A 44,464-nucleotide genomic window follows, 5' to 3' on the forward strand; every position below is an offset into this window, starting at 1 on the left:
CCCCCGCCTCGCCTCGCAGGGGTTCGTGGTGTTCACCATCGACACCCTCACCACGCTCGACCAGCCCGACAGCCGGGGCCGGCAACTCCTCGCCGCGCTCGACCACCTGACGCAGCGCAGCGCCGTGCGGGGCCGGATCGACGCGGGCCGCCTCGGGGTGATGGGGCACTCCATGGGCGGCGGGGGGACCCTCGAAGCCGCCAAGAGCCGGCCCTCCCTCAAGGCGGCCGTCCCCCTCACCGGCTGGAACACGGACAAGACCTGGCCCGAGATCACCACGCCCACCCTGGTCATCGGCGCGGACGGCGACACGGTCGCGCCCGTCGCCACCCACTCGGAGCCCTTCTACGAGAGCCTGCCGGGCTCGCTCGACAAGGCGTACCTGGAGCTGAACGGCGCCACCCACTTCACCCCGAACACCTCGAACACGACGATCGCGAAGTACAGCATCGCCTGGCTCAAGCGCTTCGTCGACGACGACACCCGCTACGAGCAGTTCCTCTGCCCGCTGCCACGGCCCGACCTGACGATCGAGGAGTACCGGGGCAGCTGCCCGCTCGGTTCCTGACGCCCCGGCCAATCTGTGCGCCGTCACAGAACGGGGCCTCCGGGTCTGGGCCTCCGCCCAGACCCGGAGGCCTCCCGCCGTCCCGTGCCGTACGGGTCGGTAACCTGATCGGCGTGAGCGGAGCGACCCACGTCACCGCCCCCGGCCCCCGGCTGTACGACCGCGCGGCCGAACTCGCCGCGGTGGCACGTCTGACGGACCCCGCCGGAAACGGCGGGGTCCTGTTCGTCACCGGAGGCCCCGGCGAGGGCCGTTCCGCCCTGCTCGCCCGGGCGGCCGACGACTTCCCCGGCCCGGCGCACCGGGTCGCCGCACCCGGCCACCGGGTGCCGTGGAGCGGCGCGCGGGCCCTGTTCGCCGCCCTCGCGCCCGGCGCTCCGGAGGCGCGCCGGGCGCTGCGGACCGCGCGGGGCGAGGACGGCCTCGCCGCCGCCGTGTCCGGGCTCCTCGGGGACCTTCCGGTCCTGGTCTGCCTGGACGACCTGCACCTCTGGGACGCCCATTCGCGCGCCGCGCTCGCCGCGGCGTGGCGGCGGGAGCGGGTGCCGGGCCGCCGCGGGCCCCGCTGGCTCGTGTCGGCCGCCCGCCACCACCGGCCGCCCGACGTGCCGGGAGCGGAGACCGTACGGCTCGGGCGCCTCGGCCCGGACGGGGCGCGGGCCCTCCTGCACGACCTGTGCGCCCCTCCCCCGGCGCCGCCGGTCGTACGGCGGCTCGTCGAGGAGGCGGCCGGGCACCCCGGCGTCCTCGTCTCGGCGGTACGGCGCCTCGGCGCCGCCCGGCTCGCGGGCGCCGTCCCCCTGCCGGAGCAGCCGGTCGACGGGGCGGTCCTCACCGAGGTGTACGGCGGTTTCCTGGCGCACCTGCCCGCGGACGCCCGGCGGCTGCTCACGGTGGTGGCGCTCGCCGGCCTTGCGGACGCGGATCGTACGGAGGCAGGTCGTACGGACGCAGGTCGTACCGACACGGGCCGTACAGGCGCGGGCCGTACCGACGCGGGAGGGCGGGAGGGCGCGCGCCGCCTGTCCGGTGTCTCCGTCGGCGCCGTCCTCGGCGGCGCGCGGGCGACGGGCACCCCCGTCGAACCGCTGGACGGCCTGGTCGCGGGCGGGCTGCTGCGGCGCGCCGACGGACTGCTCCGCTTCGAGGACCCGTTCCTCGGGCGGGCCGTCCTCGCGTCCGCCCCGGCCTCCCGGCACCACGGGGACCGGCGGACGGGCGCGCCCCGGCCGGTCCGTACGGCGTCGGCGCTCGCCCGGGGCGAGCGCCACCGCGCCGACCGGCTCGGGCCGCCCGCCGCCGTCCGCGCCCTCGCCCCCGCGGCCCGGGGCCGCTCGCACCTCGTGCGCGGCCTGGCGGCACTGGCGGGCGGGCCGGTCATGGACGCGCACGAGGCGCTCCTGCGGGCGGCGGAGCTGCTGCGGGACCGGGCGCCGGCCGAGGCGTCCGACGCCCGGTTCCTCGCCGTGGAGGCCGCCTGGGCCGGGGGCGACGTCGCCGCGTGCCTGGCCGCCCTCGACTGCGGCGGGGACGCCGGGGGGACGGAGCGCGACTTCCTCGACGGACTCGGCGCCGCCCTGACCGTACGGCTCGGCGAGGCCCGCCCGGCCCTGGCGCGGGTGGTCGCCCGGGACGGCGCCGAGGACGATCCCCGGCTGCTGCTGCGGGCGGGGTCGGCCGCGCTGGTGCTCGGGGACACCGCGGCGGCGGCCAGGGTCCACGCCCGCGCGCTCGCCCGTGCCCGGGCGGAGCACCGTACGACCCTGCTGCCGCGCGTCCTGGAACACCTCGCGTACGCCGAACTGCGGGCCGGGCGGTACAGCCGGGCCGCGCGCACCGCCCGGGAGGGGCTGCGGGCGGCCGAGCTGGCGGAGCAGCCGAACGCGGCCGCCCACCAGCACGCCGTCCTGGCCCTGGTGGCCTCGGTGACGGGCGACGGGCCCGCGGTGGCGGAGCACGCGGGCCTCGCCCTCGGCACGGCGCGCCCGCACGGCCTCGTCCAGGCGGCGACGCTCGCGGAGTGGGCGCTGGCCCGGGACGAGCTGGGGCGCGGTCTGGCCGCGCAGGCTGCGGCGCGGCTCGTTCCGCTCGTCCGTCCCGGGCCCCGGGGCGGCCACTTCGCGCTGCGGATGCTGGTGGTGCCCTGCTTCGTGGAGGCGGCCGTCGCGTCGGGGCGGGCGGCCGAGGCGCGGTCGGCGGCCGGGGAGTACGCGGTCTGGGCGGCGCAGGGCCTCGACGGTCCGGCACCGGCGCTGCTGGCCCGCTGCCGGGCGCTTCTCGCCCAGGGGGACGGGGCCCGGGGGGACGAGGCGGCGTACTGGTTCGACGAGGCCGTCCGCCGCCACGACAGCTGCGGCAACGACTTCGAGCGGGCCCGGACCCTCCTCGCGTACGGGACGTGGCTGCGGCGCAGGCGGCGGCCGGGCGCGGCCCGGGAGCCGCTGCGGGACGCGCTCGTGACCTTCGAGCGGGCGGCTGCGGACGGCTGGGCCGACCACGCCCGGTCCGAGCTGCGCGCCACGGGCGGCGCGGTCGGCGGGCCCGCCGACCGGACGGCGTGGGGGCTGCTCACGCCGCAGCAGCAGCGGATCGCCCGGTTCGCCGCGCGGGGTGCCACCAACCGGGAGATCGCCGACCGGCTCGCGCTGAGCCCGCGGACGGTCGACCACCACCTCCGGGGGGTCTTCGCCCGGCTGGGCATCCGCTCCCGGGTCGAGCTCCCGGGGGTGGCCGGCCCCGGTCCGCCGGCGCCGGGTCAGGACGGCGGGACGGCGGCGAAGGGGCTGGTGTCGAGCCGGGCGAGGAGGTCGGCCGGGTCGTCGTAGACGTCGGCGGCGCCCGCCCCGGTCAGGTCGGCCCCGGGGATGCCGCCGCACAGCAGCCCGACGACGGTGACCCCGGCGCGGCGGGCGGCCTTCATGTCCCAGACGCTGTCGCCGACGAACACCGCCCGGTCGGCCGGCACGCCCACCAGGGAGAGGGCGTGCTCGACGGGGTCGGGGGCGGGCTTGCCCTCGTCGACGTCGTCGGAGGTGGCGGTGTCCGCGAGCGCGTCGTCCGCGTCGATCGCCCGGCGCAGGGCCGCCAGCTCGCGGCTCTTGGCCGAGGTCACCAGGACCACCTTCCAGCCGTCGCCCGCGAGCTTCCGCAGCAGGTCGGCGGCGCCGTCGAAGGCCTGGAGCCGCTCGAAGCACGTCCCGTAGAGGGTGTCGTGCGCGGTGCTGAGACGTTCGTCGTCCGACCGGTCGCGGTCCTGTCCGAGCAGGTGGTCGAGGAGCCGTCCGCCCGGCAGGCCGATGGCCCGGTGCACGGCGTGCATGGTCACCCGGTGGCCGCCCTGGCGGAGCGCCTCCCACCAGGCGACGGCGTGCAGGTGGTTGGTGTCGGCCAGGGTGCCGTCGACGTCGAAGAGCGCTGCGCGGTCGCGGTCCATGGTCGGGGTCTCCTCACGGGGCGCGGGGCGGTCACGGGGCGGTACGGGTCGGGCCGCGGTGTCCGGCGGGCGCCGCGGGCACCCGGCGGCTACCCGGAACGGTCCCTTTCAGTCACCGGCCCGGCCTCGGGTTCCGCCGGACGGCCGCCCGGGATTCCTGCGGGCTCGTCGGCGCGTCGGCGCGCCTTCCCGGGCGGCACCACGGAGCATCGCGGTGCGAAGGCGACGGGCGGGTAGGCGCGCACAAGATCGCGTCCGGCCCGGGACGCGTCCCTCGCCGACCGGAGGAGGAGACTTCATGCCCCACCGCTCCGTATCGCTCGCCTCGCTGCGCCAAGGGCGCCTGTGGCAGTGGTGGGAGCGCCAGCGGCGGGACCCCTTTGTGGTCCAGACCCTGCGTTCCACCGCGGCGGCGACGATCTCGTACGTCGTCGCCCTCCAGCTCAGCTCCGAGCCGGCGCCGCTGACCGCGCCGCTGACGGCGCTGCTCGTGGTGCAGGTGACGCTGTACTCGACGCTGGTGACAAGTCTGCGGCGGGTGAACTCCGTCGTGGTCGGGGTGCTGATCGCCATCGCGTTCAGCGTCCTCGTCGGTCTGACCTGGTGGAGCCTCGCGCTGGTCATCCTGGCGGCGCTCGTGGTGGGGCGGTTCGTCCGGGTGGAGGAGTTCGTCGCCGAGGTGGCGATCAGCGCGATGCTGGTCCTGGGGGTCACCCAGGTCGCCGACACGGCCTGGGACCGCGTCCTGGAGACCCTGATCGGCGCGATCGTGGGCATGGTCTTCAACATGGTGCTCGTGCCGCCGGTCTGGGTGGACACCGCCGGGGACTCGATCGTGGACCTGGCGCGGCGGATGCGGCAGCTGCTCCTGGGGCTCGGCGAGGAGCTCACGGACCCGGCCGTGCCCGCCGAACCCGATCCGTTCGGCGACTTCGACGGGCCGTCGTCCGTGGATCTGGCGGCGGCGCGGCTCTACGAGGCGCGGCGCCTCGACAACGACGTCGCCGACGTGGACGCGGCCCTGCGGCAGGCGGAGGACAGCCTGCGCCTGAACCCGCGCGTGAAGGAGGGGCTGCTGCACCGGATCGTGCTGCGGACGGGGCTCGACACCCTGGAGATCTCCGCCGTGGTGCTGCGGGTCCTCACCCGTACCCTGACCGACCTGGCGCGGGAGCGGGACGGGGCGGTGCTCTTCCGCCCGGAGACGTCCCGCACCCTCCAGGAGGTGGTGCGGCACCTCGGGGACACCCTGGTGAGCTTCGCGGTCCTCGTCACCTCGCACTCCAGTTCCGGCGCGGAGACGGCGGAGAACCGTCTCGCCGAGCAGTTGGACGCGGCCCGCGAGGCCCGCGACCGGGCCGCCGGGATGCTGAGGTCGGAGGCGGTGGACGACCCGGGCCGCTGGCAGCTGTACGGCGCCCTCCTCGCCGAGATCGACCGGGTCCTGAACGAGCTGGACCCGGGCCACCGGGGTCGCCGGCTCATGGAGGAACTGGACCGGCACACGCGCCTGCGCGAGGAGCGGCGGCGCAAGGTCGCCTCCCTCGCGGGGCGCGCGCGCCGCTCCTCCTGACGGCCCTTCCGGAGGACCGGCAGCTCTTCCGGAGGACCGACGGCCCTTCCGGAAGAGGTTCAGACGGGCCGGACGGGCCGCAGGGCTCCGTCGGCCCGCAGGTCGGCGAGGGTGGGGTAGCCGTCGACGGCCATGATCAGGTCGGCCTCGGCGAGGAGCGAGCGCAGGACGTGGACGACGCCGTCCGTGCCGCCGAGGGCGAGTCCGTACGCGTACGGGCGGCCGACGCCGACCGCCGTGGCGCCGAGGGCCAGGGCCTTGACGACGTCGGCCCCGGTGCGGACGCCGGAGTCGAAGAGGACGGGCAGGCCGTCGGCGGCCTCGACCACCCCGGGCAGGGCGTCGAGGGCGGGCAGGCCGCCGTTGGCCTGGCGCCCGCCGTGGTTGGAGCAGTAGACGCCGTCGACGCCGCCGTCCCGGGCGCGGCGGACGTCCTCGGGGTGGCAGACGCCCTTGAGGAGGATCGGCAGGTCGGTGAGGGAGCGCAGCCAGGCGAGGTCGTCCCAGACCAGCGGCTTGCCGAAGATGCCCGCCCACTCCACGACGGCGGCGCGCGGGTCCTCCTCGGGGGGTTTGGGGAGCCGGGCCCGGAAGACGGGGTCGGAGGTGTAGTTGGCCAGGCAGTGGCCGCGCAGCTGGGGGAAGTTGCTGGTGGCGAGGTCGCGGGGGCGCCAGCCGGTGATCCAGGTGTCGAGGGTGACGACGACGCCCCGGAAGCCGGCCGCCTCGGCGCGGTGCACCAGGCTCTCCGCGAGGTCCCGGTCGGTGGGCGTGTAGAGCTGGAAGAAGCCGGGGGTGTCGCCGAGTTCGGCGGCGACCTCCTCCAGGGGGTCGACGGTGAGCGTGGAGGCGATCATGGGCACGCCGGTGCGGGCGGCGGCGCGGGCGGTCGCCAGGTCGCCGTGCCCGTCCTGGGCGCAGAGTCCTATGACGCCGACGGGCGCCATGAACAGCGGCGAGGGCAGGGTCGTGCCGAAGAGGTCGACCGAGAGGTCCCGTCGCGCGGCGCCCACCATCATGCGCGGGACGAGCCCCCAGGTGCGGAAGGCCGCGGCGTTGGCCTCCTGGGTGTACTCGTCGCCCGCGCCGCCGGCCACGTACGACCACAGCGAGGGCGGCAGTGCGGACCGCGCCTTCGACTCCAGTTCGGCGAAGGTCATCGGCAGCGCGGGGACGGTGCCGAAGAGGCCCTCGAAGTAGATCTCGTTCTGGTAGTCGCCGAAGTGCGGGGGCATGGGGCCCGTCCCTTCCCGTCCGGGGGCGGGCGCCGGGGCCGCCCGCCGTGGTGCCGTCCAGGGTGCCCTTCGCGGGCCTCCGTGACCATGGGGCGGGCGCCGCCGGTCCGGATCCCTCCCGCCCTCGTCGCTCCCGCCCCGGCCGGTCCGGTCAGTCCTCCTCCACCCGGCTTCCGCTCCGCAGCCAGACCGTCGTGTCCCCGGGCAGCCGTCCGTCCTCGTCCAGGGGGCCGCTGGTGAGCAGGACCGTGTCGTGGGCGGGAAGGCGGACCGGTTCGGGGGCGAGGTTGACGACGCAGGTCAGGCCGCCGGGGCGGGTGAAGGCGAGGACGCCGTCGGGGGTGGGGAGCCAGGTGAGGGGGCCGTCGCCGAAGCCCCTGGTGGTGCGGCGCAGCCGGAGGGCCCGCCGGTAGAGGGTGAGCATCGAGCCGGGGTCGGCGGCCTGCCGGTCGGCGGCGTAGGCCGCCCAGCCGTCGGGCTGCGGCAGCCAGGGGGCGCCGGGTCCGGGGCCGAAGCCGGCGTGGGGGGCGTCGGCGGTCCAGGGCAGCGGCACCCGGCAGCCGTCGCGGCCCGGGTCGGTGCCGCCGGAGCGGAAGTGCATGGGGTCCTGGATGCGGTCGAGCGGGATGTCGGCCTCGGGCAGTCCGAGCTCCTCGCCCTGGTAGAGGTAGACGGAGCCGGGCAGGGCGAGGGTCAGCAGGGCGGCGGCGCGGGCGCGCCGGGTGCCGAGCGCGAGGTCGGTGGGGGTGCCGAAGGCCTTGGTGGCGAAGTCGAAGGCGGTGTCGGCGCGCCCGTAGCGGGTGACCGTCCGGGTGACGTCGTGGTTGCAGAGGACCCAGGTGGCGGGAGCGCCGACGGGGGCGTGCTCGGCGAGGGTGGCGTCGATGGTGCGGCGCAGCCGGCCCGGCTCCCAGGGGCAGGCGAGGAAGGCGAAGTTGAAGGCGGTGTGCAGTTCGTCGGGGCGCAGGTAGCGGGCGAAGCGCTCGGCGTCGGGCAGCCAGACCTCGCCGACGAAGACGGCCCCGTACTCGTCGGCGACGGCGCGCCAGGAGCGGTAGATGTCGTGGAGTTCGTCCTGGTCGATGTACGGGTGGGGGTCGACGCCCTCGGTGAAGTCGGCGAGCGCCGGGTCCTTGGCGAGGAGGGCGGCCGAGTCGATCCGTACGCCGGCGACTCCGCGTTCGAACCAGAAGCGCAGGACGTCCTCGTGCTCCTGGCGGACGGCGGGGTGGGACCAGTTGAGGTCGGGCTGCTCGGGGGTGAAGAGGTGGAGGTACCACTCGCCGTCCTCGACACGGGTCCAGGTCGGTCCGGAGAACTGGGAGGGCCAGCTGTTGGGCGGGAGTTCGCCGTGCTCGCCGCGGCCGGGCCGGAAGTGGAACAGCTCGCGCTCGGGGCTGCCGGGCCCTGCGGCGAGGGCGGCGCGGAACCAGGCGTGCCGGTCGGAGACGTGGTTGGGGACGATGTCGACGATGACGCCGATGCCCAGTTCCCGTGCCTCGGCGATGAGCTTCTCGGCCTCGGCGAGGGTGCCGAAGGCGGGGTCGACGGTGCGGTAGTCGGCGACGTCGTAGCCGCCGTCGACCAGGGGCGAGAGGTACCAGGGGGTGAACCAGAGGGCGTCGACGCCGAGTTCGGCGAGGTGGGGCAGTCTCGCCCGGACGCCCGCGAGGTCCCCGGTGCCGTCTCCGTCGCCGTCGGCGAAGCTGCGTGGGTACACCTGGTAGATGACGGCGCTGCGCCACCAGTCGTCGGTGCGGTGCGGGTGCGGGGCTGCCACGTGAGGGTCCTTTCGGGCAGGGAGGGGCTCCGCCGCCGGGACACCGGAAGCGGGGCGGCGGAAGGGTTCCGGCGGCGGAGGACGGGGGCGGCCGGTTGGAGGGGGCTGGGTGGCGGGTGGCGGGTGGTGGTCGGCGGTCGGTGGTCGGCGGGCGTTCAGCCCTTGAGGCCGCCGGCGGTGAGGCCGCTCATGATGTTGCGCTGGAAGAGGAGGAAGAGGATCAGCGTGGGCAGGGAGGCGATGGCCAGGGCGGCGGTGAGGACGTTCGCGGGCACGCCGCTGGACAGCGAGTAGATGCCGACGTTGAGGGTCTGCTTCGCGGGGTCGGGCAGGGTGAGCATGGGCCAGAGGAAGTCCTTCCAGACCCCGACCACCGCGAAGATCGAGACGACTCCGAGGATCGGCCGCGAGATCGGCAGGACGATCGACCACAGGACGCGGAGGGGCGGGGCGCCGTCGATGGCGGCCGCGTCGAGCAGTTCCCTCGGGATCGAGTCGAAGAAGCGTTTGAGCAGGAAGATGTTGAAGGCGTTGGCGACGGACGGCAGCCAGATCGCCCAGGGCGTGTTGAGCAGGTTCCGCTCGAAGACCGGCACGTCGAGGACGGTCAGGTACTGGGGGACGACCAGGACGGTGGCCGGGATCATCAGGGTGGCCAGCATCATGCCGAGGACGGCCTTGCCGAGCACGGGCCGGAGCCGGGAGAGGGAGTAGGCCGCCGCCACGTCGAGGACGAGCTGGAAGGCGAGGGCGCCGAACGCGTAGTACAGGGTGTTGAGGAGGAGCCCGGACAGGTCCATGACGTTCCACGCCTGGGCGTAGTTCTCGGGCTGGAAGGTCTGCGGGACCAGGGTCGGCGGGGTCCGCACGGCTTCCTGGGTGGATTTCAGGCCCCCGGAGAACATCCAGTACAGGGGGCCGAGGAAGACCAGGGTGAAGCCGCCGGCGACCAGGGCGAAGGCGGTCCGGTAGAGGGCCCTGCCGCGGGGGCGGGCGAGCTGGGCCGGCGGGATGAGCGTGCGTGTGGTCAACGTGGTCTCCCCGGTCCTACGCGTCGTCGGCGCGGCTGAACCTCGCGTACGCCGCCGAGAATCCGGCGAGGAGCACGAGCAGGACCAGGCCGAGCGCCGCGGCGGCGCCGTAGTCGTTGAAGTGGAAGGCGTACTGGTAGATGAGGTAGACGACGGTGAGGGTGGAGCCCTCGGGGCCGGCGCCGCCGGTGAGCAGGAACGGCTCCAGGAAGACCTGCATGGTCGCGATGATCTGCAGGAGCAGCATCAGCAGGAGGACGAGCCGGGTCTGCGGGACGGTGACGTGCCAGATCTTCCGGAACAGCCCGGCGCCGTCCAGTTCCGCCGCCTCGTACAGCTCGCCGGGGATGCCCTGGAGGGCGGCGAGGTAGATGAGGACGGCACCGCCCATGTTCATCCAGGTGGAGGCGACGACCACGGAGAGCAGGGAGAGGTCGGGGTCCTGGAGCCACTGCTGCTCGGGCAGGTGGAGGAGGCGGAGGATCTCGTTGAACAGGCCGTGGCCGGGGTCGTAGAGGTACTTGAAGAGGAGGACGGAGGCGACCGGCGGCAGCATCACGGGGAGGTAGACGAGGAGGCGCAGATAGCCCCTGCCGTGCCGGAACTCGTTGATGACGATCGCCACGAGGAACGGGACGACGAAGCCGAGGAGCAGCGCGAGCAGGGTGAAGAGGAGGGTGTTGCGCCAGGCCTGCCAGATGGCGGGGTCGTTGAAGACGGTGGCGAGGTTGGACCAGCCGGCCCAGGTGGTGCGGCCGTCCTCGGTCTTCTGGAAGGCCAGGAGGAACTCCCTGACCATGGGGTACCAGGAGAAGAACGAGAAGCAGAGGACGGCGCCGATCAGGAAGCCGTGGGCCGTCAGGTTGCGGCGCAGCGCCCTGGCGAACGCGCCGGGCGCCGGGGGCCGGGCGGCGGGCCCGGCCCCCGTGCCGGCCTCCGGGCGGGGGGCCGGGCGGGTCGTCGTACGGGTGGCCGAGGGGGTCACCGGGCGGCCAGGATCTGGTTGACCTGCGACTCGGCGGTGGCGAGCAGCTTGTCGATGTCGGCGTCCTTGTTGGTGAGGATGCCGGACATGACGTTGTCGAGGATCTTGTAGACCTCCTGGGCCTTCGGCGGCTCGGCCTTGCCGGGGACGGGGTTGCCCATGAAGGCCCTGAAGTTGGCGACCGGCATGGTGGCGTGCTCCACGCGGGCGGCGTCGTCCTTCGCCTTGGAGTCGTTCAGCCAGAAGTTGGGCTGCGGGACGCCGACGGGCAGCCCGTCCGCCTTGGCGCGGGCCCAGTCGAACTGGCCCTTGCCGACGGTGAGGTTCTTGAAGTTGAGCCAGGCGATCGCGGCCTTGATCCTGTCGCCGGAGATGCCCTTCTTGATCATGTAGTTGTTGCCGCCGGCGAGGGTGGCCTTCCCGCCGGGGATCGGGCCCATGCCGAAGTTCTCGTACTTCGCACCGAGTTGCTGGACCATGTAGGCGATGTCGTCGGGGGCGGCGAGGAACATGCCGAGCTTGTCGGTGGCGATCTGCTTCTGGAGGTCGCCCCACTGGAGGAGCTGGGTCCTGCCCATGCTGTCGTCCTCCCAGCGCATGGCGTGGAGGTTCCGGGCGATCCGCTTGCCGAGGTCGGTGTTGAACGCGGCCCTCTCGCCGGAGGCGTCGACGACGTCGCCGCCGAGGCTGTACATCTGGGCGGTGAAGTGCCAGCCGCCGGTGTTGCCCGCGCTGTACTCGCCGAAGCCGGCGACGCCGTTGCCGAGGGCGGCGATCCTCTTGGCGGCGGCGCGGACCTCCTCCCAGGTGCGCGGCGGGGCGTCGGGGTCGAGTCCGGCGTCCTCGAAGAGCTTGCGGTTGATCAGCAGGCCCATGGTGTAGTTGCTGGTGGGCAGGCCGTACAGCTTGCCGTCGTGCTTGAGGGAGCCGAGGACGTTCGGGTCGATGTCCTTGAGGAGCGGGACGGTCTTCTCGTTGACGTAGGCGGTGATGTCGGCGGCGCCGTCGTTGTCGAGGACCTGCGGCAGGTCGGTGAAGTACGTGTAGAACACGTCCGGTTGCGACTTGGCCTTGAGCATCGCGGTGAAGCGCGGGGGCTCCAGGCACTGGCCGGGGGTGGAGCGGCCCTGGATGGTGACGTTCGGGTACGTCCTGTTGAAGGCGGCGACGTCCTCCTTCCACTCCTTGAGCTCGGCGGCCTTCGCGGTGGGCGGCATGCAGTCGATGGTGAGCGTGACCTTGGTCTTGGGGTCCAGCGGTGCGGTGGGGTCGGACGAGCCGCTGCCTTCGGATCCGCCGTCGTCGTCGCCGCTGCTGCTCGTGCCGCAGGCGGTGAGCGCGGTCAGCGCGAGCGCGGAGGCGAGGGCGACCGCGCAGGCGTCGCGGGTACGGCGGATCCGGGCACTTCTCATGGCTGGTCCCCTTCGGCGGGTACGTGGAGGTGCGCCCCAGGGCCGTCGTGTCGTGGGGCGCGGCACACTCAACCACCGCCGACATCGCAGTGCAATATCCCGCGCAAATTTGGTAAATGATTGACAGTCACTCGCACAGACGGGGCTCGTTCTCCGTACGTCCCGGAAAGCGAGTAGGGCCCCATCCGGAGGACGGGGCCCTGGAGGGCGTGGACGGACCGGCCGGCCGTCGCTCGTCATGACGTTGTCGACACCCCCATGGCAGCAGGCGTCCGGCACGCGGCGACAGCCGCTCGTGTCAGCGGATGCCGTGGTCGGGGTGGGCCCGGTCGTAGGCGTGCCGCGCCTCGGCGATGACGGCACGGTGCGCGAGGGACCAGTCGGCGAGCGCCTTGACCAGGTGGGTCAGGCCGGCCCCGGTCCCGGTCAGGCGGTAGTCGACCTGGGCCGGGACGGTCGGGTACACGGTGCGCAGCACGAGGCCGTCACGTTCGAGCCTGCGCACGGTGAGGGTGAGCATGCGCTGGGAGATGCCGTCGATGGCGCGCTGGAGTTGGCGGAAGCGACGCGGCCCGCCGGCGAGTTCGACGATCACGAGCACCGACCACTTGTCGCCGATGCGGTCCAGGACGTCGCGGATGCCGCAGTCGGGGTGGTCCTCGCGTCCGCACGGGTCGATTTCGGCGGGGGTGGTGGTTACCCCGGTGTGCGTGAGTGACATCGGACTGCCTTCTTGTGGTCGGTGGGCAAGCGATCGAGGATCAAGCCTAGTTACTGATGGGAACTACCGCGGAAGAACGGGATTGATCATGATTCTGGTGACCGGAGCGAACGGGAACCTCGGCGCGGCCGCTCTTGCGGCGCTGCACGCCCGTGGCGCCGTTGCGACGGGCGGCAGCCGCACGCCGGGCGAGGGGATGCGGCGCCTCGACTTCGACGCCCGTCCGAGCCTCGACCTCGCCGGCGTGTCGACCCTGGTGCTCGTCTCCGCCGGCTACGCCGAGGACGACCAGGTCGTCGCCCGGCACGCGGCGGTCCTGGACGCCGCCGTCCGCGACGGCGTCGGCCACGTCGTCTACACGAGCCTGACCACCGCCGGCGATCACCTCGGTTTCGCTCTGGCCCACCGCGCGACCGAGCGGCTCGTGCGGGCGAGCGGGTTGCCGTGGACGATCCTGCGCAACGGCCTGTACGCCGAACTCTTCGGCGGTCTGCTGATGTGGGCGGGTGACGATGTGGAGTCCGCGTTCGGGGACGGCGCCTTGGCCGCGGTGCCGCGGGAGGACCTGGCCGAGGCCGCGGCGGTGGTGGCGTCGGACCCCGCACCTCACGGCGGGCGCGTCTACGACCTCGTCGGCACGCCGATCACGGCGGGGCAGGTGGCGGGCGAACTCGGCGTCGCGCACCGTTCCATCAGCCTGGGCGAGTACCGGCGCAGGCTCCTCCACGAGACGCCGGGGCTGCTCCCGTTCCAGCCGCCGATGCTCGCCTCGATCGCCACGGGCATCCGGCACGGCTTCCTGGACGGCACCTCGCCCGACCTCACCGACCTCCTCGGCCGCGCGGCCCGCGCTCCGCTGGCCACGGCCGTTGCGGCCGCGGCCGCCGCCAGGCCGGAGGCGGGCGAGTAGCGGCGACGGCGACGCGCGCCCGGCGGCGAAGCGGGTGGACCGCCGTCGCCGCCACGGCGACCGGGGTCCGTACGGCCGGTCCTCGGCTCCGCACCGCGTCCCCCGCGACCCGCCCTGGGGCCCGTCCGGCGGATCAGGGCCGGGGCCGCGACGCCGATCCGCCGGACAGGCCCTGGCGGGGCGGCTGCGCGGTCGAGCCGCGGACCACCAGCTCGGGGTCGAAGAGGAGTTCGCCGGGCGGGACCTCGCCGCCCTGGATCTGGGCGCAGAGCAGTTCCACGGCCGCGCGGCCCATCGCCTCGATGGGCTGGCGCACGGTGGTGAGCGGGGGCTCGGTGCAGTTCATGAAGGCGGAGTCGTCGTAGCCGACGACGGAGACCTCCCCGGGGACCGCGAGGCCCCGCCTGCGGGCCGCCCGGACGGCGCCCAGGGCCAGCGGGTCGCTGGCGCAGACGATGCCGGTGACCCCGCGGTCGAGCAGGCGCGAGGCGGCCGCCTGGCCGCTCTCCAGGGAGAACATGGCGCGCTCGACGAACTCCGCCGGGAGCTCCGCGCCCGAGGCCTCGGCGGCCTCCCGGGCGGCCGCGAGCTTGCGGCGGGAGGGGATGTGGTCCGCGGGCCCCACGACGACGCCGATGCGCTCGTGCCCCAGGGACTCCAGGTGCCGCCAGGCCTGGCGGACGGCGACGGCGTCGTCGCAGGAGACGCAGGGGAAGTCGAGGCCCTCGATGGGGGCGTTGACGAGCACGACGGGGATCTTGCGTTCGGCCAGCTGCCGGTAGTGGTCGTGCGGGGCGTCGGCCTGGGCGAAGAGCCCGCCGGCGAAGACCACGCCCGAGACCTGCTGCTCCAGGAGCAGTTCGACGTAGTCGGCCTCGGAGACGCCGCCCTTGGTCTGGGTGCAGAGGACGGGGGTGAGGCCCTGCTGGGCGAGGGAGCCGCCGATGACCTCGGCGAGGGCCGGGAAGATCGGGTTCTGCAGCTCCGGCAGGACCAGGCCGACCAGACGCGCCCGCTCGCCGCGCAGCTGGGTCGGGCGCTCGTAGCCGAGGACGTCCAGGGCGGTGAGCACCGACTGCCGCGTCGCCTCGGAGACCCCGGGCTTGCCGTTGAGCACGCGGCTGACCGTCGCCTGGCTGACACCCACCTTCTTCGCTACCTGTGCAAGTCGTCGCGTCATGAGCGCAAGACTAGCGCAAGCCGCGCAAGCGGCTTGCGCCAGTTTTGCTTTCCCGAGCCGCTCCCTACGGATTGATGTTGATCTTGAAGGTGGAGGTGGTGTTGCGGACGTCGACGGCGTTGCCGCTCAGTTCGAGGCCGTTGAAGGTCACCTCGCCGACGGCGGGGCCCTGCCCCGACTCCGGCATCTCGTTGGCCCAGAGGCCGAAGCCGGACTTCGCGTCGAAGGCGTCGCCGCTCTTGCGGGCCCCGGTGATCGAGACGTCGCTGAACACCGTGTCCTTGATGGGGAACTGCGGCTGTCCGCCCACGTAGTTCGTCTGGAACATGATCCCGCTGTAGGTGGGATCGACGATGTCCACGTGGGCGACCCGGATCCCCTGGAAGACCTTCGAGGCGGAGAAGACCCAGATGCCGGGGAAGGTCTGCGAGCCCCAGAAGTGGCCGCCCGCCCGGACGATCGAGATGTTCTCGAAGGTCGTGGGACCGGTACCGAAGCCGTTCATCGGATAGCCGAAGTCGAGCGACGAGATGGTGATCCCGGAGTAGACGAGCGTGTCGGCGATGCGGATGTTGCGGAAGGTGTTGTCGTAGCCGCCGTAGACGGCCACGCCCGCCGCCCGCCAGGTCAGGGTGGAGGTGAGGTTCTCGTAGACGTTGTTCTTCATGTCGGCGCCGCCGGCGTCGATCGCGGAGAACAGCGCGAAGCTGTCGTCGCCGGTGGCGCGGGCGTCGTTGTTGACGACGTGGTTGTCCGTGGAGCCGTTGGTCATGTTGACGCCGTCGGCGAACATGTTCCGGATGCGGGAGTTCCTGATCGTGATCCGGTCGGTGTTGGCGCCCCAGTAGAGGCACACCATGTGCTCGTTCCAGATGTCGTCGATCACGATGTCGGTGACGTTCGCGAAGTCGAAGACCTTGCCCGGGCCGTCGATCCGCGAGGTGTAGTTGCCGAAGTAGGCGAAGCCCTTGAAGAGCGAGCCCTTCGCCGTACCGTCGGCGCGGAAGCCGACGTCGGTGTTGTCCTGGGTCGTCGGCGCGTGGAACTTCGTGTACCAGGGTCCGGCGCCGACGACCTTGACGGCCTTGCCGTACACCTGGAACTTGCTGGACGTCCGGTAGTCGCCCGGCGGCAGGTAGACGCCGACGAGGGTGCCGGTGGTGTCCATGCGGACCTTGTCGAGGGCGTTCTGGACGTCCTGGTGGGTGAAGCCGGCCGGGACGGTGTACGCGGCCGGGTCCGGGTTCGCGACCGGGGCGACCTGCTCCAGGTCGACGAAGTCGATCGCGTAGTGCGCGGCGGTGTTGGCCGCGTCCTTCTGGAGCCGGATCCTGCTGCCCGCCGGGACGGTCTCGTCGAGGAGCAGGTGCGCCTCGTCGTAGATGTGGCGCGGGGCCCCGGAGCCCGGGGAGTTGCCGGGCGCGGTCTCGGCGCCGTACAGCCAGGCGTACTTCGAGGTCAGCGGGAGCGCCTTCTCGAAGACGCCGTCGACGTACACGTTGATCGTGGAGTCGATGCCGCCGCCGCCCGGGGCGTCCGGGACGGAGAAGCGGGTGACCAGGGTGTTGGTGGCGGCGCGGGTGGTGAACTCGACGTACTCCCCCGTCGCGTCCAGGTGGACGGCCCTGCGGCCGGAGGCCTCGCCCGCGATGTCGCCGACGGTCCGGTTGGGGCCGACGACGGTGGCGCCGCCGCCCGCGGTGCCGTCCTCCGCCTCGTACGTGGTGTACGGCATGTCGGCGCCGCGTCCGACGAAGAGCGGCTGGGTGGAGGTGTTGTTGGCGCGCTTGACCGGGAGTTCGTGGGCGTCGTCGGCGAGGACGGTCCGCACGGTGTACGAGCCGTCGGCCGCCGTCCACGGGCCGAGGTCCACCTCGGCCGAGGCGCCGGCCGCGAGGATCCCGTCGTACGCGCCGGTGAGGGTCTTCACCGTGGCGCCCCGGGAGTCCAGGAGGGTGAGGGTGACGCCGTGGGCGCCCGCCGCGCTCGCCTGCGTGCCCTGGTTGCGGACCGTGACCTTGAAGGAGACCGGGTCACCGGCCGCCGGGCTGGACGGCAAGGTGGTCACCGAGGCGGCGACCGGATCGGAGCTGGTGACCGGTTTGACCACGAGCGGGGTGGGGCTGGTGTACGTGTTGTCGGACTCGTTGCGCTCGACGACCGCGCCCGCTTCGTCGGCGACGGCGGAGAGCGTGTACGTACCGGCCTCGCGCGCTCCGATCGATGTGCTGACGGTGGTCTGCGCGCCGGGCGCGAGGGCGCCGACCCGGGCGGTGGCGACCTCGGTGCCGCCGAGGCGCACCGCGAGGGCGCTCGCCGGGGCGGCGACGGTGCCGCTGTTGCGGACGGTGGCCGTCACCGTGATCGTGTCGGACTCCACGGGGGCGGCGGGCGCCACGGCGAGTCCGGTGACCTGCAGGTCGGGGTTGGGCGCCGGGACGCCGATCACCCGGAGTTCGGCGAGCTGGCCCGCCGGGGCGCCGGAGTTGGCGGTGAACCGCAGCCGGACGTCGGCGACGCGGCCGGAGACCGGGACGGTGACGCTGTTGCCGGTCGCCGGGTCGAAGGTGAGGCTCTTCGCGGCGGCGAGGGTGGTGAAGGCGGTGGCGTCCTGCCCGCGGCCGAGGACCTCGACGGTCTGGCTGCGGGCGGTCCAGGCCGAGGAGGGGTTCAGCCCGAGGACGAGCCGGTCGAGGTCGGCGTCGGCGCCGAGCCTCACCGTGAGGGTCTGGGGGTAGCTGCCGCCCGCACCCTCCCAGTAGGTGGTGACGTCGTTGTCGTTGGCGTTCTCCGCGGCGAAGGTGTGGACCGTGGAGGAGGCGCTGATCGGCTTGCCGACGGCGAGGTCCGAGCCCGTGCCGCCGCTGCCGGTGCGGGTGACGGCGTTGCCGGCGACGGACCGGTTGCCCGCCGCGTCCCTGGCTCGTACGTGGTAGGTGACCGTGACGGAGGCGGGCTGGGTGTCGGTGTAGGTGGTGGTGTTCCCGGCGACGGTGCCGCGCAGGACGTTGTCGGCGTAGATCTCGTAGCCGGTGACGCCGGTGTCGTCGGTCGAGGCGGTCCAGGTCAGGCGTATCTGCCCGCTCGTGGGCTCGGTGAGCGCCAGGTTCGCCGGGGCGGTCGGGGCCTGGGTGTCGCCGGTGTCGCCGGTGCGGGTGACGGTGTTGCTGTCGGCGGACTGGTTGCCGGCCGCGTCCCTGGCGCGGACGGAGTAGGAGACGGTCTGGTGCGCGGGCCGGTTGTCGGTGTAGGTGGTGACGTTCCCGGCCACGCCGCTGAGCAGGGTGCCGTCGGCGTAGACGTCGTAGCCGGTCACGCCGGTGTCGTCGGTGGCCGCGTTCCAGGTGAGCCGGATCTGTCCGGTGGCGGGCTCGGTGAGGGCGAGGCCGGTGGGCGCGGTCGGTGCCCGGGTGTCGCCGGTGGCCGGTCCGTACACCTCCAGTTCGGAGATCTGCGCCGCGTTCTGGACGCTGTTCGCGGTCACCAGGACCCGTACGTGCCGGGTGGTGACGGCGTCGAAGGAGAGGGTCGCCGCGCGCCCGCCGGCGGCGTCGAACGCGTACGCCTTCGCGGCGGTGAGGTCGGTGAAGTCGGTGCCGTCGGTACTGCCCTGGAGCTTCAGGGTCTGGGTGCGGGCCTCCCAGCCGTCGGGCAGGCGCAGGACGACCCGGTCGACGCGGACGGCGGAGCCCAGGTCGGCCCGGAGCCACTGGGGGAAGGCGCCCGCGGCGCTCTCCCAATAAGTGGCCCGGTTGCCGTCGTTGGCGTTCGGAGCGGTGTAGGTCTGGGCGTGGCTGCTCGCGGTGAGGGGGCGTCCGGCCGCGAGGTTCGCGGAGGAGGCGTCGGCGGCGTGCACCTCCAGTTCGGAGAGCTGGGCGGCCTGCCAGCCGGTGTTGGCGGTGATGTCGACGCGTACGAAACGGGTCTGCGCCGCCGGGAAGGAGACCCGGACGGTGTTGCCCGCGCCGGGGGCGAAGGCGTACGGGGCGGAGCTCTTCAGGGTGGTGAAGGAGGTGCCGTCGGCGCTGCCCTGCACGGAGAGCGTCTGGGTCCGGCCCTCCCAGCCGGCCGGCAGCTTCAGGACGACCTCGTCGACGCGGGTGGTGGCGCCCAGGTCGGTCTGGACCCACTGCGGGAGCGCGCTTCCCGCGCTCTGCCAGTAGGTGCCCTGGTCTCCGTCGGTGATGTTGCGGGCGCCGTACTCGGCGTGGGCGCTCGCGGCGGCGGTCGGCTTCCCGGCCGCGACGTTCGGGCCCCCGGCCGCCGAGGCCGTGAACGCGGGCCCTCCGAGGGCCAGCAGGCTGGTGACGAGCAGGGCGCTCAGGCCCCGGGCCCGTCGGCGTTGGATTCTCATCTGTCCCCGATCTCGGCCCCGCGCGACCCCTGACGGTGGCGGGGCGCGGCTCTGTCGGTGTGATGGCACAGCTGAACAGTCGCAAAGATCTTCATCTTTTGCGTCGAGCGATCAGAGAGTTGCAGAGATCTGCCATGTCGTCTACGCCCACAACCGCACTCGGATCCGCCGCCCGCCCGGGCTCCCGGCGCCGCCCGCCGCCGGAACAGGGCCTTTCAAGTGGCTTGCGCAATCACGTAATTATTTACGTGGGTGCGTGGTCCGGAGGCCGGACGTGATGATGAAGGGATGACGCGCACCTTCGAAGAACTCGTGGCGGAGGCCTCCGCGGCCCCGGTCGACGGCTGGGACTTCTCCTGGCTCGACGGACGGGCGACCGAACAGCGCCCCTCCTGGGGCTACCACCGGCTCCTCACCGAGCGCCTCGCCACCGCCTCGGCCGGGCTCGACGTCCAGACGGGCGGCGGCGAGGTCCTGGCCGGGGTGCCGGTGCTCCCGCCGACGATGGCGGCCACCGAGTCGTGGCCCCCGAACGTCGCCCGGGCCACCGAACTCCTCCACCCGCGCGGAGTGGTGCTCGTCGCCGACCCCGACGAGCCGCCGCTGCCCTTCGGCGACGCCGCCTTCGACCTCGTCACCAGCCGGCACCCGGCCACCGTGTGGTGGTCGGAGATCGCCCGTGTCCTGCGGCCGGACGGCACCTATCTCGCCCAGCACGTCGGGCCGGCCAGCGTCTGGGAGGTGGTGGAGTACTTCCTCGGCCCGCAGCCGGAGGCGGCCCGGGAACGCCACCCCGACGACGAGGCCGCGGCGGCGCGGGCGGCCGGGCTGGACGTCGTGGACCTGCGCACCGAACGGCTGCGGATGGAGTTTCACGACGTCGGCGCGGTCGTCTGGTTCCTGCGCAAGGTGATCTGGATCGTGCCCGGGTTCACGGTCGACGCCCATCTGCCCCGGCTGCGCGAGCTCGACGCCCTGATCCGGGCGGAGGGGCCGTTCGTCGCCCACTCCGCCCGGACCCTGGTCGAGGCGCGCAGACCCGCCGGGTGACGGCGCGGGCCCCGCTCAGGAGCGGGCCGGCGGGCTCCCCCAGTCGAGGCGCAGGACGGCGAGGTCGTCGGAGTGCCGGCCGGCGTTCAGTTCGTGGGTCTCCTTGATGAGGAGGTCGACCTGGACGGCCGGGTCCTCCGCCGGCAGGGTCGCGATCAGCTCCAGCAGCCCCTCGACGCCGAGCCGTTCGTTCGCCGTTCCGCTGTGGCCCTCGGTGAGGCCGTCGGTGTAGAGGGTCAGGGCTCCGGTGGCGGGGAGCGGGACGACCGTGGCGGGCCAGCGGTGCGGACCGGAGAAGATGCCCAGGGCGATGCCGTGGGCGGCCTCCAGCTCCCGGGTCCCCTCGGACGTGGTGAGCAGGGGTTCGTGGTGGCCGGCGAGGTGGAGGGTGGCGGTGCCGGCCTTCTGGTCGAGGGTGAGGAGGGTGCAGGTGGCGAACATGTGCTGGCCGCCGCGCTCGGCGAGCAGGATGCGCTCCATCAGGTGCAGCAGGTCGTCGCCGCGGTGCCCGCCGAGCACGAGGGAGCGCCAGGCGATCCGCAGGCAGACGCCGAGGGCGGCGGCGTCGGGCCCGTGTCCGCTGACGTCCCCGACGACGGCGTGCAGCAGCCCGCCGTCCCCCTCCACCACGTCGAGGAAGTCCCCGCCGAGCAGGGCCAGGGTGGCGCCCGGCAGATAGCGGGAGGTCACCCGCACCGTGGAGGTGTCGAGGATCGGCTGGGGCAGCAGGCCGCGCTCCAGGCGCGCGTTCTCCTCCGCCCGCAGCCGGGCGGCCTGGGCCTCGGAGCTGGCGCGCTCGGTCTCGCTGCGGTAGACGGCGTAACGGACCGTCCGGTGCAGCAGGTCCGCCTCGACCTTGCCCTTGACGAGGTAGTCCTGGGCCCCGGCGGCCATGGCGTCGGGGCCGGCCTGTGCCTCGGCGAGCCCGGTCAGGACGATGACCGCGGTGTGCGGGGCCATGTTCCTGACCGTGGTGACCGCGTCGGTGCCCGACACGTCGGGGAGGTGCAGGTCGAGGAGGATGCAGTCGATCGGCGCGGCGGCCAGTTCGGCGCGGGCCTCGGCCAGGGTGGTGCGGGTGGTCAGCTCGAACCGCAGCCCCGTGTCGTGGAGGAGTTCCTCGACGAGCAGGGCGTCGCCCAGGTCGTCCTCGATCAGGAGGATGCGGTACGTCGGTTCGTGGGGCACCGCGGACCGGCCGGTCGTGGTGGCGTTCATCGCGTCCGCTCCGTACCGGAGTCGGCGGCCGGCGGCAGGGCGGCGGGGAGGGGGGTCTCCGGGGGTTCCGGCGCCAGGGTGAAGGTGATGCGCGCCCCCTCGCGGTACTCGGTGTCGACGGCGATGGTGCCGCCGTGGAACTCGACGATCTTCTTGCACATGGCGAGGCCGATGCCGCTGCCGGAGTAGACGTCCTTGGTGTGCAGCCGCTGGAAGATCACGAAGACCTTGTCGGCGTACTCCGGGGCGATGCCGATGCCGTTGTCGGTGACGGTGAACCGCCACAGGCCGCCCTCCCGGGCCGCCGTGACGCGGATCCGCGGGGCCTCGTCCGGGCGGCGGAACTTCACGGCGTTGCCGATCAGGTTCTGCCAGAGCATCCCCATCTGGGTGGGGTCGGCGACCAGGGTCGGCAGCGGGTCGTGGGTGATCACCGCCCCGGCCTCCTCGATGCCGACGCTCAGCGCGGACAGGGTCCGCTCCAGGACGTCGTCCAGGTCGACGCTCTGGTGGGCGTTGTGCAGGCGTCCGACGCGGGAGAAGTCGAGGAGGTCGTTGATGAGGACCTGCATGCGGTTCGCCCCGTCGACGGCGAAGTCGATGTACTGGTCGGCCCGGCTGTCGAGCTGCCCCCCGTAGCGCCGCTGGAGGAGCTGGGTGAAGCTGGAGACCTTGCGCAGCGGCTCCTGGAGGTCGTGGGAGGCGACGTACGCGAACTGCTCCAGCTCGGCGTTGGAGCGCTGGAGGTCGGCGGCCTGCGCGTCGAGGCGCAGGCGCGCCTCCTCGGTGAAGGCCAGTTCCCGCACGAGGCGCCGGCGCATGGAGTCGATCTCCTCGCCGAGGCGCCGCAGGTCGGCGGGGCCGGACGGGGTGATCGGGTGGTCGAAGTCGCCGCCGGCGATGGTCCGGGCGTCCGCGCCGAGCCGGTCGAGGGGTTCGTTGATGCCCCGGCGCAGTCCTTCGAAGATCAGGCTGGTCAGGGCGACGATGAGCACCGCGATGGTGCCGAACACCCAGTTCCGGACCTCCATCATGGTCATCAGCTCGTCCCTGGTGCGGACACGTTCCGCGCGCAGCCGCTCCTGCTGCCCGCCCAGGGCGGCGCGCACGGCGTCGAAGGCCGTCTTGCCCTCGGCCGCCCGCTCGACGGCCAGCGGCGAGGACGAACCGGGCGGCGCGGCGGCGATCGGGCGCGCGATCCTCTCCTGCCACCTGGTGACGGCGTCCCGTACGGCCCCGAGGTCGGCCAGGGCGGCCCGGTCGCCGGCGAGGAGTCCGGAGAGCTGGGCGGTCCGCGACTCCTGCTCGGCGACCCCCTCCCGGTAGGGGGTGAGGAAGTCCGGGGTGCCGGTCAGGCCGTAGCCGCGGATGCCGGTCTCCTGGTTGAGGACCGCCGATTCCAGGCGGGTCGCCGTGGTCAGGGCGGGCGACCGCACGTCCACGAGCTCCTTGCTGAGCGACTCGGTGCGGGAGAGGATCCAGGCCCCCGTCGTTCCGAGCAGGGCCAGGACGACCAGGGACACGGCCGTGCCCATGCGAAGCCACCGCCGGGTCGTCCAGGCGGACAGGCCCCGCTCGCGCGGTCGCTTCCCCTCGCCGGTCATGGTGCGGACTCCTCTGCTGCGACAGCCGCGGAGATGCGGCGCGATCACTGTAATGGGCGACAACGGTTGTTGTCGCCGGGCCGCCCGGGGACCTAGAGTGCCGGGTGTGCCAGGCAAGGACTTCGTGTTGCGGACCACTCCGCAGGAAACGGCCGCCGCCGCGGAGGCGGCGGTCGGCGAACTCGCGCGGCGCCTCGTCCAGCGGCTCCTGGACGACCCCTCACGACCGGCACCGGACGACCGCGCGCGGGCCCTGGCCCTGCTCCACGTCCTGGATCACGTCCAGAAGGCCGCCGAACGGCTCCAGCAGGAAGCGGTCGTGGCCGGCGCCCGCGCGGGGGCCGGCTATCCGCAGCTCGGCGCGGCCTGCGGCATGACCCGACAGGGGGCCCGCCGCCGCTGGCCGGGGCTCTTCGACCACTCACACGACAAACCCACGGAGCGACCGATCATGACCACCCCCGCCCGCCCCTTCGACGTCCTGCTCGTCGAGGACGACGTCGCCGACGCCATGCTCATCGAGGAGGCACTGTCCGAGCGCGGGGCCCGCAACCTGGTCCAGGTCACCGACGGGGTCGCCGCCCTGGAGCACCTGCGCGCCCCGGACACCGCACGGCCCGACCTCATCGTCCTCGACCTGAACATGCCCCGGATGAACGGCCGGGAGCTGCTGAAGGTCCTCAAGTCCGACGAGGACCTCCAGACCATCCCCGTGGTGGTCCTGACCACGTCGACGGCGCCCGACGACGTGACCGGCGCGTACAGCAGCCACGCCAACGCCTACGTGACCAAGCCGGTGAACCTGGAGGAGTTCGAGCAGGCCGTCCAGAGCATCGACGCCTTCTACCTGGACACCGCCGCCCGGCCGCGTCCCTGACGCCCGGGAGCCTCCGGGAGGGAACCTCCGTGGGGTGCGGGTTCAGTCCAGGTCGATGCGGGCGGTGATGCGCTTGCCGACCGGCTCCCGCCGGACGCGGAGGTCCCGGGCGACGGCCTCGACGATCTCCAGGCCGTGCTGCCCCACCCGCTCCGGGTCGGCGGCGTGGGGCGCCGGGACCGCGGGCGCGCTGTCCCAGACCACGACGTCCACGGTCCCGGCGCCGATGCGCAGTTGCAGCAGCACCGGGCCCGGGGCGTGCCTGCGGGCGTTCGTGACCAGTTCGCTGACGACCAGCTTCGTCAGTTCCGTCGCGCGCTCGGAGACGGGCACGCCCCAGACGGTGCGGGCCTTCTCCAGGAAGGCGGCGGCGTGGTCGCGGGCCTCGGCCACGAGCCCGTCGCCCTCGTTCCACGCGTGGTCGACCTGCATGAGGTCGTCCTCGGGCACGGCACGGTCGTCGCCGTCGGCGTCGGCCTTCGTCGTCATCCTCTTCCCCCGTGTTCACGCGCGTCCACCCGCCATGACGTCGTGTCCACCATAGGTGGTCCCCGGCGCGGGCGAGGGGGCGGTCCGGGTGTCAGCCGCCCGGTGCGATGAGGACGACCTGGTCCCGGGCGTGCCAGTACCGTACGCGGGCCTTGGGCGGGTTGAGGCGCATCCCGTGGTCGGGGGCGGTCACGGAGCGGTAGCCGATGGCGCATTCGCCGCGGCGGGCGGCCGACGCGGCGACGGCGGCGAAGGAGGTCGTCCGGCCGGTGGTGACGTAGTGGGCGGCCGGACGGAGGTGGAGGGTGTTGCCGGCCGGGGAGAGGAGTTCCTCGAACACGGCGGTCAGATGGGGGTTCTGGGAGATCTGGGTCATGAGGAGCCCGACGAGCCTGCCGCTGACGACGAAGTCGCACCCGGGGGCCCGGGGCGCGATCAGCCGGTTGCGGTCGTCGGCCATCTCGGTGACGACGGGCACCCGGCGGCCGCTCTCCTCCTCCGCGGCCCGCAGGTGGAGGAGGGTGAGGAGGGTCCGGTCGTCCGGGTCGCCGCGGCCGGGCCGGGGGTCGGGGCCGAGCACGATCACGACGTCGTAGCCGGTGGGGTCGAGGGCGTCCGTCGTGGACCGCAGCGCGGGGTCGCCGGGGTGGTGGCGCACGGGCATGCGGGGGGCGAGGGCTTCGGCGGCGGAGCGGACGGCGGCGGCCGTCGCGGCGCGCGGCCCGGCCGCGACGTCGAGGGTCGAGCCGGGGGGCGTACGCCGTGAGAGCTGGTCCACGATCCGGGGCGCCCTGCGGTTCCAGCCGAGGAGGAGGACGCGTTCGGCCGGGGCGGGGGCGGGGGGCGGCGCGTGGGTGAGGGCCCTCGGGTCGTGGGGCACGGGGAGGTCGGACAGCCGGGTGGAGTGCTCGTCCCGAGCGATCACGAGGAGGCTGTCGTCCTGTCGGAAACGGACGGCCAGGGGCGGGTTGAGCGTCACGGTGCCGTCGTCGTGGGCGATGCCGACGGCGACGGACTCCGGGCAGGCCCCGGCGGCCTCCTCGAAGGTCAGGCCGGGCAGGCGGGAGTCGCGCAGGGTGTGGAACTCGTGTCCGGCGAAGTCGAGGAGTTCCTGGTGGACGAGGGAGAGGCCGGGCTGCCGGGCGCAGTCGACGACGAGCCGGGCCGAGATGTCGTCCACGTCCAGGACGGTGGTCCGGGGGCCGCCGGCCAGCCGGGCGGCGGCGAGGTGGCGGTCGTCGCGCACGGCGGCGACGACGCGGACCCGCCGGTCCTCCCCCAGGGCGGCCGAGAGGGAGAGCAGGGTCTTGACGGTCTCGGCGTCGTCGCGGGGGTCGTCGCGGGGCAGGACGAGGACGCAGTCCGCGGTGGCCGGGCTCACCCGGGCGAGGACGGCGGGGTCGGCGGGGCGGCCGGTGCGGCAGAGGACGCGGGTGTGGCCCGTGGCGCGGACGGTGTCGGGCAGTCCCTCCTCCATGGCGGACTTGTCCTTGTCGGCGAGGACCGCGATCACGCGGCGGCGCCGGTCGGTGCGGGCGGCGACCAGTTCGGAGACGACGGTCGGGATCTGCTCGGACCAGCCGAGGACGACGGTGTGGCCGCGCTCCAGGATCGCGGCCCGGCCCCGGTCGAGGGCCATCAGCCGGTCGGTGAGACCGGTGGTGATGAGGCTGACCAGGGTGGAGACGTAGAGGAGGGCGATGAGGGCGAGGAGCACGGACAGGACGACGCGCAGGGGCGGTCCGACCTCGCCGCCCAGGCGCATGGTCTGCCCGGTGCTGCGCCAGACCGCCGCGATCCTCGCCCCGAGGGAGGCGGGGGCGCGCTGGTCGGTCCACACGAGGAGGGCGCTGACGGGGACGACGAGGGCCAGGCAGCCGAGGGCGAGCCAGCCGCAGAGCGCCGGTATCCCGCGGGCGAGGGTGGTGTCGAACCAGTACCGGAGGCGTGCCTCCGCGGAGGGGGCGGGGTACGGCGGCCGGGTGGTCGTGGTGTCCGCGATCCGGTCGGGTCCTGCTCCCCCTGCGGCGTTCCGCTGTCCGGGAACGAGTTCGTTGCGTTCTTTGCGGCGTTCTTTGCGCACGTCGGCAGCGTGGCGCCCCGCCGGGCCCGGCGGGGCGCCATCGCCGTGGATTCATCCCTTCGTGATCACCCGGAGGGGGCCGGGTCAGCCGTTCGGGTCGAAGGTGATCCCGGCGGGTTTGGCCTTGGCGAGGTGGGCGGCGAAGCTTCCGTCCTTGAGGCCGAAGTGCGCGCTGCCGAAGTCGGCCGCGACGAGCTTCTCGCGGATGCCGGCGGGGTAGCCGTTCCAGCCGACCAGGGCCGGGAACTGCCAGGTGCCCCGGTGGTTCTCGGGCGGTTCGTCGTTGCCGTTGGCGGGGCGGAAGCAGTGGGTGCCGATGCCGTCCTTGTGGTAGACGACCTTGGGGTGGTCGCCGTCCCAGCGGATCCGGTCGCGGGCGTGGGTGTCGAAGTTCCCGTGGGCGGAGGTGGAGACGTACTCCGCCCGGCCGTCGCGCACCCACACCACGACGTGCTCCCAGTCGTGGCGGTGTCCGCCGAGGCCGCTGCCGGCCACCGCCTGGTCCTTCTCGAAGTAGAGGCCGTAGAGGATCGCGCACCAGCCGTTGTTGCACTTCGCGCGGGAGTAGCCGTTGACGGCGGCGAGGTCGGAGGCGTCGCGGCACTGCCCGTTGAGGGCGCCGGACGGCTTGAGGCCGCCGTTGAGGGTGCCGTCGGGTCCGATCGCGGCGGTGGGGTAGCAGCCGTCCTTGTCGTAGTCGAAGGCCGGCTGGAAGGTCCGCTCCAGGGCGTCGGCGCTGCCGGGCAGGGCGGCGGGCGGTGCGGCGAGCGCGCTGCTCGGGAGGGCGATGACCAGCGCGAGGGCACCGGCGAGGGCGAGGGCGCCCCGGGCGGCGTACGCGGATGTCTTCAACTGCGTCCCCTTGGGTCGGACGGGCGGTCGGCGAGGAAGGGCGAGGAGGTACGGGAGCGTGCGCGGGCGTGCGAGGACGTACGGCGCCGCGGGGCGTCGTACGGCATGCGCCATCGTGGCATGGGCACATCAATATGGGGAGGCGTCGACCGCACCCGGCGGTGAACGCCGCCCCGACGGGAGGTGCCGCCCCGACGGGACGGCCCGCACCCGGAGCGGCTTCCGGAAAACCAACTAGACGATACGTCTCGTCTCGCCTAGGGTGAGGGCATGCCCACCGCTTCCCCCGCACACATCGCCATGTTCTCCATCGCCGCCCACGGCCATGTGAACCCCAGCCTGGAGGTCGTCCGCGAACTCGTCGCCCGGGGCCACCGCGTCAGCTACGCCGTCCCCGCCTCCTTCGCCGAGAAGGTCGCGGAGACCGGCGCCACCCCCGTCGTCTACACCTCGACGCTGCCGACCGACGAGGACCCGGACGCCTGGGGCACCGAGCTGATCGACCTCATCGAACCGTTCCTGGACGACGCCGTGCAGACGCTCCCCCAACTCGCGAAGGCCTTCGACGGGGACCGCCCGGACCTGGTGCTCCACGACATCACCTCGTACCCGGCCGGCGTCCTCGCCCGCACGTGGGGCGTCCCCGCCGTCTCCCTCTGGCCGAACCTCGTGCCGTGGGAGGGGTACGAGGAGGAGGTCGCCGAGCCGATGTACGCCGAGCTCAAGACCTCGCCGCGCGGCAAGGCGTACTACGCCCGGTTCGAGAAGTGGCTCGCCGAGCACGGCATCGACACCCCGCCCGACCGGTTCGTCGCCCGTCCGCGCCGCGCTCTCGTCCTCATCCCGCGCGCCCTCCAGCCGCAGGCCGACCGGGTCGACGAGTCCGTCTACACCTTCGTCGGCGCCTGCCAGGGCGACCGCGCCGACCAGGGCGAGTGGCACCGGCCGGCCGGCGCGGAGAAGGTCCTCCTGGTCTCCCTGGGCTCCGCCCTCACCAAGCAGCCCGACTTCTACCGGGCCTGTGTCGAGGCGTTCGGCGGCCTGCCGGGCTGGCACGTCGTCCTCCAGATCGGCAAGTTCGTCGACCCGGCCGAACTCGGCGCCCTGCCGGACAACGTGGAGGTGCACTCCTGGGTGCCCCAGCTCGCGATCCTGCGGCAGGCCGACGCCTTCGTCACCCACGCGGGCGCGGGCGGCAGCCAGGAGGGCCTGGCCACCGCCACCCCCATGGTGGCCGTGCCCCTGGCCACCGACCAGTTCGGCAACGCCGACATGCTCCAGTCCCTGGGCGTGGCACGGCACCTGCCGCTGGAGGAGGTGACCCCCGAACGGCTGCGGGAGGCCGTCCTCGCGCTCGTCGGCGACCCCGAGGTGGCCCGCCGGGCGCGTGAGATCCGGGAGTCGATGGCCCGCGAGGGCGGCACGCGGCGCGCCGCCGACCTGATCGAGGCCGAGCTGCCCGGCTGACGGGCGGTCAGGTCCCCTTCCCGCCCTCGTACGCGGCGAGTTCCCCGGGCGTGCCGACGAACGCCGGGCCGCGGCCGGGCGGGAGGCGCTCGACCACCCTGGCGACCGCCTCCCGCGCCGTGCCGGCCACACCGATCCTCCGCGACCGCGAGGGCCCCTCGACGTAGTACGGCCCGGTGTGGTCCGGGCCGGCCGCCGTCGGGCCGACGCAGGGCACGTCCCCCGTCCAGCGCTGCTCGGTGCAGCGGCTGAAGTGCAGTTCCCACGTGCCGGTCCGGGGAAGGAGCCGGCGCAGCCGCGGCTCGGCGTACGCCGCCGCGACCAGGTCGGCGCTCACCCGGTCGGAGGCGAGCAGCTCCCGCCACGCCGCTTCCGCGACGGCGGTGCCCGGGGTGTTCGTCGTCATGCCCGGATTCTCCGCCCGGTCCCGCGGGGCCACGACGCGCCCCGTGGTCCCGTCGCCCCGCCGTGCGCGGGCGGGGCGACGAGCGGGGTCAGACGACGGCGCCCGTGCGGCGGCGCTTCGCCGGCGCCGGTGCCGGGGCGGGAGCCGGGTGACGGGTCTCCAGGGTCACGGCCAGCGGGATCGCGGTGAAGACGGTGGACGCCATGCCCAGGACGACGCCGGCGAGCAGCGCGACCGAGAAGTCCGTGAGCGAGTCCCCGCCCAGGGCGGCGAGCGCCACCAGGACGAAGAGCGCGCCCATGCCCGTGTTGACCGTACGCGGAAGGGTCTGGGCGACCGCCCGGTCGGCCAGGTCGGTCAGCGGTACGCCGCCGCCGCGCCGCCGCAGTTCCCGCAGCCGGTCGAGGACCACGACGGAGTCGTTGACCGAGTAGCCGACGACGGTCAGCAGGGCGGCCAGGAAGACGCTGTCCACCGGCTTGCCCAGCCAGGCGAACAGGCCGATCACCAGGAGGACGTCCTGGGTCATGGCGGCGACGGCGGCCGTCGCGTACGTCCAGCGGAACCGGACCGTCAGATAGAGGAGCTGGGCCGCGACCGCCAGACCGAGTGCGAGCAGGGCGTGGGTGCGCAGCTCGCTGCCCAGGCTCGGTCCGATCAGGTCGTCGCGCTCCACCGTCACCGGCCCGGCGACCCCGGTGAGCGCCTCCCTGATCTCCCGCTGCTCGCCGTCGCCGGTCTCCTTCACCCGTACCGACACGTCCCCCTCGCCGGTGGTCTGCACGACGGCGTCGGGGAAGCCGGCGGCCGTGACGGCCGCGCGGGCCGCGTCGGCGTCCACCGGGCGGTCGGCCGCGTACTGGACGACCCGGCCGCCGGTGAACTCGACGCCGAACTCCATGCCCCGGACGCCGATTCCGGCGAGGGCCACGAGGAGGAGCCCGGCGCAGCCCGTCAGCCAGCGGCGGCGACGGGCCGTCAGACGCGGTACGCGGCGGGTGAGCCGGGTCCGCAGCCGGCCGAGTCCCGCGATGCCGGTCACCGCGGGCCGCCTGCGCACGGCGGGCAGCCGGAGCGTCAGGTCGGCGAGGAGGCGGGTGACCACCATGGCGGTGAGGAGCGAGGTCACGACGCCGACGGCGAGCGTCACGCCGAAGCCCTTGACCGGTCCGGTGGCGAAGACGAACAGCAGTCCGGCGGCGAGCAGGGTGGTGACGTGGGAGTCCGCGACCGCGCTCCACACCTTGCCGAACGCCGTCGTCACCGGCCGCCGCGGATCGCGCGCGGCGTTCCCGCCCAGGGCGGCGTACTCCTCCCTGGCCCGTTCGAAGACCAGGACGTTGGCGTCGACGGCGATGCCGACGGCCAGGACGAAGCCGGCGAGTCCCGGCAGGGTGAGGGTGGCGCCCAGGGCGACCACGGCGGCGTACGAGATCAGGCCGTACAGGAGGAGGGCGACGGTGGCGAGGAGGCCGAGGAGCCGGTAGACGGCGATGACGAAGAGGCCGGTGCAGGCGAGGCCGATCACCGCCGCCAGGGCGCTGGCCCGGATCGCCTCCGCGCCGAGCGTCGGACCCACGGTGCTCTGCTCGACCGTCGTCACCGGGACGGGCAGCGCGCCGCCCTGGACGAGCGCGGCGAGGTCGCGGGCCTCCTGGCCGGAGAAGCCGCCGGTGATCTGCGCGGAGCCGCCGCCGATGCCCGCCCCGCAGGGGACGCCGTTCTGCATGCCGGGCGCGGAGACGATCCGGTCGTCGAGGACGATGGCGACCCTGCGGGCCGGGTCGCCGGGGGACGCGCAGGCTGCGGCACCGGTGATCCGCGCCCAGTCGCCCGCGGCCCGGTCGCGGAAGGAGAGGTCGACGGTCCAGCCCCGGCCGCTCGTGGTGTCGAGGACGGCTTCCGCGCCCTCGACCCCGTCGCCGGTGAGGGCGGGGGCGGCCAGCGCGAGGAAGCGGCCGGGCGCGTCGGGGTCGGCGAGGACGCGGGCGCCGTCGGCGGCGGCCGGTCCCTCCGGTCCCTTCGCCTCCCCGGTGACGGCGTGGAAGGTGAGCTGGGCGGTGCGGCCGATGGTCTCGGCGGCCCGGCGCGGGTCGCGCAGGCCGGGGAGTTCGACGACGATGCGGCGCTCGCCGGACCGGGCGAGGGAGGGCTCCGCGACACCGAGGCCGTCGACGCGCTTGCGGAGCACCTCCAGGGCGCGGTCGGTGGCCGCGGCGTCGGCGCGGGTGGTGGGGCCGTCCTCGGTCTGGAGGACGATGCGGGTGCCGCCGCGCAGGTCGAGTCCGAGGCGGGGCGGGGTGGTCAGGGTGATCCAGAGGGAGAGCGCGACGACGGCGAGCGCGAGGAGCGCGCGCCACAGCACGGCACGAGAGGACATGGGTACTCCACAGGCAGCGCACGGGCCGGCGGGCGCCGCCCCGGAGGGCGCGCGGGCCGTTCCCGTGCCGGACGTACGGTCGGATGCGCGCCGGCGGCCGGCCCGTGGGCATGCCGGGGGCCCGGACGGCGACGCGGGGGAACGTCAGCTGTGCCGGGTGGAGGGAGGGCCCCGGGGGTCCCTCGGGACGTGGGGGCCGCCGGGCGGCGCCCGCTCGCGGCGGGGATCGCCGGCGAGGAGGCCACGGAGGGGGAGGGAGAGGTCGACGGGCGCGGCCGCGGGGGCGGCGGGCAGCGCCGGGAACCGCACGGAGTGCTCGACGACGGCCGGAAGCCCCGCGACGGCGGCGGGCGCGAGATGCGGCTCGGGCGGCACGAGGCGCTGGGCGGAAACGGGGGCGGACACCGGGAGGGGGGCGGACGCCGGGACGGGAACGGACGCCGGGGCGGAGGCCGCCGGGGTGAGGATCAGGGACCAGATCGCGCAGAGCAGCGCGGGGACGAGGGCCGCGAGGCGCCGTGCGGAACCTTCCACCGCCCGGCACCTCCCCCGTCCGTTCCGGCCCGTCGTACCGGGCCGTCCGGGCTCAGCGTAGACCGGCGGGGAGCGTACCGGGGCACCGGCTCCCGTCCTGAGTACGCCGGAGCACGGCGGCTGAGTACGTCCGCCCATGCCGGGGCCGCCCCGGCCCCGCGACGATGACGGGGTCAGCCCGTCGTCCTCGGCTCCAGGGGGCCCGCCCGTGCTCAGCCGCATCGCCGCCCGCGTCGTCCCGTTCTTCGGGCGACTGACCGTCACCGCCGACCCGGGGACGCGTCTCGCGCCCGGCAGCATCCTGGTCGTGAACCACACCTCGCTCGCGGACCCGGCGCTCGTGCTCGCCGCGCTCCGCCGGCGGCTCGCGGTCGAACCCGTCCTGATGGCCACCTCGGGGCTCTGGCGGGTCCCGGTCCTCGGCCGGGCCCTGACCCGCGAGGGGCACGTGCCCGTGCACCGGGGCACGGCCCACGCGGCGGCGGCCCTCGACCGGGCGGCGGTCGCGCTCGCGTCGGGGCGGCACGTGATGCTGTACGCGGAGGGGCGCATCCCGCCGCGCCGCGACTCCGCCGAGAGCCCGCCCGAGGCGTTCCGGACCGGACTCGCCCGGCTCGCCCTGGCCACCGGGGCGCAGGTGGTGCCGATCGGTCAGGCGGGAGCCCGGCGGATCACCTCCGGCGGGCGGGCGAAGCAACTCGCCGGGGTGCTCACGGCGCCCGTCCGCAGGCCGGGTCTCCACGTGCACATCGGGGCGCCGCTGACGCTGCCCGCCGACGTGGCCGAGGCGACGGCGCTCGCGCACGGGGCGGTCACCGAGGCCTGGCGGACGGCGGCCGGGGCCCTGGAGGGTGGCTGCGGGCGGTCCGTCGAGGCGCCGCGGGCGCGCCGGCGCCGGGCCTGAGACCCCGTCGTACGGTCGGCCCCGGGGTCCTTCCGGGTCAGAAGACGGACAGGCCGGTGATGGTGGTGAACCGGTCGAGGGCGGCGACGCCCGCCACCGAGTTGCCCCGGCTGTCCAGGCCGGGGCTCCAGACGCACAGGGTGCAGCGGCCCGGGACGACGGCGACGACGGCCCCGCCGACGCCGCTCTTGCCGGGGAGGCCGACGCGGTAGGCGAAGTCGCCGGCCGCGTCGTAGGTGCCGCAGGTGAGCATGACGGCGTTGACCTGCTTGGCCTGGCTCCGGGTGAGCAGGCGGGTGCCGTCGGAGCGGAGGCCGTGCCTGGCGAGGAAGCCGGTGGCGAGCGCCAGGTCGGCGCAGGAGGCTTCGAGGGAGCACTGCCGGAAGTACTCGCGCAGCAGGTCGGGGACGGGGCCCGTGATGTTGCCGTAGGAGGCCATGAAGTGGGCGAGGGCCGCGTTGCGGTCACCGTGGGCGGCCTCGGAGGCGGCCACGTCCGGGTCGAAGGCGAGGTCCGGGTTGCCGCTCTCGGCGCGCAGGAAGGCGAGGAGGCTCCCGGAGGCGTCGCCGGTGAGGCGGTGCAGGCGGTCGGTGACGACGAGGGCGCCGGCGTTGATGAACGGGTTGCGCGGGATGCCGTTCTCGTACTCCAGCTGGACGAGGGAGTTGAACGGGTCGCCGGAGGGTTCCCGGCCGACGTGGGTCCAGAGGGTGTCGCCCTCTCCGGCGAGGGCGAGCGCGAGGGTGAAGACCTTGGTGACGGACTGGGTGGAGAAGGAGCGCCGCCAGTCCCCCACTCCGTGGACGGTGCCGTCGAGTTCGGCGACGGCCATGCCGAAGTCGGCCGGGTCGCCGGCGGCGAGGGCGGGGATGTAGTCGGCGGGCGTGCCCCGCTCGGCGAGTCCCGCGATCTCCTCGGCGATGCGGTCGAGCACCGGCTGGAAGGAGGTGGTCGTGGTCACGCGCGGGCCCCGGGGTCCCGTCCGGTCTCCTCCTCGGCGGCGGCGGCGAGGCCCAGGTCTCCACCGGGCGGCGGCGCGAAGTAGCGGGCGACGTCCGCGTCCGTGACGGCTTCGAGGGCGGCGGGGGTCCAGTGCGGGTCGCGGTCCTTGTCGATCACCTGGGCGCGGATGCCCTCGACCAGGTCGGGGGTGGTCAGGGCGGCGCAGGAGGCGCGGTACTCCAGGTCCAGGACCTCTTCGAGGGTGGCGAGGGCGCGGGAGCGGCGGAGGACGGCCAGGGTGGCCTTGAGCGCGGTCGGGGACTTCGCGAGGAGGGTGGCGGCCGCCTCCTTGGCGGCGGGGAGGCCGGTGTCGAAGAGGCGCTCGACGATCTCCTCGACGGTCGGGGCGGCGTAGCAGGCGTCGATCCACTCCCGCTGCCCGGCCAGGACGCCGGCCGGGGGCTCGGCGGCGTGGCGGGCGAGGGCTTCGTCGGCGGGCAGGCGCGTCAGGTCGTCGGCCAGGGCGGGGAGTTCGGCGGCGGGGACGTACCGGTCGGCGAGGCCGGTGAGGATCGCGTCGGCGGCGCCGACGGGGGTGCCAGTGAGGGCGAGGTGGGTGCCGAGTTCGCCGGGGGCGCGCCCGAGGAGGCGGGTGCCGCCGACGTCGGGGACGAACCCGATGCCGGTCTCGGGCATGGCGACCCTGGAGCGTTCGGTGGCGACGCGGTGGGAGCCGTGGGCGGAGATTCCGACGCCGCCGCCCATGACGATGCCGTCCATGAGGGCCACGTACGGCTTGGGGTGGCGGGCGATCCGGGCGTTGAGCCGGTACTCGTCCCGCCAGAAGGCGGCGGAGGCGGTGCCTCCGGCGCGGGCGTCGTCGTGGATGGCGCGGATGTCTCCGCCCGCGCACAGGCCGCGCTCGCCCGCCCCCTCGATCACGACCGTCTCCACGGCCGGGTCGTGCTCCCAGGCGGTGAGGGCCGCGTCGACGGCGAGGACCATCGCGTGGGTGAGCGCGTTGAGGGCGCGGGGCCGGTTCAGGGTGACGAACCCGGCGCGGCCCTCCGTCCGGAGGAGTACGTCGGCGGTTCCGGTCGGCACGGTCACTCGGTCCCTTCGGGCGGTACGGCTCGCTGTCCCGGCCACCGTACCGGGGCGCGTGCGACCGCCGCCCCGGGGAGCCGGTGCGGCGGTCGCGGGCCTCAGGCCGGGAGCAGGTCCTGCGGCACGCGGACCTGGCGCGGGGCGGACATGCGGAGTTCGACGATGTCGCGGACGGTGGGCCACTCGTCGTCGAGGACCGAGTAGAAGGCCGTGTCGCGGACGGCGCCGTCGAGGCCGCGGGAGTGGGCGCGGCGGACGCCCTCGCAGGTCGCGCCGAGGCGTTCGATCGCGATCCTGGAACGGGTGTTGCGGGCGTCGGCGCGCAGGGTGATGCGCCGGACCCCCCAGACCTCGAAGGCGTGCCGGAACATGAGGTACTTGGCCTCGGTGTTGATGCCGGTGCCCCGGGCGGCTCCCGCGATCCAGGTGTTGCCGATCTCGGCGGCGTCCGGGACGGCGGTCAGCGGATCGCCGTGGGGCATGCCGGGGACCGGCGGCCAGACCAGCGGACCCCGCCAGTAGTCGAGTTCGAGGAAGCGGGTGGAGCCGACGACCCGTTCGTCGGCGGTACTGACCACGGCGAAGGGCAGGCAGCGGCCCGCGGCCTGGTCCGCGAGGGCGCGGGCGATGTAGTCGAGGGCCGATTCGAGGCCGTCGGGCACGGGGGTGAAGGCGTAGGCCGATCGGTCCGCCCCGCCGGCCCGGGCGAGGGCTTCGGCGTGCCGCATCGCCAGCGGCTCCAGGCGCACGGAGCGCCCGGTCAGGAGAACAGGTACTGGCACGGAACCTCGGGTCTTTCACGGGCAGGGGAGGCTCCCGTCACGGAGGTCCGCGGCGGTAGCTGGAGGGAGGTTCTCGCCGGTGCCGACCATGTCGTGAGAACGACGAATGAGCAGGTGAGAGCGGTTCGTCACCGGTGCGAGGAGGACAGTATGCAGCCCCGGCCGTCCCGAGAACAGAACCCCGGACGAACCCGCGTACACGGGTGGGTGAAGCCTCTCGCGCGCCCCGGACGCGCCGGTCTCACGCAACGGACGGGGCCGCCCGCCAGTCGGACGGCCCGGCCGTTCAGACGCAGGTGGGATGGCCCCAGCCGTCGGGGTTCCTGCTGATGGTCTCGCCCTTGTCGTAGGCCTTGCCGCAGCGGCAGCGGCCCGCGAATCTCGCCTTGAGCGTGCCGCCGGACGGGCGTGTCCGGCGGGTGGCGGAGGCGCCCCCGGTCCCGGTCCGGGAGCCGGAGGGCGCGGAGGAGCGCGAGCGGGGCGCGGAGGCCCGTGCGGGCGCCTCCGGCGGGGGCAGCGGGCTGCCGGCGGCGGAGCCCGCTGCCTCCTGGGTGCGGGCGCTGTGGCTGGCCGCGCGGTCGGCGGCGTCGTTGAGGGGGTCACCGTCGACCTAGTGCGCGGGGGTGTGGACGAAGTCGACGTCGCGGCCGGTGAGGAGCGCGTCGATGCGGACCACCAGGTCCTTGTTGGCGACCGGGCTGCCGGAGGCGGTCTTCCAGCCCTTGCGGCGCCAGCCGGGCAGCCAGGTCGTGACCGCCTTCATGGCGTACTGCGAGTCCATGCGGACCTCGACGGGCACGTCGGGGTCGAGGACCTCCAGGAGCCTTTCCAGGGCCGTGAGTTCGGCCACGTTGTTGGTCGCCCGGCCGAGCGGGCCCGCCTCCCAGCGGTCGACCGAGCCGTCGGCCCGGCCGATGACCCACGCCCAGGCCGCGGGGCCGGGGTTTCCCTTCGACGCGCCGTCGCACGCCGCGATGATCTTTTCCACCATCCCACGATCCTGACACGGCGCCGGGGGCGGCCGGCGCCGCCCCCGGGCCGCCCGTCAGAAGGCGCCGTAGTTGACCTGCCAGGTGGGCAGGCCCATGCGGCGCCAGAGGGCCACGACGCGGTCCCGGTCGTCGAGGGAGACGCGGACGGCGTAGCGGTGGCGTACGTGGGAGTCGAAGAGCTCCGCCTTGACCAGGTCGTCGCCCCGGCCGTCGCCGGAGGCCCGCATCCACAGTTCGTCGTACGGCACCTCGTGGCGGGCGAGCCACTCCTCGGTGAGGGCGCGGTGGTCCTCGCTGCGTCCGGAGAGGAGGACGATCCGGTCGCGCTCGGCGTTCCGGAAGGCCCGCAGGGCGTCGCGCACGGAGATGTTGAGGGCGTCGCGGTCGCAGCGGGTGAAGTCGTACGGGCCGCGGTCGACGCGCAGGGCGAGGGTGCCGTCGATGTCGCACATGACGGCGGTGGGGAGCGCCGGGTCCGCGACGTAGGGCTCGGTGGCGGGCCGGTCGTTCAGCCAGTCGGCGGTCAGGCGCCAGCCGTTCCGGGTGGCCTTGGCGTGCTTGTCGGCGAGGATGCGGATGATCTCCTCGCCGACGGGCCGCTCGCGGGCGGCGTCGCGGCGGACGCACTCCTCGACGGGCACGCCGGTGAAGTCGTGGACGGCGAAGGTGACGTCCAGGCCCGCGACGGCGGCCTTGAGCCGCTTGGGGACGTGCGGGGTCAGGTGGGTGTTGTCGACGACGACGTCGAAGCCGCCGTCGACGGCCGCGCGGACGGCGGCGTCCTGGACGGCGAGGACGGTCTGCTCGTGGGTGTGCGAGCGGCCGCGCTCCGGGTCGGGCAGGTCGAGCATGGCGCGCAGGTCGTCGAGGTTGACGCGGCGCATGCGCCCCTCGGCGTCGGCCTGGAGGGCGCGGGCGGCCGTGGTCTTTCCCGAGGCGGGAAGTCCGGTCATGAGGTGGACGACGGGCACGGTCAGTTCTCCTGGTCGTGGGCGAAGGGGTCGGTGGCCTCGGGGCGGATCTGCCGCCAGAGGAGGAGGTCGGTCGGGCGCCCGTCGAGGCGCTGGAAGAGGGCGGCGCGCAGGCCCTTGTCGGGCAGCGCGGCGGCGGCGCGGGCGAAGGCGGCCCGGTCGCCCGCGAGGTGGGCCAGGCGGTCGTACGCCTCGTCCACGGCCCGCTCGCGGTCGGCGGCGGTCGCCTCCAGGCGGGCGATCACCCCGCGCACCCACTGGTCGAACTCGTCGGGGACCTGTTCGAGGAGGGCGTCGAGGGGCTTGCCGCCGGAGGCCTCGACGTCGGCGACGGGGCAGCCGAGGCCCTTGGCGACCTGGCCGGCGGGCAGGCCGGCGAAGCGCTGGATGCCGTGGCCGCGCCAGATGTCGCGCTCGGTGACGCCGGTGAGCACCTTGTGGAGGCGGACGTACTCGCTGAGCTTGGCCTTGGCGCGCAGGCCGGAGGCGAAGCGCAGCACGAAGCCCTCGGCGTCGGTGCCGGTGGCCCGGTGGCCACCCGGCAGGGTGTTGGACTCGGTGAGGGCGACGAGTTCGTCGAGGGTGGCGACGGACCAGGTGCGGACGACGCTGCCGAGGGGCGCCCAGGAGGCGGCGGCCTCGGCGAGCGGCACCTCGGTGCCGTCCGGGCCGAAGGCGGCGAGCAGGACGAGGTCGCGGCGCTCGCCGTAGTTCACGACGATGCGGTTGCCCGGGTAGAGCATCTCGGCGAGGTAGGTGGTGCCGGGCACCAGGCCCCCGGTGTCGGCGGCGTCGAGGCGGCGCTGCGCCCAGACGGCCTGGGAGCTGGTGAAGGAGCCCTTGGAGGCGGCGTGCCAGCGGCCCGCGTAGTGGAAGACCACGGCGAGGCTGCCGTCGACCTTGTCGTACACCTCGAAGGGCTCGTCGGGCAGCGGGGGCGCGTAGGGGCTGCCGGTGGCGTGCTCGGCGAGGTTGAAGAACTTGGGGAGGGGCAGTCCGACGATCCGCCCGGTGGTGTCGTCGGCGACGAGGCCGCGGCAGCGGAGGGTGGCCCGGTTCCAGTGCTGGGCGTACTGGCACGCGCGCGTGTACGTGTAGATCGACAGCGGCAGCTCGGGGTGCGGTTTCCGCGTCACGTGGCCGTCGGCGAGGGCGGCGGCGAGCTCGTCGGGCGTCATCAGGTCGTGCAGAGTCAGGGTGTCCTGGCTCATGGGGTCCCCTCCCGTGGTGTTCGATGATCCATTCTCGGACGGAAGGGGGGCGGAGAACAGTGATTATCGGACCGGGGGGCGTCCGCCGGGGTGACGAGCGGGCTCCCGGGCCCGGTCGTGTCGGTGGTGCCCCGTAGACTCGCCGTCGCCCTGTCGGTGACGGACGCCGGCGCAGACGAAGGAAGCGAGCCCCATGAGCCACTCGGACGGCACGGCACCGATCTACGCCGAGCTCATACGGGAACGGGGGGATGTTCCCGGTGACGTCCGCCAGACCGCGGAGGAGGTCCTGCGGGACCTGAGCCGGGTCATCCAGGTTCCGCCGCAGGGCGCTCCCGCGCCGCACGCCGGGGCCGGTGCCCCCATGGGGCCGGGCGGCCCCGTGGGCCCGGGGGGTCCGATGGGCCCGGGCGGTCCCGGCGGCTCCGGCGGCCCGATGGGCGTCACGGGTCCCATGGGCGTCGTGGGCCAGGCGGCGGGCGCGGTCGTCGCGCACCGGCCGCAGCGGTAGCGGCTCCTCTCCGGGTCCGGCTCCCCAGGCCCGGGGGCGTTGTCGGTGCCGTGCGCCATGCTGCCTCCCGGGACGGCTCGCTCAGCGGAAGGGGCGGGCCGCGCACGGCGACCAGGAGATGACGACATGGCCGAGGTTCTGCTCTTCCACCACGCGCTCGGGCTGACGGAGGGCGTCCGCGCCTTCGCGGACGGGCTGCGGCGTGCCGGACACACGGTGCACGTGCCCGACCTGTACGGAGGGCGCACCTTCGAGGACCTGGCGGAGGGGGTCGCCCACTCCTCGCGGACCGGCTTCGCGGAGCGGGCCGCCCGGACCGCCGGGGAACTGCCGGAGGATCTCGTGTACGCGGGCTTCTCGCTCGGCGTGATGCCCGCGCAGAAGCTGGCGCAGACCCGTCCCGGGGCCCGCGGCGCCCTTCTGCTCAGCGGCTGCCTGCCGGCGGACGCCTTCGCGGAGGAGTGGCCGGAGGGCGTGCCCGTGCAGGTGCACGGGATGGACGCGGACCCGTACTTCACCGACGACGGGGACCTGGCGGCGGCGCGCGGGCTGGTGGCGGGCGCGGCGGACCGGGAGCTCTTCCTGTATCCGGGGAGCGCGCACCTGTTCGCGGAGCGCGGGACGGCGTCCTACGCGCCGGAGGCGGCGGCGCTGTGCGCCGAGCGGGTGCTGTCCTTCCTGGAGGGCGTCACGGCGTGAACCGGCGGACGTAGCGGCGCTGCCAGGGGGTCTCCACGGCGTGCCGGTCGTAGTGGCGGCGCACGTACGCGACCGCCTCCCCGGCCGGGACCCCGTCGAGGACGGCGAGGACCGCCAGGGCCGTGCCGGTGCGGCCCCGGCCGCCGCCGCAGGCGACCTCGACGCGCTCCCCGGCGGCGCGCTCCCAGGCCTCGGCGAGGACGGAACGGGCCGTGTCCCGGTCGGCGGGGAGCCGGAAGTCCGGCCAGCGCAGCCAGACGGACTCCCAGGGCGTCCCGGGAGGCGTCCGGCCCAGGAGGTGGACGGCGTACGTCGGGACGGGGCCCTCGGGCAGCGGGCGGCGCAGGCCCCTGCCGCGCACCAGGCGCCCGGAGGGCAGCCGGAGGACCCCCGGGGCGGACTCGTTCCAGAGCTCGGTCATGGCGCCACCGTAACCACCGGAGCGGCCCTCCCGCGGCGGGAACGGGGTCGTCCGTTCGGCCGACCCCGGTGTCGTCCGTTCCGACGCGGGGCGGGGGCCGCCCGGCGGACCGTGGGGGGGCGGGGCGGGCGGAGGATCGACGCAGGGCGCGGACCCGTCTCCCCCTCGGCCACGATCCGCCGGGCGGGCCTCCGGGGGTCGTCCGCGCGGTCGCCGTCCCGAGGAGTCCGTCATGACGAAGTCCCGCCGTCCGTCCCGCACCGCCCGGGCGTTGCTGCCCGGCGCGGTGGCCGCCGCCCTGCTCACGGGGTGCGCCCAGGGCTCCGGGAGCGGGGCCGCGCCAGGCCCGGCGGCGGCCGGTGTCCCGTCCTCCCCCGGCTCCGGCGGCGGGCCCGCTCCCGGCACCCTGCTCGTCGCCGACTTCGGCTCCGGCACGGTCACCTTCGTGGACCCCGCACGGGGGGCCACCGGGTCCGTGGAGGTGGGCACCGCGCCGTACGGTCTGGCGCTCGGCGCCGACGGGCGCGCCTGGGTGGCGACCGCCGAGGGGGTGGCGGTGGTGGACACCGCGGCCCGGAAACGGCTCGCCCTGATCCCGTACCGGACGGACACCGGGCCCGTGACCACGGGCGAGTACCGGGGCGGCGGCATGGGCATCGCGTTGGCACCGGACGGGCGCCGGGCGTACGTGGGGGTCAACGTGCCCGGCGGGAACGGCGCCCTGGAGGTGGTCGACACGGCGGCGCTGCGGGTGACGGACGCGGTGCCGGTCGGCCGGCGCCCGTTCGACGTGGACGTGTCGGAGGACGGCACCGAGGTGTACGCGACGAACCACGACTCCTTCGACGTCACGGTCGTCGCGGCGGGGACGCTGGAGGCCCGGCGGGTGGAGGTCGCCCCGTACGGCACGGAGGGCGGTCTCGGCTCCTGGCTCAAGCCGCACTACGCGGCGGTGCGGCCCTCGGACGGGAGGCTGCTGCTTCCGTTCGAGGGCGAGCGGCTGGCCGTGGTCGATCCCCGGACGGGCCGGACCGGGATCGAGCCGATGACCGCGAACACCCATCAGCACGGGGTCGCCGTGACGGCCGACGGGACGCTCCTCGCCGTGGGCACGGGGCCGATCGATCCGGACGCGGACCGGGGGCCGTCCCTGACGGTGCGTACGCCGGACGGGAGGGAGCGGGTGTATCCGCTGGAGGGGCCGCACGAGGACGTGGCCGTGTCGCGGGACGGGCGCACGGCCTACGTCACCGGCGGGTTCACCCGGGACGGGTACTGGGACGGCCTGACCGTCGTGGACCTGGCCTCGGGCGGCACCCGCCGGCTGGCGGCGGGGTCGCGGCCCCTGGGGATCGCGGTCCTCCGAGGGGCGGCGGGTCCGGCGGCGGAAAGGGACGGTGGCGGGAGGGAGCGGTGAGAACGGCCGGAGGGGGTAGCCGAGGGCGGGACCGGCGGTGCCGGGGCGCACCCGGGGCCCGGGTGGGCCCCACTCGGAGACGGCGGCCCCGCCGGAGAGCGATTCATCAGCAATGACGATAAAAAGGGTAAACAAGGGGTAGTCGGCAAAAAGTTGCCATGTGGTCGCACCCGGCCACAGCCAGTGGCTCCTTGCACGCTCATACGGAAGGGCGGACAGCGTGACGCGACCGAGGATTCTCGTGGTGGGCGCCGGCTTCGCCGGAGTGGCCTGCGTACGGCGGCTCGAACGGCGGCTGGCGGAGCGGGAGGCGGTCATCACGCTCCTTTCGCCGTTCTCGTACCAGCTCTACCTGCCGTTGCTCCCCCAGGTGGCGGCGGGGGTCCTGACCCCGCAGTCGGTCGCCCTGTCGCTGCGGCGCAGCGAGCGGCACCGGACCCGGATCGTTCCCGGTGGAGTGGTCGGCGTCGACACCGCGGCGAAGGTCTGCGTGGTGCGGACGATCTCCGGGGAGTACGTGAACGAGCCGTACGACCATCTCGTGCTCGCGCCCGGCAGCGTGACCCGGACCTTCGACATCCCGGGCCTCACCGAGCACGCGCGCGGGATGAAGACGCTCGCGGAGGCCGTGTACATCCGCGACCACGTCATCGCCCAGCTGGACCTGGCGGACGCGAGCAACGACGACGTGGAGCGGGCGGCGCGGCTGCAGTTCGTGGTGGTCGGCGGCGGCTACGCCGGGACGGAGACGGCGGCCTGCCTCCAGCTGCTCACCCACAACGCGGTCAAGCGGTACCCGCGGCTCGACCCGGACCTCATCAAGTGGCACCTGGTGGACATCGCGCCGAGGCTCATGCCCGAGCTGGGCGAGAAGCTGGGCAAGGCCGCGATGGACATCCTGACCCGGCGCGGCATCGAGGTGTCGCTCGGGGTCTCGGTGGCCTCGGTGGACGAGAAGACGGTGACGCTCACGGACGGGCGGGTGCTGCCGAGCCGGACCCTCATCTGGACGGCCGGGGTGGCGGCGAGCCCCCTCATCGGGACGCTCGGCACCGAGACCCTCAAGGGCCGGGCCGTGGTCTCGCCCGAGATGGCCGTGCCCGGGCTCGACGGGGTGTGGGCGCTCGGGGACGCGGCGGCGGTGCCCGACCTCGCCAAGGGCGAGGAGGGGGCGGTCTGCCCGCCGACGGCCCAGCACGCCATGCGGCAGGGCAAGGCGGTCGCCGACAACCTGGTCTCGACCCTGCGCGGCGAACCGCTCCACCCGTACCGGCACAAGGACCTGGGGCTCGTGGTGGACCTCGGCGGGATGGACGGCGTGTCGAAGCCGCTCGGCGTGGAGCTGCACGGAATGCCGGCGCAGGCCGTGGCCCGCGCCTACCACTGGGGCGCGCTGCGGACCAACGTGGCCAAGACCCGGGTGATGACGAACTGGGTGCTCAACGCCCTGGCCGGTGACGACTACGTGAGGACAGGGTTCCTGGCCTCGAAGGCGGGGACGCTGAAGGACTTCGAGTACACCGACGCGTACCTGTCGCCCGATCAGGTCCGCAGCCACACGGCGTCGTTCCGCGGGGCGATCGCGTCCGGCGGGAGCTGAGGGACGGAGAACGACGGAGAGGGGCGCCCGGCGGAGAGCCGGGCGCCCCTCGGCGTTCGCGGTGGACGGGCGGTGTCAGCGGGCCAGTTCGGCGGCCGGGCCCATGACGACGACGGGTTCCCGGGCCGGGTCGAGGGCGCGGAGCAGCTCGCGCAGGTCCTCGCGCTCCAGGGTGACGCAGGCCTGGGTGGGGCCGCCGTGGTCGACGTGGATCCAGACGCCGCCGCCCTTCTCCGCGCCGAGGGGGCGCTCCTTGTCGAGCGGGCTGCGGCCGGGCACCCGGTTGTAGTCGATGGCGATGACGTGGTCGAAGGAGCCTTCGAGGGGTTCGCCCGCGAAGCCGGTGCCGCTGATCGCGAACTGCTCGTCCTGGTCGTACGGCAGGAGGGCGCCGGGGTCGGGCAGCCGGCCGCCCGCGTCGCCGAGCCGGAAGACCCCGACGGGGGTGCGCAGGTCGCCCGCGGTGTGGTCGGCGGTCCAGCCCCGGAGCGCGTTGTGGGTGGGCCAGGGGCCGGCCTGGGGCTTCCATCCGGTGGCAGGGTCGCGGGAGTAGAGCGTCGCGGTGGACCTGGTGGAGTCGGAGGAGGCGCCGGTGACCACGAGGGCCTGGGAGGTGCCGTCGGGGACGGCGGCGTGGGTGACGGGGCCGACGCCGGGGAGCCGGGTCACGGGGGCCGGGGCGGAGGCGAGGGCGGCGGCGGCCCTGTCCGGTGGGCCCGGGTGGGGGCGTGCGTCGCCGGCGGGCTCGGTCGTGGGGGCGGGGGC

Annotated in this window: 36 protein-coding genes and 1 pseudogene (1 of these 37 only partly in view); 12 read left to right on the forward strand and 25 right to left on the reverse strand. The window is 74.5% G+C overall.

What is annotated here, in order from left to right:
* On the forward strand, positions 1-568 hold the 3' portion of the coding sequence (bdeA, locus tag OO47_RS11865) for a bis(hydroxyethyl) terephthalate hydrolase (protein WP_030207869.1). 323 nt of this gene lie to the left of the window's left edge; only the last 568 of its 891 coding nucleotides appear in the window; its start codon lies beyond the left edge, outside the window; it ends in the stop codon at positions 566-568.
* A gap of 113 nt (positions 569-681) precedes the next feature.
* On the forward strand, positions 682-3,393 hold the full coding sequence (locus tag OO47_RS38405; RefSeq protein WP_051715438.1) for a helix-turn-helix transcriptional regulator: 2,712 nt from the start codon (positions 682-684) through the stop codon (positions 3,391-3,393).
* On the opposite strand, the gene OO47_RS11875 is transcribed toward OO47_RS38405, so the two are convergent.
* The gene (locus OO47_RS11875) at positions 3,324-4,001 is read right to left on the reverse strand and encodes an HAD family hydrolase (protein ID WP_030207873.1); all 678 of its coding nucleotides are present in this window, start codon (positions 3,999-4,001) and stop codon (positions 3,324-3,326) included. The genes OO47_RS38405 and OO47_RS11875 overlap by 70 nt on opposite strands.
* 298 nt (positions 4,002-4,299) lie before the next feature.
* Here OO47_RS11875 and OO47_RS11880 point away from each other — a divergent pair, with 298 nt between their 5' ends.
* On the forward strand, positions 4,300-5,574 hold the full coding sequence (locus OO47_RS11880; protein ID WP_051715443.1) for an FUSC family protein: 1,275 nt from the start codon (positions 4,300-4,302) through the stop codon (positions 5,572-5,574).
* A gap of 59 nt (positions 5,575-5,633) precedes the next feature.
* Here the strand turns inward: OO47_RS11880 and OO47_RS11885 are convergent, their stop codons facing one another.
* The 6 genes from OO47_RS11885 to OO47_RS11910 form a co-directional block, all read right to left on the reverse strand.
* Positions 5,634-6,809, reverse strand: a complete 1,176-nt coding sequence (locus OO47_RS11885) for an alpha-hydroxy-acid oxidizing protein (RefSeq protein ID WP_030207877.1) — start codon at positions 6,807-6,809, stop codon at positions 5,634-5,636.
* A 151-nt stretch (positions 6,810-6,960) separates the two neighbouring features.
* Positions 6,961-8,589, reverse strand: coding sequence for a glycoside hydrolase family 13 protein (locus OO47_RS11890; RefSeq protein ID WP_030207879.1), 1,629 nt, complete (start codon positions 8,587-8,589; stop codon positions 6,961-6,963).
* Between the two features lie 155 nt (positions 8,590-8,744).
* On the reverse strand, positions 8,745-9,620 hold the full coding sequence (locus OO47_RS11895; RefSeq protein WP_030207881.1) for a carbohydrate ABC transporter permease: 876 nt from the start codon (positions 9,618-9,620) through the stop codon (positions 8,745-8,747).
* Between the two features lie 16 nt (positions 9,621-9,636).
* Positions 9,637-10,605 (reverse strand): carbohydrate ABC transporter permease, encoded by a 969-nt coding sequence (locus OO47_RS11900; RefSeq protein WP_030207883.1) that lies wholly within the window; start codon positions 10,603-10,605, stop codon positions 9,637-9,639.
* A complete protein-coding gene (locus OO47_RS11905) occupies positions 10,602-12,017 on the reverse strand; it encodes an extracellular solute-binding protein (protein ID WP_030207892.1) in 1,416 nt (471 codons plus the stop codon). Before OO47_RS11905 ends, OO47_RS11900 begins: the two co-directional genes overlap by 4 nt.
* A 298-nt stretch (positions 12,018-12,315) precedes the next feature.
* Positions 12,316-12,738 carry a winged helix-turn-helix transcriptional regulator gene (locus tag OO47_RS11910; protein ID WP_030207895.1) on the reverse strand — a complete coding sequence of 141 codons (423 nt, stop codon included), beginning with the start codon at positions 12,736-12,738 and terminating at the stop codon, positions 12,316-12,318.
* Between the two features lie 88 nt (positions 12,739-12,826).
* On the opposite strand from OO47_RS11910, the gene OO47_RS11915 reads away from it, so the two are divergent.
* A complete protein-coding gene (locus tag OO47_RS11915; protein WP_030207900.1) occupies positions 12,827-13,648 on the forward strand; it encodes a Rossmann-fold NAD(P)-binding domain-containing protein in 822 nt (273 codons plus the stop codon).
* Positions 13,649-13,781: 133 nt separating this feature from the next.
* On the opposite strand, the gene OO47_RS11920 is transcribed toward OO47_RS11915, so the two are convergent.
* On the reverse strand, positions 13,782-14,828 hold the full coding sequence (locus OO47_RS11920) for a LacI family DNA-binding transcriptional regulator (protein ID WP_051715445.1): 1,047 nt from the start codon (positions 14,826-14,828) through the stop codon (positions 13,782-13,784).
* Between the two features lie 64 nt (positions 14,829-14,892).
* Positions 14,893-19,182: a discoidin domain-containing protein gene (locus tag OO47_RS11925; protein ID WP_030207912.1), complete on the reverse strand. Its 4,290-nt coding sequence runs from the start codon at positions 19,180-19,182 to the stop codon at positions 14,893-14,895.
* Positions 19,183-19,470: 288 nt separating this feature from the next.
* Here OO47_RS11925 and OO47_RS11930 point away from each other — a divergent pair, with 288 nt between their 5' ends.
* A complete protein-coding gene (locus OO47_RS11930) occupies positions 19,471-20,232 on the forward strand; it encodes a class I SAM-dependent methyltransferase (RefSeq protein ID WP_030207914.1) in 762 nt (253 codons plus the stop codon).
* Positions 20,233-20,247: 15 nt separating this feature from the next.
* On the opposite strand, the gene OO47_RS11935 is transcribed toward OO47_RS11930, so the two are convergent.
* The gene (locus OO47_RS11935; RefSeq protein WP_030207917.1) at positions 20,248-21,450 is read right to left on the reverse strand and encodes a PP2C family protein-serine/threonine phosphatase; all 1,203 of its coding nucleotides are present in this window, start codon (positions 21,448-21,450) and stop codon (positions 20,248-20,250) included.
* A complete protein-coding gene (locus OO47_RS11940; protein WP_030207919.1) occupies positions 21,447-23,054 on the reverse strand; it encodes a sensor histidine kinase in 1,608 nt (535 codons plus the stop codon). The genes OO47_RS11935 and OO47_RS11940 overlap by 4 nt, the downstream gene beginning before the upstream one ends.
* Positions 23,055-23,160: 106 nt before the next feature.
* On the opposite strand from OO47_RS11940, the gene OO47_RS11945 reads away from it, so the two are divergent.
* Positions 23,161-23,931, forward strand: a complete 771-nt coding sequence (locus OO47_RS11945; protein WP_030207922.1) for a response regulator — start codon at positions 23,161-23,163, stop codon at positions 23,929-23,931.
* Between the two features lie 42 nt (positions 23,932-23,973).
* Here OO47_RS11945 and OO47_RS11950 read toward each other — a convergent pair whose 3' ends face one another.
* The 3 genes from OO47_RS11950 to OO47_RS11960 all read right to left on the reverse strand — a co-directional run bounded on the left by OO47_RS11950 (position 23,974) and on the right by OO47_RS11960 (position 27,355).
* Positions 23,974-24,420 carry an ATP-binding protein gene (locus OO47_RS11950; RefSeq protein WP_030207925.1) on the reverse strand — a complete coding sequence of 149 codons (447 nt, stop codon included), beginning with the start codon at positions 24,418-24,420 and terminating at the stop codon, positions 23,974-23,976.
* Positions 24,421-24,511: 91 nt separating this feature from the next.
* Positions 24,512-26,503 (reverse strand): CASTOR/POLLUX-related putative ion channel, encoded by a 1,992-nt coding sequence (locus tag OO47_RS11955; RefSeq protein ID WP_234323136.1) that lies wholly within the window; start codon positions 26,501-26,503, stop codon positions 24,512-24,514.
* A gap of 84 nt (positions 26,504-26,587) precedes the next feature.
* Positions 26,588-27,355, reverse strand: coding sequence for an NPP1 family protein (locus tag OO47_RS11960; RefSeq protein ID WP_030207930.1), 768 nt, complete (start codon positions 27,353-27,355; stop codon positions 26,588-26,590).
* A 270-nt stretch (positions 27,356-27,625) separates the two neighbouring features.
* Here OO47_RS11960 and mgt point away from each other — a divergent pair, with 270 nt between their 5' ends.
* On the forward strand, positions 27,626-28,822 hold the full coding sequence (gene mgt, locus OO47_RS11965; RefSeq protein WP_030207933.1) for a macrolide-inactivating glycosyltransferase: 1,197 nt from the start codon (positions 27,626-27,628) through the stop codon (positions 28,820-28,822).
* 7 nt (positions 28,823-28,829) lie between these two features.
* Here the strand turns inward: mgt and OO47_RS11970 are convergent, their stop codons facing one another.
* The 3 genes from OO47_RS11970 to OO47_RS11980 form a co-directional block, all read right to left on the reverse strand.
* Complete coding sequence (locus tag OO47_RS11970; RefSeq protein ID WP_234323137.1) at positions 28,830-29,228, reverse strand: DUF6193 family natural product biosynthesis protein; 399 nt, start codon at positions 29,226-29,228, stop codon at positions 28,830-28,832.
* Positions 29,229-29,316: 88 nt separating this feature from the next.
* Entirely contained in the window at positions 29,317-31,608 is a 2,292-nt protein-coding gene (gene secD / locus OO47_RS11975) for a protein translocase subunit SecD (RefSeq protein WP_030207938.1), read from the reverse strand.
* A 144-nt stretch (positions 31,609-31,752) separates the two neighbouring features.
* Positions 31,753-32,142 carry a hypothetical protein gene (locus OO47_RS11980; RefSeq protein WP_030207940.1) on the reverse strand — a complete coding sequence of 130 codons (390 nt, stop codon included), beginning with the start codon at positions 32,140-32,142 and terminating at the stop codon, positions 31,753-31,755.
* Positions 32,143-32,350: 208 nt separating this feature from the next.
* On the opposite strand from OO47_RS11980, the gene OO47_RS11985 reads away from it, so the two are divergent.
* Positions 32,351-33,046, forward strand: a complete 696-nt coding sequence (locus OO47_RS11985; RefSeq protein WP_051715448.1) for a lysophospholipid acyltransferase family protein — start codon at positions 32,351-32,353, stop codon at positions 33,044-33,046.
* A 37-nt stretch (positions 33,047-33,083) separates the two neighbouring features.
* Here OO47_RS11985 and OO47_RS11990 read toward each other — a convergent pair whose 3' ends face one another.
* The 6 genes and pseudogenes from OO47_RS11990 to OO47_RS12015 all read right to left on the reverse strand — a co-directional run bounded on the left by OO47_RS11990 (position 33,084) and on the right by OO47_RS12015 (position 39,051).
* Complete coding sequence (locus tag OO47_RS11990) at positions 33,084-34,007, reverse strand: glutaminase (protein ID WP_030207945.1); 924 nt, start codon at positions 34,005-34,007, stop codon at positions 33,084-33,086.
* On the reverse strand, positions 34,004-35,092 hold the full coding sequence (locus tag OO47_RS11995) for an enoyl-CoA hydratase/isomerase family protein (RefSeq protein ID WP_407696297.1): 1,089 nt from the start codon (positions 35,090-35,092) through the stop codon (positions 34,004-34,006). The genes OO47_RS11990 and OO47_RS11995 overlap by 4 nt, the downstream gene beginning before the upstream one ends.
* Positions 35,093-35,193: 101 nt before the next feature.
* Positions 35,194-35,877, reverse strand: coding sequence for a GNAT family N-acetyltransferase (locus tag OO47_RS12000; RefSeq protein WP_033208849.1), 684 nt, complete (start codon positions 35,875-35,877; stop codon positions 35,194-35,196).
* 286 nt (positions 35,878-36,163) lie between these two features.
* A pseudogene (locus OO47_RS33350) lies at positions 36,164-36,868 on the reverse strand (ribonuclease H family protein).
* A 54-nt stretch (positions 36,869-36,922) separates the two neighbouring features.
* Positions 36,923-37,840, reverse strand: a complete 918-nt coding sequence (locus OO47_RS33955) for a phosphatase domain-containing protein (protein ID WP_078489605.1) — start codon at positions 37,838-37,840, stop codon at positions 36,923-36,925.
* Positions 37,841-37,842: 2 nt separating this feature from the next.
* A complete protein-coding gene (locus tag OO47_RS12015) occupies positions 37,843-39,051 on the reverse strand; it encodes an RNA ligase (RefSeq protein ID WP_030207958.1) in 1,209 nt (402 codons plus the stop codon).
* A 193-nt stretch (positions 39,052-39,244) separates the two neighbouring features.
* Between OO47_RS12015 and OO47_RS12020 the strand changes: the two genes are divergently transcribed.
* Together OO47_RS12020 and OO47_RS12025 are read left to right on the forward strand one after the other, a co-directional pair.
* The gene (locus tag OO47_RS12020) at positions 39,245-39,562 is read left to right on the forward strand and encodes a hypothetical protein (RefSeq protein ID WP_033208851.1); all 318 of its coding nucleotides are present in this window, start codon (positions 39,245-39,247) and stop codon (positions 39,560-39,562) included.
* Between the two features lie 126 nt (positions 39,563-39,688).
* On the forward strand, positions 39,689-40,261 hold the full coding sequence (locus OO47_RS12025) for a dienelactone hydrolase family protein (RefSeq protein WP_030207964.1): 573 nt from the start codon (positions 39,689-39,691) through the stop codon (positions 40,259-40,261).
* Here the strand turns inward: OO47_RS12025 and OO47_RS12030 are convergent.
* Complete coding sequence (locus tag OO47_RS12030) at positions 40,251-40,682, reverse strand: protein-tyrosine phosphatase family protein (RefSeq protein WP_030207966.1); 432 nt, start codon at positions 40,680-40,682, stop codon at positions 40,251-40,253. The two genes, OO47_RS12025 and OO47_RS12030, sit on opposite strands and share 11 nt — an antisense overlap.
* Before the next feature lie 232 nt (positions 40,683-40,914).
* Here OO47_RS12030 and OO47_RS12035 point away from each other — a divergent pair, with 232 nt between their 5' ends.
* Together OO47_RS12035 and OO47_RS12040 are read left to right on the forward strand one after the other, a co-directional pair.
* Positions 40,915-42,099, forward strand: coding sequence for a YncE family protein (locus OO47_RS12035; protein WP_078489606.1), 1,185 nt, complete (start codon positions 40,915-40,917; stop codon positions 42,097-42,099).
* Between the two features lie 220 nt (positions 42,100-42,319).
* Positions 42,320-43,699, forward strand: a complete 1,380-nt coding sequence (locus OO47_RS12040) for an NAD(P)/FAD-dependent oxidoreductase (RefSeq protein ID WP_030207972.1) — start codon at positions 42,320-42,322, stop codon at positions 43,697-43,699.
* Between the two features lie 75 nt (positions 43,700-43,774).
* Here the strand turns inward: OO47_RS12040 and OO47_RS12045 are convergent.
* A partial coding sequence (locus OO47_RS12045; protein ID WP_078489607.1) for a L,D-transpeptidase family protein occupies positions 43,775-44,464 on the reverse strand: 690 nt, incomplete at its 5' end.

It is taken from the genome of Streptomyces bikiniensis (assembly GCF_000716625.1).
Lineage (GTDB): Bacteria > Actinomycetota > Actinomycetes > Streptomycetales > Streptomycetaceae > Streptomyces > Streptomyces bikiniensis.

Excerpts from the sequence above, each read along its gene's own strand:
- OO47_RS11875 (WP_030207873.1), bottom strand. The coding sequence starts at position 4,001 with ATGGACCGCGACCGCGCAGCGCTCTTCGACGTCGACGGCACCCTGGCC.
- OO47_RS11880 (WP_051715443.1), top strand. The coding sequence starts at position 4,300 with ATGCCCCACCGCTCCGTATCGCTCGCCTCGCTGCGCCAAGGGCGCCTG.
- OO47_RS11885 (WP_030207877.1), bottom strand. The coding sequence starts at position 6,809 with ATGCCCCCGCACTTCGGCGACTACCAGAACGAGATCTACTTCGAGGGC.
- OO47_RS11905 (WP_030207892.1), bottom strand. The coding sequence starts at position 12,017 with ATGAGAAGTGCCCGGATCCGCCGTACCCGCGACGCCTGCGCGGTCGCC.
- OO47_RS11910 (WP_030207895.1), bottom strand. The coding sequence starts at position 12,738 with ATGTCACTCACGCACACCGGGGTAACCACCACCCCCGCCGAAATCGAC.
- OO47_RS11915 (WP_030207900.1), top strand. The coding sequence starts at position 12,827 with ATGATTCTGGTGACCGGAGCGAACGGGAACCTCGGCGCGGCCGCTCTT.
- OO47_RS11920 (WP_051715445.1), bottom strand. The coding sequence starts at position 14,828 with ATGACGCGACGACTTGCACAGGTAGCGAAGAAGGTGGGTGTCAGCCAG.
- OO47_RS11925 (WP_030207912.1), bottom strand. The coding sequence starts at position 19,182 with ATGAGAATCCAACGCCGACGGGCCCGGGGCCTGAGCGCCCTGCTCGTC.
- OO47_RS11930 (WP_030207914.1), top strand. The coding sequence starts at position 19,471 with ATGACGCGCACCTTCGAAGAACTCGTGGCGGAGGCCTCCGCGGCCCCG.
- OO47_RS11935 (WP_030207917.1), bottom strand. The coding sequence starts at position 21,450 with ATGAACGCCACCACGACCGGCCGGTCCGCGGTGCCCCACGAACCGACG.
- OO47_RS11940 (WP_030207919.1), bottom strand. The coding sequence starts at position 23,054 with ATGACCGGCGAGGGGAAGCGACCGCGCGAGCGGGGCCTGTCCGCCTGG.
- OO47_RS11950 (WP_030207925.1), bottom strand. The coding sequence starts at position 24,420 with ATGACGACGAAGGCCGACGCCGACGGCGACGACCGTGCCGTGCCCGAG.
- mgt (WP_030207933.1), top strand. The coding sequence starts at position 27,626 with ATGCCCACCGCTTCCCCCGCACACATCGCCATGTTCTCCATCGCCGCC.
- OO47_RS11970 (WP_234323137.1), bottom strand. The coding sequence starts at position 29,228 with ATGACGACGAACACCCCGGGCACCGCCGTCGCGGAAGCGGCGTGGCGG.
- secD (WP_030207938.1), bottom strand. The coding sequence starts at position 31,608 with ATGTCCTCTCGTGCCGTGCTGTGGCGCGCGCTCCTCGCGCTCGCCGTC.
- OO47_RS12015 (WP_030207958.1), bottom strand. The coding sequence starts at position 39,051 with ATGAGCCAGGACACCCTGACTCTGCACGACCTGATGACGCCCGACGAG.
- OO47_RS12020 (WP_033208851.1), top strand. The coding sequence starts at position 39,245 with ATGAGCCACTCGGACGGCACGGCACCGATCTACGCCGAGCTCATACGG.
- OO47_RS12025 (WP_030207964.1), top strand. The coding sequence starts at position 39,689 with ATGGCCGAGGTTCTGCTCTTCCACCACGCGCTCGGGCTGACGGAGGGC.
- OO47_RS12030 (WP_030207966.1), bottom strand. The coding sequence starts at position 40,682 with ATGACCGAGCTCTGGAACGAGTCCGCCCCGGGGGTCCTCCGGCTGCCC.
- OO47_RS12035 (WP_078489606.1), top strand. The coding sequence starts at position 40,915 with ATGACGAAGTCCCGCCGTCCGTCCCGCACCGCCCGGGCGTTGCTGCCC.